The organism is Diaphorobacter nitroreducens (genome assembly GCF_002214645.1).
GTDB lineage: Bacteria > Pseudomonadota > Gammaproteobacteria > Burkholderiales > Burkholderiaceae_C > Diaphorobacter > Diaphorobacter nitroreducens.
The window spans coordinates 1,854,702-1,911,936 of sequence record NZ_CP016278.1; the positions used below are offsets into that span (position 1 = coordinate 1,854,702).

47 protein-coding genes and 2 pseudogenes (2 of these 49 only partly in view) are annotated in these 57,235 nt (G+C 66.4%); 11 read left to right on the forward strand and 38 right to left on the reverse strand.

Features of this window, described 5'->3' with window-relative positions; all coding sequences use genetic code 11:
• From BA022_RS08860 to BA022_RS08895, 8 genes and pseudogenes are all read right to left on the reverse strand, one after another.
• Window positions 1–840, reverse strand: a pseudogene (locus tag BA022_RS08860) (IS1182 family transposase) (its annotated part extends 510 nt beyond the left edge of the window); the annotation flags it as partial.
• A 123-nt stretch (window positions 841–963) separates the two neighbouring features.
• Entirely contained in the window at window positions 964–2,790 is a 1,827-nt protein-coding gene (locus BA022_RS08865) for an ABC transporter ATP-binding protein (protein WP_088887253.1), read from the reverse strand.
• Window positions 2,787–4,109 (reverse strand): MFS transporter, encoded by a 1,323-nt coding sequence (locus BA022_RS08870; RefSeq protein ID WP_088887254.1) that lies wholly within the window; start codon window positions 4,107–4,109, stop codon window positions 2,787–2,789. The genes BA022_RS08865 and BA022_RS08870 overlap by 4 nt, the downstream gene beginning before the upstream one ends.
• Window positions 4,106–5,857: an ABC transporter ATP-binding protein gene (locus BA022_RS08875; protein ID WP_148665202.1), complete on the reverse strand. Its 1,752-nt coding sequence runs from the start codon at window positions 5,855–5,857 to the stop codon at window positions 4,106–4,108. Before BA022_RS08875 ends, BA022_RS08870 begins: the two co-directional genes overlap by 4 nt.
• A gap of 134 nt (window positions 5,858–5,991) precedes the next feature.
• Window positions 5,992–7,263, reverse strand: coding sequence for an MFS transporter (locus BA022_RS08880; RefSeq protein WP_088887255.1), 1,272 nt, complete (start codon window positions 7,261–7,263; stop codon window positions 5,992–5,994).
• A complete protein-coding gene (gene dmeF, locus BA022_RS08885) occupies window positions 7,260–8,261 on the reverse strand; it encodes a CDF family Co(II)/Ni(II) efflux transporter DmeF (protein ID WP_228403764.1) in 1,002 nt (333 codons plus the stop codon). Before dmeF ends, BA022_RS08880 begins: the two co-directional genes overlap by 4 nt.
• On the reverse strand, window positions 8,261–10,612 hold the full coding sequence (locus BA022_RS08890) for a TonB-dependent receptor (protein WP_228403765.1): 2,352 nt from the start codon (window positions 10,610–10,612) through the stop codon (window positions 8,261–8,263). The genes dmeF and BA022_RS08890 overlap by 1 nt, the downstream gene beginning before the upstream one ends.
• 59 nt (window positions 10,613–10,671) lie before the next feature.
• Entirely contained in the window at window positions 10,672–11,517 is an 846-nt protein-coding gene (locus tag BA022_RS08895; protein ID WP_187306043.1) for a class I SAM-dependent methyltransferase, read from the reverse strand.
• A 238-nt stretch (window positions 11,518–11,755) separates the two neighbouring features.
• Between BA022_RS08895 and BA022_RS08900 the strand changes: the two genes are divergently transcribed.
• On the forward strand, window positions 11,756–12,685 hold the full coding sequence (locus tag BA022_RS08900) for a helix-turn-helix domain-containing protein (RefSeq protein WP_187306044.1): 930 nt from the start codon (window positions 11,756–11,758) through the stop codon (window positions 12,683–12,685).
• Window positions 12,686–12,818: 133 nt separating this feature from the next.
• Here the strand turns inward: BA022_RS08900 and BA022_RS08905 are convergent, their stop codons facing one another.
• Complete coding sequence (locus tag BA022_RS08905; RefSeq protein ID WP_187306045.1) at window positions 12,819–14,030, reverse strand: DUF1173 family protein; 1,212 nt, start codon at window positions 14,028–14,030, stop codon at window positions 12,819–12,821.
• Between the two features lie 192 nt (window positions 14,031–14,222).
• Between BA022_RS08905 and BA022_RS08910 the strand changes: the two genes are divergently transcribed.
• Window positions 14,223–14,723 carry a DUF3016 domain-containing protein gene (locus tag BA022_RS08910; RefSeq protein ID WP_228403768.1) on the forward strand — a complete coding sequence of 167 codons (501 nt, stop codon included), beginning with the start codon at window positions 14,223–14,225 and terminating at the stop codon, window positions 14,721–14,723.
• Window positions 14,724–14,898: 175 nt separating this feature from the next.
• On the opposite strand, the gene BA022_RS08915 is transcribed toward BA022_RS08910, so the two are convergent.
• From BA022_RS08915 to BA022_RS08930, 4 genes are read right to left on the reverse strand one after another with little or no spacing between them, the layout of a single operon-like run.
• Window positions 14,899–15,951, reverse strand: a complete 1,053-nt coding sequence (locus BA022_RS08915; protein ID WP_088887258.1) for a saccharopine dehydrogenase NADP-binding domain-containing protein — start codon at window positions 15,949–15,951, stop codon at window positions 14,899–14,901.
• Window positions 15,948–17,195, reverse strand: coding sequence for an MFS transporter (locus BA022_RS08920; protein WP_088887259.1), 1,248 nt, complete (start codon window positions 17,193–17,195; stop codon window positions 15,948–15,950). Before BA022_RS08920 ends, BA022_RS08915 begins: the two co-directional genes overlap by 4 nt.
• Window positions 17,192–18,265, reverse strand: coding sequence for a class I SAM-dependent methyltransferase (locus BA022_RS08925; protein WP_088887260.1), 1,074 nt, complete (start codon window positions 18,263–18,265; stop codon window positions 17,192–17,194). The genes BA022_RS08920 and BA022_RS08925 overlap by 4 nt, the downstream gene beginning before the upstream one ends.
• Window positions 18,266–18,284: 19 nt before the next feature.
• The gene (locus BA022_RS08930) at window positions 18,285–20,294 is read right to left on the reverse strand and encodes a TonB-dependent receptor (protein WP_088887261.1); all 2,010 of its coding nucleotides are present in this window, start codon (window positions 20,292–20,294) and stop codon (window positions 18,285–18,287) included.
• A gap of 93 nt (window positions 20,295–20,387) precedes the next feature.
• Here BA022_RS08930 and BA022_RS08935 point away from each other — a divergent pair, with 93 nt between their 5' ends.
• The 3 genes from BA022_RS08935 to BA022_RS08945 all read left to right on the forward strand — a co-directional run bounded on the left by BA022_RS08935 (window position 20,388) and on the right by BA022_RS08945 (window position 22,239).
• Window positions 20,388–21,314, forward strand: a complete 927-nt coding sequence (locus BA022_RS08935; protein ID WP_088887262.1) for a helix-turn-helix domain-containing protein — start codon at window positions 20,388–20,390, stop codon at window positions 21,312–21,314.
• Window positions 21,315–21,477: 163 nt separating this feature from the next.
• Complete coding sequence (locus BA022_RS08940; protein ID WP_088887263.1) at window positions 21,478–21,696, forward strand: helix-turn-helix domain-containing protein; 219 nt, start codon at window positions 21,478–21,480, stop codon at window positions 21,694–21,696.
• A 9-nt stretch (window positions 21,697–21,705) separates the two neighbouring features.
• Window positions 21,706–22,239: a Clp protease N-terminal domain-containing protein gene (locus BA022_RS08945; RefSeq protein WP_088887264.1), complete on the forward strand. Its 534-nt coding sequence runs from the start codon at window positions 21,706–21,708 to the stop codon at window positions 22,237–22,239.
• A gap of 108 nt (window positions 22,240–22,347) precedes the next feature.
• Here the strand turns inward: BA022_RS08945 and BA022_RS08950 are convergent, their stop codons facing one another.
• On the reverse strand, window positions 22,348–22,776 hold the full coding sequence (locus BA022_RS08950) for a helix-turn-helix domain-containing protein (RefSeq protein ID WP_088887265.1): 429 nt from the start codon (window positions 22,774–22,776) through the stop codon (window positions 22,348–22,350).
• Window positions 22,777–22,858: 82 nt separating this feature from the next.
• Here BA022_RS08950 and BA022_RS08955 point away from each other — a divergent pair, with 82 nt between their 5' ends.
• The gene (locus BA022_RS08955) at window positions 22,859–23,719 is read left to right on the forward strand and encodes a class I SAM-dependent methyltransferase (RefSeq protein WP_088887266.1); all 861 of its coding nucleotides are present in this window, start codon (window positions 22,859–22,861) and stop codon (window positions 23,717–23,719) included.
• A 94-nt stretch (window positions 23,720–23,813) separates the two neighbouring features.
• On the opposite strand, the gene BA022_RS08960 is transcribed toward BA022_RS08955, so the two are convergent.
• From BA022_RS08960 to BA022_RS08975, 4 genes are all read right to left on the reverse strand, one after another.
• On the reverse strand, window positions 23,814–24,329 hold the full coding sequence (locus BA022_RS08960) for a hypothetical protein (protein WP_148665165.1): 516 nt from the start codon (window positions 24,327–24,329) through the stop codon (window positions 23,814–23,816).
• Window positions 24,330–24,333: 4 nt separating this feature from the next.
• Window positions 24,334–24,813 (reverse strand): pseudoazurin, encoded by a 480-nt coding sequence (locus BA022_RS08965; protein ID WP_088887268.1) that lies wholly within the window; start codon window positions 24,811–24,813, stop codon window positions 24,334–24,336.
• Entirely contained in the window at window positions 24,803–25,198 is a 396-nt protein-coding gene (locus BA022_RS08970; RefSeq protein WP_236884912.1) for a Fur family transcriptional regulator, read from the reverse strand. Before BA022_RS08970 ends, BA022_RS08965 begins: the two co-directional genes overlap by 11 nt.
• Before the next feature lie 77 nt (window positions 25,199–25,275).
• On the reverse strand, window positions 25,276–25,749 hold the full coding sequence (locus BA022_RS08975) for a TonB-dependent receptor domain-containing protein (RefSeq protein WP_088887270.1): 474 nt from the start codon (window positions 25,747–25,749) through the stop codon (window positions 25,276–25,278).
• Between BA022_RS08975 and BA022_RS08980 the strand changes: the two genes are divergently transcribed.
• Window positions 25,748–26,779 carry an IS5 family transposase gene (locus BA022_RS08980; protein ID WP_088887271.1) on the forward strand — a complete coding sequence of 344 codons (1,032 nt, stop codon included), beginning with the start codon at window positions 25,748–25,750 and terminating at the stop codon, window positions 26,777–26,779. The genes BA022_RS08975 and BA022_RS08980 overlap by 2 nt on opposite strands.
• Before the next feature lie 135 nt (window positions 26,780–26,914).
• On the opposite strand, the gene BA022_RS19150 is transcribed toward BA022_RS08980, so the two are convergent.
• The 6 genes from BA022_RS19150 to BA022_RS09005 form a co-directional block, all read right to left on the reverse strand.
• Window positions 26,915–28,156, reverse strand: a complete 1,242-nt coding sequence (locus BA022_RS19150) for a TonB-dependent siderophore receptor (protein ID WP_187306046.1) — start codon at window positions 28,154–28,156, stop codon at window positions 26,915–26,917.
• Between the two features lie 112 nt (window positions 28,157–28,268).
• Window positions 28,269–29,345: an IS5 family transposase gene (locus BA022_RS08985; protein WP_228403757.1), complete on the reverse strand. Its 1,077-nt coding sequence runs from the start codon at window positions 29,343–29,345 to the stop codon at window positions 28,269–28,271.
• 18 nt (window positions 29,346–29,363) lie between these two features.
• The gene (locus tag BA022_RS08990) at window positions 29,364–30,380 is read right to left on the reverse strand and encodes a TonB-dependent siderophore receptor (protein WP_187306047.1); all 1,017 of its coding nucleotides are present in this window, start codon (window positions 30,378–30,380) and stop codon (window positions 29,364–29,366) included.
• A gap of 125 nt (window positions 30,381–30,505) precedes the next feature.
• The gene (locus BA022_RS08995; RefSeq protein ID WP_088887273.1) at window positions 30,506–30,991 is read right to left on the reverse strand and encodes a hypothetical protein; all 486 of its coding nucleotides are present in this window, start codon (window positions 30,989–30,991) and stop codon (window positions 30,506–30,508) included.
• 63 nt (window positions 30,992–31,054) lie between these two features.
• Window positions 31,055–32,119 (reverse strand): FecR domain-containing protein, encoded by a 1,065-nt coding sequence (locus tag BA022_RS09000; RefSeq protein ID WP_088887274.1) that lies wholly within the window; start codon window positions 32,117–32,119, stop codon window positions 31,055–31,057.
• Complete coding sequence (locus BA022_RS09005; RefSeq protein ID WP_228403769.1) at window positions 32,116–32,640, reverse strand: sigma-70 family RNA polymerase sigma factor; 525 nt, start codon at window positions 32,638–32,640, stop codon at window positions 32,116–32,118. Before BA022_RS09005 ends, BA022_RS09000 begins: the two co-directional genes overlap by 4 nt.
• Before the next feature lie 163 nt (window positions 32,641–32,803).
• Between BA022_RS09005 and BA022_RS09010 the strand changes: the two genes are divergently transcribed.
• From BA022_RS09010 to BA022_RS09020, 3 genes are read left to right on the forward strand one after another with little or no spacing between them, the layout of a single operon-like run.
• Window positions 32,804–36,235, forward strand: a complete 3,432-nt coding sequence (locus BA022_RS09010; protein WP_088887276.1) for a DEAD/DEAH box helicase — start codon at window positions 32,804–32,806, stop codon at window positions 36,233–36,235.
• 22 nt (window positions 36,236–36,257) lie between these two features.
• The gene (locus BA022_RS09015; RefSeq protein ID WP_088887277.1) at window positions 36,258–36,602 is read left to right on the forward strand and encodes a UPF0175 family protein; all 345 of its coding nucleotides are present in this window, start codon (window positions 36,258–36,260) and stop codon (window positions 36,600–36,602) included.
• Window positions 36,584–37,096: a PIN domain-containing protein gene (locus tag BA022_RS09020; protein ID WP_088887278.1), complete on the forward strand. Its 513-nt coding sequence runs from the start codon at window positions 36,584–36,586 to the stop codon at window positions 37,094–37,096. Before BA022_RS09015 ends, BA022_RS09020 begins: the two co-directional genes overlap by 19 nt.
• Before the next feature lie 162 nt (window positions 37,097–37,258).
• Here BA022_RS09020 and BA022_RS09025 read toward each other — a convergent pair whose 3' ends face one another.
• The 13 genes and pseudogenes from BA022_RS09025 to BA022_RS09080 all read right to left on the reverse strand — a co-directional run bounded on the left by BA022_RS09025 (window position 37,259) and on the right by BA022_RS09080 (window position 53,806).
• Window positions 37,259–39,667, reverse strand: a complete 2,409-nt coding sequence (locus BA022_RS09025) for a TonB-dependent siderophore receptor (RefSeq protein WP_418236217.1) — start codon at window positions 39,665–39,667, stop codon at window positions 37,259–37,261.
• 367 nt (window positions 39,668–40,034) lie between these two features.
• A complete protein-coding gene (locus BA022_RS09030; RefSeq protein ID WP_088887279.1) occupies window positions 40,035–41,183 on the reverse strand; it encodes a FecR domain-containing protein in 1,149 nt (382 codons plus the stop codon).
• Window positions 41,162–41,725, reverse strand: coding sequence for a sigma-70 family RNA polymerase sigma factor (locus BA022_RS09035; protein WP_187306048.1), 564 nt, complete (start codon window positions 41,723–41,725; stop codon window positions 41,162–41,164). Before BA022_RS09035 ends, BA022_RS09030 begins: the two co-directional genes overlap by 22 nt.
• Before the next feature lie 63 nt (window positions 41,726–41,788).
• Window positions 41,789–42,706 carry a PepSY-associated TM helix domain-containing protein gene (locus BA022_RS09040; protein ID WP_335583085.1) on the reverse strand — a complete coding sequence of 306 codons (918 nt, stop codon included), beginning with the start codon at window positions 42,704–42,706 and terminating at the stop codon, window positions 41,789–41,791.
• Between the two features lie 65 nt (window positions 42,707–42,771).
• Window positions 42,772–43,113: pseudogene (locus tag BA022_RS19585) on the reverse strand (PepSY domain-containing protein); the annotation flags it as partial.
• A complete protein-coding gene (locus tag BA022_RS09045; RefSeq protein ID WP_187306049.1) occupies window positions 43,113–45,548 on the reverse strand; it encodes a TonB-dependent siderophore receptor in 2,436 nt (811 codons plus the stop codon). The pseudogene BA022_RS19585 and the gene BA022_RS09045, both read right to left, overlap by 1 nt.
• A 112-nt stretch (window positions 45,549–45,660) precedes the next feature.
• A complete protein-coding gene (locus BA022_RS09050; protein ID WP_228403771.1) occupies window positions 45,661–46,671 on the reverse strand; it encodes a FecR domain-containing protein in 1,011 nt (336 codons plus the stop codon).
• Between the two features lie 15 nt (window positions 46,672–46,686).
• Complete coding sequence (locus BA022_RS09055; RefSeq protein ID WP_228403779.1) at window positions 46,687–47,205, reverse strand: sigma-70 family RNA polymerase sigma factor; 519 nt, start codon at window positions 47,203–47,205, stop codon at window positions 46,687–46,689.
• A gap of 146 nt (window positions 47,206–47,351) precedes the next feature.
• The gene (locus BA022_RS09060; protein WP_088887282.1) at window positions 47,352–48,053 is read right to left on the reverse strand and encodes a hypothetical protein; all 702 of its coding nucleotides are present in this window, start codon (window positions 48,051–48,053) and stop codon (window positions 47,352–47,354) included.
• 7 nt (window positions 48,054–48,060) lie between these two features.
• A complete protein-coding gene (locus BA022_RS09065) occupies window positions 48,061–48,426 on the reverse strand; it encodes a hypothetical protein (protein WP_088887283.1) in 366 nt (121 codons plus the stop codon).
• A gap of 73 nt (window positions 48,427–48,499) precedes the next feature.
• Window positions 48,500–50,671 (reverse strand): carbohydrate binding family 9 domain-containing protein, encoded by a 2,172-nt coding sequence (locus tag BA022_RS09070; RefSeq protein WP_228403782.1) that lies wholly within the window; start codon window positions 50,669–50,671, stop codon window positions 48,500–48,502.
• A gap of 112 nt (window positions 50,672–50,783) precedes the next feature.
• The gene (locus BA022_RS09075; protein ID WP_088887284.1) at window positions 50,784–52,148 is read right to left on the reverse strand and encodes a PepSY-associated TM helix domain-containing protein; all 1,365 of its coding nucleotides are present in this window, start codon (window positions 52,146–52,148) and stop codon (window positions 50,784–50,786) included.
• Window positions 52,145–53,806, reverse strand: coding sequence for a cyclic peptide export ABC transporter (locus BA022_RS09080; RefSeq protein ID WP_088887285.1), 1,662 nt, complete (start codon window positions 53,804–53,806; stop codon window positions 52,145–52,147). The genes BA022_RS09075 and BA022_RS09080 overlap by 4 nt, the downstream gene beginning before the upstream one ends.
• A 216-nt stretch (window positions 53,807–54,022) precedes the next feature.
• On the opposite strand from BA022_RS09080, the gene fhuF reads away from it, so the two are divergent.
• The gene (fhuF, locus tag BA022_RS09085; protein WP_088887286.1) at window positions 54,023–54,778 is read left to right on the forward strand and encodes a siderophore-iron reductase FhuF; all 756 of its coding nucleotides are present in this window, start codon (window positions 54,023–54,025) and stop codon (window positions 54,776–54,778) included.
• A 110-nt stretch (window positions 54,779–54,888) separates the two neighbouring features.
• Here the strand turns inward: fhuF and BA022_RS09090 are convergent, their stop codons facing one another.
• Window positions 54,889–57,235: the 3' portion of a penicillin acylase family protein gene (locus tag BA022_RS09090; protein WP_228403784.1), read on the reverse strand. It continues 167 nt past the right edge of the window; 2,347 of the gene's 2,514 nt are visible here — the last part of the coding sequence; its start codon lies beyond the right edge, outside the window; it ends in the stop codon at window positions 54,889–54,891.

Here is a 57,235-nt window from a genome sequence, read left to right on the forward strand (position 1 = left end):
TTGCTCGAAGCCCCCGCCCGAGACCGGCATGATGCGCGACTGCTCGTCCGTCAGGTTGACCTGATCGCTGTCCTTGGGGCCGGCCTGCGGCGGTTCAGGATCCTTGCCTCGTGGCTTCTTGCCCGCCTCGCGCTGGGCCTGGCGCTTGGCCACTTTGGCATCAAACTCCTGCTGCTCGCGCTGGTGGCGCTCGGCCGCTCGCTGCTCGATCTTGGCCTTGGCCTGCGCCAGGGCGCTCAGGCGGTCTTCGCGCCGGGCGATCTCGGCCGGCACGTCCATGCCGTCGGGCGTCGCCTGGGTGTCGCTGCGCTCGGCCAGCGCCAGCAAGGTCTGTACTTCCTGGCGCAGTTGCGCTTCGATCCTGTTGGCATGCGCCCACGACAAGGCCTTGTGCTTGCTGGCGTTGGCCTCGATCTTGGTGCCGTCCAGCGCGATGTGCCCGAGCTTGAGCAGCTTCATCTCGCGCGCCAGCACCAGCACCTGCACGAACAGCGCCTCGATCTGCTTGAGAAAGCGCCGCCGGAACGTCGCCAGCGTGTCGTGATCCGGGTGCGTGTTGGCCGCAACGAACCGGAAGGCCACCGAATCGTAGGTCGCGCGCTCAATCTTGCGGCTCGAATGCACGCCGCTGGCGTAGCCGTAGACCAGCAAGCCCAGCAGCACTGCCGGGTGGTGCGCTGCAGAACCGCGCCCGCCGTACTGCCGGGTCAGCGCGCTCAGATCCAACTGCTCGATGACCTCCACCACGAAGCGCGCCAGGTGGTTGGCAGGCAACCATTCGTTCACCGACGGTGGCAGCAGGTACGCGGTGTCTCGGTCAACGGCAACGAAGCGGCTCATCGGTGGCGATCAACATCAGTGGGTGCTGCTGATTGTCCGATCCTCATCGTCCCGGCGGAAGGCTGGAAAGCCCGACAGACTCCTAGACGACACCCGCCCCTCACTCCAATCGGACTCGACAGATCATCTCTCCACTGAAGCGACAGACCGAATCCGCCAGGCCTTCACCCGTTGCTGCGCCGCCCACATCGCCCGGTAGCGCCCCTCCCGCGCCAGGAGTTCATCGTGAGTGCCTTGCTGCACGAGCCTGCCGCCATCGATGACCAGAATCCGGTCAGCCGCCGCGATGGTCGAAAGCCGATGGGCGATGACGATGACCGTGCGGCTCGCTACCAGCGTGTCGATGGCCTGCTGGACGGCCAGCTCGCTCTCGGTGTCGAGCGCCGCCGTGGGCTCATCGAGGATGACGATGGGCGCGTCCTTGAGCAGGGCGCGGGCGATGGAGATGCGCTGGCGTTCGCCGCCCGAGAGGCGTGCTCCGATGTCGCCCAGGCGCGTGTCCCAACCCTGCGGCAGGTGTTCGATGAAGTCCAGGCACTGCGCGGCGCGGGCGGCCTCGCGCACCGCCTCGTCGCTGGCATCGGGGCGGGCCATGCGGATGTTGGCGGCGACCGTGTCGTCGAACAGGTAGACGTCCTGGAACACGGTGGAGACGAGGCCATTGAGCACGTCGGGCTTTATCTCGCGCAGATCGACGCCGCCGATCAGGATGCGGCCGGCCTGCGGGTCGGCGTGGCGCATCAGGAGACGCGTGACGGTGGTCTTGCCCGAGCCGGAGGGGCCCACCAGTGCGGTCATGCCGCGCGCCGGGAGGTCGGCGCTGAAGTCGCTGAGCACAGGTGCGTCGCGCGCCGGGTCCTGGCCGGCGTAGTGGAAATGCACGCCTTCGAAGCGCACGCCGAAGCTTGTCGGCATGCGCACCGGTTCGCGCTGCGGCAGCGGCGGCACGGCCAGCAGCGCTTCGATCCGGTCGAGCGCCACCTCGACCAGTTCGACGATGTTGGTGTAGCTGAGGAAGTTGGCGAGCGGCTCGGAAAACCGTACGAGCACGACCAGCCACGCGGCAAGCAGGGCCGGCTCCAGCGTGCCCGCGGCCACCCAGCTCGCGCCCGCTGCGGCCGTGGCAAGCAGGCCCAGCTCGACCACACTGGCGAAGATCATCTTCGGCCCGGCGGACTTGCGCTGACCGATGGTCTGCACGCGCTCGACATGCGCGAACGAGACCTGCAGCGCGACGGCCTTTTCGCCCTCGCAGCGCGCGGCGCGCAGCACCGGCAGGCCCTGCGCGTATTCGACGATGTCGGCGTTGGCGCGCCGGTGCGCGTCTTCCAGCGCACGCATGCCGCGCGCCTGGTACGGGCGGCGCCAGCGGTACAGCGCGACGACGGGCGGATAGACCAGCAGCAGCGCAAGCCCGAGCCGCCAATCCACTGCCATCAGCGCCAGCGCCAGCACCGGCGGCATCACCACCACCTGCGCGATCAGGTTGGCCACGGTCAGGGTGTAGTTGAAGTTCTCGTCCACGTTGCCCAGCAGCGCGGCATTGAGTTCGCCGGCGCGCTTGTCCTGGATGGCTTCCAGCGGCATGCGGCGCAACTGCTCACCCAGCCGCGTGCGCAGCGCGTGGGTGGCGCGCGCCATGTGGCCATGGAAGTCGAAGCCCTGGGCGCGCCAGCGCAACGCCGAGGTGATCAGCGCCAGCGCCGCGAACGCGAGCAGCCAGCGCGATGCGGCGGCGCCATCGGGCGCGCGGTTTGCGCCGCCCAGCAGCGCTGCGAGCATCGGAAAGACGCAGGCCAGCGCCAAGCCCTGCACCGCGGCGGCGGCGGCCAGGCCCGCGAGACTGGCGCGCAGCGCGCCCGCCTCGCCTCCGGTGCTGCGCAGCAGGCGATGCAGCAGCTCACTCCAGGTGGCGAGCGGCGCAGCGGTGGTGACGGTCGCGACATTCATGGCAGGGCGCGCGCAGGCGCGGCGGTGAACGGTTGGGTTTCGCGATCATCCGCGCCGTGGACGTCCACGCGCGGCAGCGCACGCCACGCCCAGGCGATGTAGACGGCATAGGCCGCGCCGGTGAGGGCGAAATGTGCCGCGTAACCCAGGCGCGCTGCCGAAGCGCCGGCCAGCGCGCCGAGCACCAGGCCGCCCAGGCTCTCCGCGCACATCACGAGGGTGAGATCGGTGCCTGGCTGCCGGCCGACCACGGCGCGCGTGAAGATGGTGAAAAAGCCCATCGACGCCACACCGTCGGCCACCGCCTGCAACGCCGGCAGCAGCACATAGACCCAGTCCCATTCGATGCCGGGCATGGGCAGCCAGGTGATGCCGAAGCCGCTGCGGATGCACGCGGCCAGCAGGCCCAGCAGCAGCGCCACGACGAGGCCCGCTCCAGCCGCCACGCCGCGCGCGGACAGCCCCTTGCGGCCGAGCAGCCACGCGCCCAGCGGCGCGCCCACCAGTCCCCACAGCCCCAGGTTCACGGCGGTCATGAGGCCCACCTGTTCCAGCGTGACCCCGTGATCCACCCAAAAGCTCTTGACCATGGACTCGCTGGCGGCGCTGGCGCTCTTGAACAACAGCGCCAGCGCAAGCAGCGTCCACGGATGCGTGCGCTCGAAGAAACCGCGCAGGCGCACGCGCGCCGCGTCGCGACGGGCTTGCGGTTCGTGTGCGCCGTCGGCCGTCCGCGCCGCCGGCGGCGTCATCCGCAGCGCCACGGCAGCCACCACGATCATGGACAACGCGCAGGCAAGCATGAAGGCGGCCCAGCCCGCCGTCGCGCCCGCGAGCAGCAGGCCTGCGCCACCCGCCAGCATGCCGCCCGTGAAGCCTGCGAAGCGCAGGGTGTTGATGCGCGCGGCGCCGACGGCGCCCCGGCGGGCGATGGCATGGCGGTCGGTGGCGACGTCCTGCGTGGCGCAGGCGGCGGCCAGCAGGGTCAGCAGCGCCAGCCCGGGCAGGAACTGCGTGCGCAGGTCCACCACCGCCAGGGCTGCGTAGGCCAGCGCCGCGATGAGTTGCGTCGCGGCGATGACGCGACCGCAACCCAGGCGCACCGCAAGGCGCTCGACCGGCGCGGCCCACAGGAACTTCAGCGCCCAGGGCAGGAAGGTCAGGCTCACCAGGCCGACCGTGTCCAGCGCGGCACCGTGGCTGCGCAGCCAGGCCGGCAGGCCGAGCCAGGCCAGGCCGGTGGGCAGGCCCTGGGCGAAGAACAGAACGGCCAGCAGGGCGTCGTCGCGTCGATTGGATTGGGGGACAAGGATCGTCATGCGGGGGCTTTCGTTTGCAAGGTCGTGTGCAAGGTCCAGTGCTGGGCGCGCTCAAAGCCGGCCCACAGGCGCGCGTAGACGCCCCGCCCTGCCAGCAGCGCTTCGTGCGTGCCGGACTCAGTCAGCCGCCCGCGGTCGAACACCAGGATCTGGTCGGCGTCACGGATGGTGGCAAGGCGGTGCGCGACCATGAGCACGGTCTTTCCGCACATCAGGGCCGACAGCGCCTGCACCAGCGCGGCCTCGTTCTCCGGGTCGGCGAAGGCGGTGGCTTCGTCGAGCACCAGGATCGGCCGGTTCTGCAGGATGGCGCGGGCGATGGTGATGCGCTGGCGCTGCCCGCCCGAGAGGAACACGCCGCGCTCGCCGGCTGGGGTGTCGTAGCCGCGCGGCAGTGCGCTGATGAACTCGTGCGCCTGCGCCGCCGTGGCTGCGGCGATCACCTCGTCCATCGTCGCCTCGGGCAGGCCCAGGCGGATGTTGTCGGCGATGCTGCTCGCAAAAAGGAAGGTGTCCTGGAAGACGAAGGCGACATGCCGCATCAACGTATCGGCGTCCATATCGCGCACGTCCACGCCGCCGACGAGCACGCGGCCCGCGTTCACGTCCCAGAAGCGCGGGATCAGGCGCGCCACCGTCGTCTTGCCCGCGCCCGAGGGGCCGACCAGCGCGGTGACGGTGCCCGGCGCAGCATGAAAGCTCACATCGCTCAATGCCGGCTCGGCCGCGTCGGCGCCGTAGCTGAAGCTCACCTGCTCGAAGCGCACGCTGGCATCCGCCGGCTCGCGCGCTTGCGCCGCCGAAGGCTGCGGTAGCACGGGCAGTTCCAGCACCTGCTGGATGCGGCGCACCGAGAGCATGGTCTTGTCCACCAGGTGCATCAGCGTCATCAGCGGCAGCATGGCCTCGGCCACCCCCGCGCCCAGCAGCAACACGGCCAGCCAGGTGGCGAAGTCGAGCGTACCGGCCTGGAACAGCCAGCCGCCCAGCGCCAGCAGCACGGTCAGCGTGGGGAGCGCACTCATCGCCGCCATGCCGAAACGCGCGCTGAATGCTGCGCCCGCGTACCAGCGCACGAGCACGCCCAGGTAGCTGTCGAGGGCGCGCTGGTAGCGGCCGAAGGTGGACTGGCCGGTGTCGAAGGTGCGCACCACCGGCATGGCTTGGACGAACTCCACCACGGCCGCGCTGACCTGCTCGCGCGCCTCGTTGTACTGGCGCACCATCTCGGTCCGGTCGCGCATGGCCAGGCTCAGCACGGCCAAGCCCAACAGCACCACGCCCAGCGCTGCCAGCGCCAGGCGCCGGTCCAGCGCGAACATCAGCGCCAGGCTGGCCAACGGCGCCACGGCGGCGCGGGCAAACAGCGGCGTGCTGTCGGCCACGAACACGTGCAGCGCGTTCACGTCGTCCTGCATGACCTTGGCCAGCGCACCCGAGCCCAGACGCTGTACCTCGCCCATGGACACGCGCGCCGCGTGCTCCGCCACCCGCGTGCGCAGGATCGTCTCCAGCCGGAACGCGGCGTAGTGGGACTGGTTGAAAGCCGTGATGCGCAGCACCAGGAACAGCACCGTGCCGGCTGCAGCCAGCGCCAGCCCGGGCCAAGGCCCATGGTCCGGCGTGCCGGGCGCCTCGATTAGCGCGCGCACCATCCAGGCCAGCGCACCGAGCACGACGAACTGGCACAGCGTGGCCAGGGCGGACAGGGCCATGGCGAAGCGGATGCGCCCCTGCACCGGCTGCATGATCCGCCAGGGCGAGGCATGTGCCGATCGGCGCGTGGATGAAACGACGTCGCGCGTATCCAGCTCGGCAGCGGGAAACGGCGCCGGGCGATCCGCGGTGGCGGTGGCGGTGGCGGTGGCGGTGGCGGAATCGTTCATGACGGACGGGCCGGCGTGGCGGCCGGCGGGGTTGACAAGCGGGGACGCCACGCCAGCCCCACCGACGCGAGGGCGGCGATGGCGCCGACGAGCAGTGTGTCGCGCATGCCAAGCGCGTCGGTCAGCAGCGGCGCCAGCGTGGCCGAGCCCATGCTGGACAGCATGAACACGCTGAACTGCAAGCTGTAGTCGGTGCCCGCGCTGGCGGAGTGGACGCGGTCCATCATCAGCGTGGCGAGCACCACGTGCAGCGGCGTGTAGCACAGGAAATACAGGCACACGACCAGCGTCAGGGCGCCGTCGCTCCCGCCATCGCCACCCCAGCCGGCCCAGGGCACGAGCAGCGCCGCGCTGCCCAGCAGGTTGAACGCCGCCGCGCCGATGAGGGCACGCCGCCGTCCCCAGCGCGGCAGCAGCCAGCCCGCCGCCAGCGCCGAGGCCGCCGAGAGCAGCGAGCCCGCGACGTTGGTAACCAACCCGATGCGCTCCATGCTCCAGCCCGCCTCCACCAGTAGCGGTGTCACCAGGCCGTAGGCCAGCCCGGCCGCGAAGGGAAACAGCAGCAGCACGAGCAGCCAGCCGCCGCCCCCGGCCTCTGGCCAGAACGTGCGCAAGCGCCCGTACAAGGTGCGCGCAGACAGCGGCGCCAGGCGTTGCTCGGTCTCGCGCAGCCAGACGAGTTGCACGAGCGACACTGCCGTGCCCGCGGCGAGCAGGGCCATGCAGGCACCCCAGCCGATGCTCGGGTAGGCCATGACCAGCACACCGCCGCCGAGCAGGTTGCCCAGCAGGCCGCCGGCCGTCTGGATGCCGTTGCCGAGACCGCGTTCGGCCTCGGGCAGCGTACGGCAGGCGACGGCGTCGGTGGCCACGTCCTGCGTCGCCGACAACATGGCGACGAGCACGGCCAGCGCATAGACGGCGGGAAAGTCCGCGACGGGATCGAGCGCCATCATGGCCAGCGGCGCGAGCACCAGCCCGGCCTGCGTGAGCAGCAGCCAGCCGCGGTAGTGGCCCAGCCGCGGACCCAACCGGGTCCAGCCGAAATGGTCCAGCAGCGGCGCCCACAGCAGCTTGAAGGCCCACACCGTGCCGAGCAGATAGATCAGGCTCAGGCGCGACATGGACGCGCCCTTCTCCTGCAGCAGCGCGACCAGCGCCACCGACAGGAAGCCGAGCGCAAGGAACTGGGTGGTGTAGAGACTGCCGAGCAGCCACCAGGTACGGGCCGGGGTGCGCAGGTCTGTCGTCATCGCAACTCCGGTCATGGCGACTCCGCTCCATCGGCGCCCGGGCAGCGCCGGCAGGCGTGAATCTCGACCATCGGATGATGGATGCCGGGCAGACCGGCGAGCGCGGCCTTGTATGCATCGGGTGCGGCCGGGCCGTGGCTGACCACCGAGGCCGCGAGCGTCCAGGCACCTTGGCCCACCGACCACAGGTGCAGGTCGGTCACGCGGCTGTCGGCCACCGCTTCGAGCCGGGCGCACACCTGGCGCCGCAGTTCGGCGGGGCCTTCGGCATCGAGCAGCACGGCACCGGTCTGGCGCAGCAGCCGGATGGCCCAGCGTGCCACCACGCCCAGGGCCAGCAATGCAATCAGCGGATCCAGCCAGGTCCAGCCCCAGGCCCAGGCCGCGAGCAGCCCGACGATGGCGGCCACCGAGGTGGCAGCGTCGGCGAGCACGTGGGCCAGCGCGGCGCCGAGGTTGTGGTCATGCACATGGCCCGAGCTGTCGTGGTGATGATCGTGCACATGGCCGTGATCATGGGGATCGCCCAGAAGCCAGGCCGAGAACAGGTTCACCGCCAGCCCCAGCACGGCCACGATCAGGGCTTCCGTAAGGCGCAGGGGTTCGGGGCTCAGCAGGCGCTGCGCCGCCTCGATGGCCGTCCACACCGTGGAGGCGGCCAGGAGCAAGGCGCTGGTGTAGGCCGCCAGATCGTTGATCTTGCCGCTGCCCAGGCTCAGGCGCCGGTCACGGGCGTAGCGCCGGGACATGGCGTAGGCGCCGGCCGCCAGGCCCAGCGCGACGGCATGCCCTCCCATGTGCACCCCGTCGGCCAGCAGCGCCATGGAGCCGGTCCACCACCCGGCGGCGATCTCCAGACCCATGACGACGACAGTCAGCAAGGCCACCGTGGTGACCCCCCGCTCGGCCGGGCGTATGCCCTCCTGGCCGAAGTCATGGGCGTGCATCGAGGTGTCGGCTTCCGGGCAAGCACGGGTCGCGACGGACAGGGCGCTCATGATGGCGTCGTTCATCAGAAGAACTGCCAGGTGAAGCCCAGCCCCACCGTCCGGCCGCGCGTCGGCATGCCCACGTTGGCGTTCGGGGTGAAGTAGTAAACGTACTGGTCGTAACGTTTGTCCTGCAGGTTGTCCACCCAGAGATAGAGCTCGCCGGCGCCCGAGGCGACGCCGACGCGCGCGTCGATCTTCTGGAAGCGTGGCAGGAAGATGTGGTTCTGCGGATCGTTGGCACGCGCACTCATGACCCGGTACGCCACCAGCGTGTTGAGTTGCGGCGAGGCCAACCCCATGAAACCGGGCAGCGGCCGGGTGTAGTTGACGGAGAGCTTGCCGCTCCAGCGCGGCACGTCCGGTATGCGGTTGCCAGCGGCCACATCTCCGCCCGACACGCCCGTCACCGACTGGGTAATGGTGGCGTCCGTGTAGATGGCGCCGCCCTTGAGGGTGAGGCCGGGCGCCGCGCGCCACTGGCCTTCGACTTCCAGGCCCCGGGTTCGCGTGTCGGCGTTGATCGCCTTGGTTGCAAAGGTGGTGTAGTCGTAGCCCAGCATGTGATCGTCGCGCACCCGATTGAAGAAGGCGGCGGTGGTCCATGCGAGACGGCGGTCGGCGCTTTCGAACTTGAGGCCCAGTTCCAGGCTGTCGACCTTGGCGGCCTTGAAGGGATCGCCGTCGGCGACCTGCGAGGTCTCGTCCTGGAAGCCCTTGGCCTTGTGCCCGTGGGCGAGCACGCCGTAGAGGTTGGTCTGGGCGTCCAGCGCCCAGGACAGCGCCACCCGCCCGGTGGCGTACCGGTCTTCGAGCGATCGGCTGTCCCGGGTGGTGGTAAAGCCTGTGGTGGTAAAGCTGGCGTCGTAGTCCTTGCGCTCCTGCGTGTAGCGCAGGCCTCCGGTGAGCCTGAGGGCGGCCGCGAGCGGCACCGTGACCTCCCCGTAGGCCGCCTCGCTGCGCGTCTCGAAGTCGCGCAGGTTGTCGGTCATCCCGCCGACGGTGGTGTCGTATTCGCGATTGGAGCCATACAGGTTCACGCCCGCCACCCAGAACGTCGCCGCACCGGGCAGCGAGGATAGGCGCAGATCCTGGTTCCACGCGGATTCATCGCGGTGATACTGCTTGAGATACTCGGTTGGCATGCCGAAAACCGTGGCTGCCACGATCCGGTCGGCCCCCGAGGTCTGGTCCTCGCGACGTTGCTGGAGTGACGTGTGGGAAGTCAGCCGTGCGCCCGCCAGATCATGGTTGATTTCCAGCGCATGGCGATGGCTCTTCACGTCGGCGCCAAAAAGGCCGGGCGTTGCATCCAGGCTGGGCGGGTTGCCGTAGGGGCGCAGCAGCATCATGCCGACCTTGTCCTTCTGGTTTTGATGCTCGGTGGACAGCAGCACCGACGTCGCCGCCCGCGGCTGCCACAGCAGGCTGGCGCGCAGACCCAGTTCCTTGGCCTTCATGATCGGGGTACCGGTCTGGACGTTGTGAACCACGTCGTCCGCCTGCTGGCTGCGCATCGCGACGCGTGCGCTCCAGTCCTCAGCGAGCGCACCGCCCACCGCGCCCTCGATCAGCCGCTGCCCTTCCTGCCCGGCCTCGACGCGCGCATAGCCATCGGGTTCGCGGGTGGGCTTGCGCGTGACGATGTTGATCGCGCCAGCTTCGCTGTTGCGGCCGAAGAGCGTGCCCTGCGGCCCCTTGAGAACCTCGACGCGCTCCACGTCCAGCATGGGTAGCGAGGCGTTACGGGCCGACAGCGGCGTGCCGTCCAGGTTGACCACCACCGAGCTGTCCTCACTGCTCACTTGATACAGGGAACCCACGCCGCGCATGCGCACGTTGGCATCGCCGAAGCCGCCCCAAGCATTGACTTCCACTCCGGGCGTATCCCGCAGGGCATCTTCGAGCGTGCTGAGGCGCTGCTGTTCCAACTCGAATCCCTGGACCGTGCTGACGCTGAACGGAACATCCTTGGCGCGTTCCGCACCGCGCCGGGCGGTAACCGTTACCGTGGGCAAGGTCTTGTCAAGATCGGTGGTGGCCTGGGCTTGCTCGGCCACCTCGATCACGAAGCGTCCGTTGCGTTCCGCGATCCGCAACGGTTGGTCCGCAACAAGGCGGCGTAGCGCCTGCTCGGGTTCGAAGCGACCACTGAGCGCGGCGACTGGGGTTTCAGTCAGCCCTTGGGGCCATTGCGGCGGACGCTGAATCGAAACGCCGGCCTGTGTTTCGAACAGCTTCAGCGCGGCTTCGAGGGGCTGGGTTGGAATGTCGAAGGGCAGTTCAGCGGCAACACAGTTCCAATGGAGCGATGTCAGTGCGATGAGCGCTGCGATGCGGCGTGCTTTGTGCGGGCGGGTTTGAAGGGATGTCATGGGATGAATAGGGGGTAGGCATGGACCAAAAGGACTTGTGGGAGGAGGTCTGATGGCGGCTATTTGCCCGTGAGGCGCACACGCACGATCGCGGGAAGCAGTTTTGCGAGTGCAGGGATGCATGCCATCCAGGGCCCCAGCCGGGCCGGGAAGGTTCTGAAACGGCGATAGGGTTCGTTCTTCACCGACACGATGCGCGGGCTCCACGCCCTTAACGTGGTCTCGATCTCGTCGCGATTGATGCCCCATGGCATGGGCGGGGCGCGGTAGTGCCGGGTCAGATCGAAGCCGGTCATCGTCTTGCGGGAGAACCATCGTGGGATGGTGTCGAACATGAGCTCGCCGCCCTCGAAGCGCTCCGTCATCGCCAAGACCAGACTCCGCACCTCGTCTTCGGGGAAGTACATGAACAACCCCTGAGCCGTGATGAAAACACCCTGGGTGGCATCCACCTCATCCATCCAGCGCAGGTCGAGCGCGGAGAGCGCAAGGTGACGGGAGCGCTCGCTGGGCCTGATGTAGCGCTCGCGCACGGCGATCGCGTCGGGCACGTCCACGCACAACCAGCGCACGTGCCCGTCGTCGCAGCGCTGAAACTGCGTCTCCAGTCCGCAGCCGAGTTCGACCACCGTGCCGCCGGGATGCGCGGCGATCCACGGACGCAGCGCCTCGTCGAACATCTGGGAGCGGGTGGCGTGCGAGCTGTCGGGACGGCCGAAGTAGGCTCGGTAGTCGAAAGTGATGGACCGGAAAATGCGTTCGGCATCCGGGTCGCGAAACCATGCGTCCGTCCTCAGGGATTCGGTGGCGCGGTTGTACAGCGTCCAAAGCATGGTCTGCGGTACGCCGCATAGCATCGGCGTAACGTTGGCGGCGGAACTGGATTCGAGCGTGGCGTCGGGCATCAGTCGGGGAGGAAATTCGTGGCATCGATATCCGGAGTGCCGAGACAACGGCTCAGACTTTCAGATCCACGCAAGGGTAGGTAATGAGAGGTTTCTAATAATAATGATTCGTATTACGATAGCCACCCCAAGCGGGTCCATCACCACCCGTATCGGTTCATGAGTGATTTGAGGAAGCGATGAAGTGATGCCCAGGGCAGACGCAACCGCATTGGCGCCCCATCTCCTTGCCACGGAGATGATCAGAGACCCCAGCGAAGCCTTGGGCCTCGACCTTGCGTCGTCCAGCCATCGGCGGGTGCAGGTGCGTGACGGCGTGCAGTTGATGCACTGGTCCACGCGTCTGGCCCACCCGATCGAGCTCAGCGTGCTCGATGACAGCGGCCTCATCCACTTCAGCTACGTGCTGCAGGGCGATGCCCTCGCGGTGCTGAACGGCAGGAATGGGCACACGGGTGGCCGGCGGATCGACGAGCGCCAGGTGTGCGCGGCCAGCGGCAACATCGCGTTTGGCCCCGATCAACGCTGGCGGTTTCACCAGCACGGCGTCTATGAGAGCGTCGGCGTCATGGTGCGACATGACGCGTTCGAGCAGTTGATGGGCGAAGGCGAGCAAGCGCTGCGCCGCGCGCTGTCGAATGGGCTGTGCTTCGAAACCGGGCATCGCGGCGCGGAACTGCATGCCACGGCCCTGGCATTGGCGCATGCGATGCGGCACCGTCCGAGCGACGACGAAGCATCGGGGGACAGGCACCCCTTGTGGCTGCAGGCGCAAGGGCTGACGCTGGTGAGTCTCCTGCTCGAGGCGCGAGCGGACGAGGACGCCACAGACGCCTTGGACCGAGTGGACCGAATGCGCCTGGCCCGCGCGCGCGCCCAATTGTTGTCCGACCTGTCGCAGCCTCCTCTACTTGTGGACTTGGCGCGCGAGAACGGGCTGAGCCTCGCGAGACTCAAGCGCGGCTTCCGCGCGCTGTACGGCTTCAGCGTCTATGGCCTGTTCCAGCATGAGCGCATGCACGAGGCCCGGCGCCGCCTGTTGCGGGCGGACGCCAGTGTGTCGTCGGTGGCGTGCGATCTGGGCTATACGAACATGAGCCACTTCGCGGCGGCGTTTCGCAAGCAGTTCGGTGTCAATCCCGGTGAAGGCAGGCGGCGCGGCAGGTGATCGTGCTGGTGAATCTTGGGCCTCCGGGAGTACGTTGTCCGTGTACGCAATGCAGGTGACTTGGGTCGTCCGGGCGACGCCTGCGCCCAGTCCGCACCCCAGCACCCAGAAACACCGCTCTTGAGCGGACCGGTCAACGCGCTGCGTTGGAGAGCGCAGGCAAAGCCGGCATGGGCTGGTCTGTCCACCAAGTCCAGGTGGGTGATGCCAGCCGGGACACGGCCTGAATCTTCGCCGCCCGCTCCTCTTCCTCCGCAAACGCGCTGACCACATGCAGGGCGACAGGCTCGGCGCCGGTGTCAATCAGCAGTGCATTCGGAAATCCCGCCGCGCTCTTCGCGTCGTAGCGCAAGGGCTTGATGAAGCGCCGCTGCTGTTCCACCAGCGCATGGATGAGTTCGATCTCGTGCGCGCCCTCCACCGGAATCCAGTGCTCGGTCGTCAACATCAGGCTCAACACATCCACCTCATAGACATGCTCACGCTTGGCACGGATCAAGGCCGTCAATACCAGGCGCGGCCGGTAGACTGCATCGGCGTCCTGTACCTCGAAATACGCCGCATAGACCCGCCGAGCGCGCTCCCAGGTTTTGTCGGCAATGAGCAGCGGCGCATCGGGCATGTGTTTGATCCATACACGGCGCCCGAACGCCGTCGCCTCACAGGTTTTGAACTCGCCCAGGACAACCGCCAGCGGCGATTGACCATCACGAGGCTGCAGAATCGCGAGCTTGTCGCGGCGGCGTTGGGCGGCGGCGGCCTTCGACGCTTCGCTGAAGGGCTCGGGCACGTGGAGGCGTTGGGCCAGCGACTGCCCCTTGACGGTTATCTCCGCCGCGGCCTCCAGCAAGTGCTTGCATATGACGCCCTGGTTGCGCTTGCCTGCCATGGCGGGCAGCCAACGATTGAAGCCAGCCCGCTCGAAGAGAAAGTGCGTCAAGGCGCGCAAACTCATCCGTCGGCGGGGAACGTTGATTTCGCCCGGATCGTGGAGTTCTCCCGGCGCGACGCCCCGGCCGAGGACGCGCACCCACGGGAAATCCACGCGCAACTCGACGCTGCCCGGCAGCGTCTCGATGATGGCCTCCCCGATCAGTTCGCCGAGCCCGGACTGCTGGGCGTCCGGCTCGTAGGACGGACACTGCGGATGATGCCTGCCCCCGGTACCCGGCATGCGCTTGACGACGTACTGCCGGTGGCGTGCCACGTACATCTCGACACCGTCGGGCATGCACAGGCAACGCGGCCGATCAGCCCCCTCACGCACACGCGCCAGAACCTCCTGCAAGCGAGGATCCAGTGCGTCATACACCTGTCCGGCGATGGAAAACCGCTGAGCGTCCATGGGGTTCTCGAAAATCCCATCGTGCTGCCAGCCAGGCCGGAATGCCATCCGAAATCGCCGCCAGATCGGGGGCATTTCGACATCGGCCCCGGACTACGCGCCTCCATGGCAACAGTGCAAACCAGTGTCCGGCGGTGCAATCTGATGAAGGCCGATGGGGTCGAATAACATGTACCCAGCCGAGGTTTCACCATGACCACCAAATCCTTCCGCGCGCTGTGCTGCGTCGCAGCCATGTCGGCGCCCGCGCTGCCCGCTGCGGCCGACGTCTCGGTGCAGTTCGTCCAACCCGAGCACTTCGCCGACGTCGGCGACTACGGCGTCCGCTCCCAGCGCAATCTCGAGTCCATCAAGCGGCACTTGCAAGCCTTGGGAGATCGCTGCCTGCCGGCGGGCCACGCACTGGACATCCGATTCACCGACCTCGACCTGGCGGGCCGACACGAGTGGTGGCGCTCCGGCGCGTACGACGTGCGCATCATGCGTGGTGTCACTTGGCCGCGGGCGGACCTCGAGTACCTATGGAAGGACGAACAGGGCAAGGTGCTCGCCGAGCAGCGAGAGCGCGTTTCCGACATGGACTACCTGTCTCGCAGTGCCTTTGTCCGCTCTGACAGCGATCCGCTGGTCTACGACAAAGCCATGCTCAGCGAGTGGTTCGAGCGGCGCTTCTGCCCTCAGCAACGTGGCTGACGCGGGGCCAGAGGCACGCGGCGACCCGGCACATTCATGCAAGTCGACGTTTCGATGTCTGCGCGGGCGTGTCGGCGCTTGCAGCCCAGATCACCACGTAGATCGCTTACCTACCCCGCACCGGAGACAGCGCTTCGAAGATCCCGCGGGCAAGCCTGCAGCACTTCATCAAGCGTCAGCACCTCCTTGATGTGATGCTCGCCTGAAGGCAGAGTGCCGGCCAGAAGCCTGCGGGCCACCACGGACGCCACCGCTGCCGTACAGGCCGCTTCACCGTCCCCTCGACGGCCCAGCTTGTGCGATCGCCCGCCTGGCCGATGGCATCGACCTGCACCAGGAACCGGGCGCCGCCAAGCGGCACATGAGCGCCCGCCCAGACCAGCCACTTCGCCAGGATGTCCACGGACACCCGTCGCGTTATGCCCAGGCGAGCCATCCAGGCGAAAGCCCATGTGACCGGCCGCGAGTCGAAGCACAGCCAGGTGGCGGCCGACGGCAGCGTCAGGGTTCTCGGCAGCGTGTGCTGGTCAGAGAAATCGAAACGATAGGCGACCCGCTCGCCATGGGGCGAAGGCAGCCGCGCCGTCCGCGCGTCGCCAAAGGCGCGAACCGTCTGACGACCCGCTTGGGTCTTGACCGTAAACGCTGCGCCCAATTGATCCAAAGTCCAGCGGATCGCCGCGAGCCCATGCACCTCGCCCGCGCCCAGCAGCACCGTGATGTCCACATGCCGCAACGGCCCCAGGAGGTCGCGCGCCTGACGCGCCAGCAGATTGGTGATCCCTGGCGCGACACCAACGCTCAGGATGGCGCTTGAGCGCAAAGGGCCGCGCCCGGCCCACTGGGCCTGCACCGCGTCCAGCACCGCCGCCGTGGCCGAGACGTCGACATAGTGGATGCCTGCGGCGCGGCACTGCATCGCGATTCGGGGGCTGAGATTCTCGACACAGTTCACCACCACAGCCGCCCGATGCAGCAGTGCGTCAGGCACCGGTAGGTCGCCTTCCGCCAACGCCACCGCTGCGGCCCGTGCGTCGATGTCCTGGCAAAACGCGCGCGCCCGTCCCAGGTTGCTCCCGGCGACCAGTACCGCGCAATGGCTGTCTCGCAGCAACGTGCGAACGATGCCGCCGCCCACGGCACCATAACCGCCGATGATCAGCACCGCTTGATCGGCGCCGGGGAGCGCTGAAGTCGCCATGTTCGTCATGATGTCGATGGACCTCATCGCAGACAGCGGCGAGCCGCCAGCGCCGTGCACAGTGCCCCCGCCGCCAACACCCCCAGCATCGCGGCGTCGCCGAAGCGGTCGAGCACCACGCCCGCCAGGGGTGGCACCGTGACGCGGCTCAGCGAGAACAGCCCGGCCTGCAGGCCGTAGTCAGCGGCCCGGTGGCCATCGCGGGCAAACTCCATCATCAAGGCAAAGGCGAGCGACGAAGCCACCCCCATCGCCAGGGCCAGCGCCGCACTACCCACCAGCACCCCCGCCACGCCCGCGCCTGAAGCCAGGGCCACGGCAAGCAGCGCCAGAGCCAGCGCGTTGGCCCACGACGACCACAGCGCCGCCGACTTGAGGCGCTCCCTCCGGAGCAGCCCCGCCGCGATGCTGGCGCAGGCACCCAAGGCCCCACCGCCCACACCGGCGACCACCGCCACTTGTCCGGGCTGAAGCCCGTGGTCCAGCAGCAACGGCTTGAGGAACACCCATGCCGCCGCGACAAAGGGAAACTGGCCGACCAGCAGCAGCGCCCACGCCGGGGCACCGGGCTGCCGGAAGAAGCCTTGCCAGGTCGGCCAAAGTGCCGGGGCCGGCGCCTTGCTCACCGTGGACATCTGCACACCGGAGCGACGGCCCAGCACCGCCACCACAATCAGGGCACTCAGCACGCCAGCAGCCAGGATCAGGAAGGGCAGCGCCCAGCCCCGGGCCTGCTGAAGCAGCAGCATCACCCCTCCCCCCACGACCGCGCCCGCAAAGGTGGCTGCCGCCCGGATGCCGCCAGCCAGCGGCCGGGCCTGTGGCGGCAACAGCCCGATGGCCAGCGCCTGCACCGGGATGTCGGCCCAGGTGGACAGCAGTGCCGCCAGCAGGGCCAGCGCGAAGAGCGTGGCCTTGCCCGCCTGATCACCGGCCACCGCCAGGGCCAGCAGGCACAGCGCGAATCCGCCGCCCGTCAGCCACGCCCAGCGCAGCCAGGCATGTATCCCGGACGACCGCGCGGACGGCAGGCCGGACGGCGAGTTGGACGGCACGGGGGCTGGCCAGCGTTCCACCGGAATCGCCAGCAGCGCCTTGAACACGGCGGGCAGGCCGGCGAGTTGGAAGAGGCCGATCTCCGTACCCGACCAGCCCTGCTGGCGCATGACCAGCGGCAACCCCAGCCAGAGGTAGATGGCTGGCGCCGTCAGCGCGAAGTTCACCCACCCGAACAGCGCTTGTTGGACGCCAAGGCGCAGCCTGCTGCTCATGGCGCAGCCCGCCGGGCCACGACGACCTGCTGCACGGCCATCGGAAACTGGCCGGACGCGAACTGCTCGATGCGCTCGAAGCCGACGCGCGCCATGGCGGCGGCAAGTTCGCCCTCGCGCGTGACCTGTCGCTCGAGCATGCGTAGCGGCAGATACCACGGCACCACGCTGCGCGCCGCCTCCCGGGCCTGCGGCAGCTCCGCCTGCACCGCCACCAGCACGCCGCCGGGCTGCAGGGCGGCGAGGATCTTGCGCAAGGCCACCTCGATGTCCGGAACGAAGTGCAGCACCGAAGAACACCAGACCAGGTCGTAGTCCGTCCCGATGTCGCCCGCTGCCAGGTCGCCACCCTGCGTGGACAGGCGACCTTCGAGCCCTCTCGCTGCGATGTTGCTCGCCGCCACGTCCACCGTCTCCGGAAAATCGAACACGACACCCCGAAGATCCGGATGTCGCTCGGCCAATGCGATGGCCACCAGGCCTGGACCGCCCCCCAAGTCGAGCAGCCGCCGCGCCCGCGCAAATTCGGGCAGGCGCGTCATCACCTCATCAGCAGCCGGCGCGGTCACCGCGCGCTGCTCCTGGGCGATCTGCACCCGCGCCGCGGCCGCCCATTGCGCCGCACCGCCGGACGGTCCGTGCTCGGCCGAGAACGGGCGTTTCGCGGGGCTCGGTCCGCGGCGGACGTACTCGCCCAGACTGTCGACGACGGTGCGCATCGAGCGCAGCCGGAACAGCCAAGCCTCGGCGCAAGACAGCGTCGAACGGTCGGTGAGATAGGTCCGCGCCCCCGCTTCGAGTCTGTAGGTCATGCTGTCGTCACGACACAGGCCCGCGTCGCCACCGTCGCGTTCGCGCTCCAGCACGCCCATGCTCCACAAAAGTTCGAGCAACTGAGCGGTGCCGACGGGGTGCAGCGCCAGGCGCTGCGCCAGGGCCTCGGCGGAGGCCGCTTCCTCCAGGGCGTCGAGCACCCCGAGCTCAATGGCGAGGCGCAGTCCTTCGGCCTGAACGGGAGCCACCGCCAGATCCCACCAGCGGCGCAGGTCATGGGTTTGTTCGAGATTCATCGGTTTGCCTCCTGGCCGATCAGAGACGGAAGCTCAGCCGCAGCCCGGCTTCGCGGGGCGGGCTATAGATGGTGATCGTGCTGGCAGGAAAGCCGACCACGTCGTAGTGCCTGTCGGCGGCGTTGTTCACGTAGGCCGTCAGCTCGGTGCGCGTCCACGTGTAGCCCGCCGCCAGGTTGACGACGCCATACCCCGCCCGCCTGTTGGCCGGCGTGTTGGCCGCGTCGACATAGACCTTGCCGACCCCGACGACCTGCGCCTGCGCGAACCAGCCCGAGGGCGCGTCGTAGCGCACGCCCAGGTGCCCATTGAGGTCGGGCGCGAAGGGGTTGCGCTTGCCGGCGTGATCGCTGGCGCCATCGCGGAACTCGCGGAAGCGCGTGTGGTTAAGTCCGACGGCGGCCTGCACCTGCCATCCGCCGCCGACCAGCCAGCGCAGTTCGGCCTCAGCGCCGGTCGAACGGGCCGAGGCCGCGTTGGTCATGAACACCTGCCCGGGCACCGCGCCCATCTGCTGCACCTGCATGTCGTCGATGTCCATGCGGTAGACGGCGGTGCTGTAACGCACGCGGCGGTTCAGCAGCTGCCCCTTGGCACCGAGCTCGAAGGCGCGCACTTTCTCCGGCTCATAACGGCGCTGTGTCTCGGGTGCAAAGGCGTTGAATCCCCCCGCCCGAAACCCGTCGGACACGCTGGCGTACAGCTGTGCCGCGGGCTGCCACTGGTATTGCAGCGCCAGCTTGGGGCTGGCGTGGGTCCAGTTGCGGGACTGTTCACTGCCGCCGGCCAGCGCAAAACGCAGCGCGTCGCGCTCGACCCGCAGGCCGGCCTGGACTGACCAGCGGGCCGCCAGCGGCACGTCCCAGTGGGTGAAGACGGCGGTGGAATTCCCCTTCAGGGTCGACCGCGTGCGTGCCAGCGCCAGCGGCGTCTTCTGCTCGAAGTTCAGTACATTGTCGTCGCCGTCGACGTACAGGCCGGCCAGCCAGCGCGCCTCACCGGCCCGGCCCTCCAGGCGCAGCTCCTGCGACAGGGTCTTGAAGTGATAGTCGCGGCCCAGGTGGAGCAGATCGGCCGGCTGGAAGTCGCTGTCTTGCTGAATGCGGTCGAAGTACTCGTTGCTCGCCGTGATGGAACGCAGGCGCAGGTCGGCGGTGAGTTCGTGGGCCACGTCCAGTGATACCGACCGGGCCTTGGAGCGGTTCCAGCTCTCGGTGCCGGAACGCACGGCTTCCCGCGTGCCGCCGGTCGGCCCCCACAGGGCGCCGCCATCGTCGTACTCGCGCTGACTGAAGCGCAGCGTGGCGTCTGTCTGTGCACTGGGTGTCCAGCGCAGCGCCACGCGGCCGCCCTTGCGCTCGCGGTCGTCCTCTTTACGGCCAGTGTGGGTGTTGTCGATGAAGCCGTCCTGCCGGGCGAACTCGCCGGCGACGCCCAGGAAGAGCGTGTTCTCGACCAGCGCCCGACTGGCATCGAAACGCAGGGCCTGCTTGTTGCGGCTGCCCAGGTCGAGCGAGACGGAGGCATAGGGTGCGTTGCCCGGGCGGCGGGTGACGATGTTGACCACGCCGGCTTCGGCGTTGCGCCCATAGAGCGTCGACTGCGGGCCGCGCAGCACCTCCACGCGCTCCACCCCCAGCAGCGCATCATCAAAACCGAGCCCGCGCAGCGTCGCCACGCCATCCACCACCAGCGCGGTGGACGACGAGAAGGACGTGACGTTGGCCGACAGCCCGCGCATCACCGGCGGTTGCGCGCCCGACTGGCCCATGCTCTGGAAGGTGAAGCTAGGCGTCATCGCTGCCACACCGTCCAGGCCGCGCACGCCGTTGGCCTCGAGCGCCTCACCATCGAAGACGGACACGCTGGCGGGCACCCGTTCGAGCGCCTGCGACTGCTTGTTCACCGTGACCGTGATGGCGGGCAGTACGTGCTCCTGTTGAGTCTCCGGCACCTGCTGCGCTGCCGCCGACAGGGCTGTCGCCATCAACGGCAACAGTCCGCTTGCCCGCATGAATGGGGTGGGCATGGGTCGTTCTCCTTGAGTTCCAGACGACTTCCATGTTATGAATGAATGAGAACTGTTCTCATGCAGTTATGTAGGAATTCGGGAGAGATTCGTATGCAAGCGGGAGCGAGGTCAGGCGCCAACGTCGATAAGGTGCGCACCATAGACACAACCGGCCGCCCCGGCGACGGCTGGATCGAGCGCGCCGCGCTCGACGATGGGCTGACGGTCGTACGCTCGCACTACCACCCGGCCCAGGACCTCGCCGAGGCGTCCGCCCAGGGCGACGCGGGCCCGACACTGGTGATCACCTACGGCCTGGCCGGTGAGTCCGGCTTCGTGGCCGAGGACGGGGCCAGCCTGCGTTTCGGGGCCGGGCGCACCACTCTCGCCGCCTTTGCACACACACGCGGTGAGCGGCGCTTCAGGGCGCAGACGTCCGTGCGCCAAGTCCGGTTGATACTCAACGGCAACGCGCTCTCGCGCTACCTCGGCGAGTCGGCGGTCGCACACCTGGCCAGCCGCAAGGGTATCCGCCTGCTGGGCGAGCATCCGACGACAGCATGGTGCCACGCCCTGCTGCAATCACTTCTGCTGCCCGACACCGCGACGCCAGTGGACCGACACATCGCCGCCTTGACCCTGGCGGCAGAACATCTGCGCCCGCTCATGCCAATTTCCACGCTGGCCAGTTCATCTCCGCGCCTGAGCACGGCCGACATCGAGAAACTCGCCCGAGCTCGAGATTTGATGCAGGACCAGATGGATCGCACGCTGACGATTCCCTATCTCAGCGTCGCGGTCGGCCTCAACGAGTGCAAGTTCAAGCAGGGGTTTCGTGAGATCTACGGCGCCCCACCCCACCAGTTCCTGCTTGAACTGCGCATGCAGCATGCACGAGCGCTGCTGCAGTCCGGATGCCAGGTGGCGCAGGCCGCCTATGCGATCGGGTACCGCCACCCGGCCAGTTTCAGCGCAGCCTTTGCGCGGTACTTCGGGCAGGCACCCAAGTCGGAGTTCAAGCGGCGGCCAACGGACTGAACGCCTGGCCCCGCACCTCAGCGGGTTCCTCGCAATGTCGGACGGACAGGAAGAAAAGAGGCCCGGTGCGGGTCCGCGTGCTCGTCCTCGACCAGCAACCTGACGGGCCACAATATCGTCAACCTCTGTTGACAGGCGCATGGGCGTCAACTATCGTTGACGCATGGATGACCTTCGCACACTCCCCAGACCCGAGGACCCCGGCGACGCACTTGCTGCAGTTGTGGCGCTTCGTCGAATGGCCGACCAACTAGAGCAACGCGCCGTTGGGCATGCGCTCAAGCAAGGCTGGTCGTGGAGTCAGATTGCCGAAGCTCTTGGCGTTTCGAAACAAGCAGCTCACAAGCGGCTTTCTGGCATCGATTTCAACAATCTCATCTGAAGGACTCAAATGCTGCGCACCATTGCAAGGCGATTCAAGATCATGCGCACCATCAGCGCGTTGTGTACGTCGGCCGAGAACCACGCCTTGGCCGACGGACAAAGACAGCCCGGAGCGGAGCATTTTCTGCTGGCGGCATTTGACCTTCCCGACGGCACCGCACAGCGCATCTTCGAGCACTTTCATCGAGGCGCTGAAGACACCCGTAAGGCTATCGCGCTCCAGTACGAGGTCGCCCTCCAGGGCATTGGCATCGATACAGAGGTCAGCTCGACCCTGCTTCGCCCACCCGAGAACATTCGGCAGTCTTCAAGACTCTACAAGGCTCAACCCTCGGGCCAGGCAGTCTTAGAAGGACTGGTGCAACTGAAGAAGGAAGACGGCGATCAGCCTCTTCTGGGCGGCCATGTCCTACTCGTTATCTCCAGAATGCAGCAAGGTGTTGCGGCACGAGCACTGAGAACCATGGGCATCGATTCGGCCCAGCTCGAAAAGGAGGCGCAAGGAGAAATCCGAAGGCGGGAGTACGCCACCTCTCCCTGATCACACTGCCGAGCGGACGGGCTTGACTTCGAGCGCACTCGAACTTTCAGAATCCTTCCCATGGCATCCCTCCTGACCATCGCCGAACGCACCGGCCTGACGGCACACCTAATCCCGCGGTGGCCGCGTGTTCGTCTTCCTTCGCGTGCCGAGAGCTCCGGACGCGGCCGCCTGCAGGATGCGACGGAAGGTGGGGCATTCCATATGGGACGGCGCGGGGCAGGCGGCGGCATGGCGCAAACCGTCACGCATGGCGCTCAGCTGGCGGATTGTCCGATCCAACTCCTCCGCCTTGGCCGTGAGCATCTGCCGGTCGATGTTGGGCTGGCCGTCCGGCGCAAACATGAGCGCAATGTCACCCAGCGAAAAACCGGCGGCGCGCCCCAGCGCGATCAGCGCCAGCCGATCCAGGACTCCGGCATCGAACAGGCGATGCAAACCCCGCCTGCCGACCGAGGCAATGAGTCCTTTTTCCTCATAGAAGCGCAGCGTGGACGCGGGAACCCCGGAGCGCCGTGCCACCTCAGTGATGTCCATGCCTTCCCCCCTTGACTTCAAGTTGACTTGAGGTTGCACAGTAAGGCCTTCGCCTCTCACCGGCAATCACAAGGACTGGATCATGGACGTTACCCATCAGGCCGCAGACGAGCAGGCTGCGCTGTGGAATGGCCCGGGCGGGCGCGCCTGGGTCGAGGCGCAGAACACACTCGACCAGATGTTCAAGCCTTTCGAAGATCTACTCGCCGCCGTCGTCTCGCCCCCTTCCGGTGGCCGGGTGCTCGACGTCGGCTGCGGCACCGGCAGCACGACGCTCGCCGTGGCGCGGCGACTCGGCGGACGGGGCCACTGCACCGGCGTCGACATTTCGGAACCCATGATTACTGCCGCCCGAGAGCGCGCCGAAAGGGAAGCCGCGCCGGCCAGCTTCATCCTCGCCGACGCGCAGACCCACGCTTTCGATCCGGCCGGCTTCGACACGATCATTTCGCGCTTCGGTGTCATGTTCTTCGCCGACTCCGTCCGCGCCTTCGCCAACCTGCGGCGCGCCGCGCGGGACGGCGCCGAGCTTCACTTTGTCGCGTGGCGGAGCGCCGCCGAGAATCCCTTCATGACGACGGCCGAACGCGCTGCGGCACCGCTCCTGCCGAATCTCCCCGCCCGCCGGCCAGACGCGCCTGGGCAGTTCGCTTTCGCTGACCGGCAACGAATCCACCGCATTCTGGAGGACAGTGGCTGGGCGGGGATCGACATTCAGCCGATCGATGTCGCCTGCACGCTACCCGAGAAGTATCTGGTTTCTTACCTGAGCCGGCTCGGCCCCGTCGGCCGTATCCTCCATGAGGCAGACGAACGGATCCGCGGGCAGGTCGTCAAAACGGTTCGTGCCGCCTTCGATTCCTATGTGCGGGGCGCGGAAGTTCGCTTCACCACGGCGTGCTGGGTGGTCAGCGCTCACGCATCATCCGCTGAGTTGTACTGAAAAGGCGGACGGACAGCAGGCAACCTGTTTGCCAAGTGCTTGCGCGTGTCTTGATTCCTTCCAGGAGGGGAAACGGATCGAAGCGGGCGAACGCTCAATGCAGGACACGTGGCGCCTCGTCCGTCTCGGGGTCGCCTCCCTGGTCGCATTCAGCCGCAGCAGCGCAGCCAGATTGACCCTGCTGGCGCAGTAACCGGGCAATCTCCGGGCGCTCGCCGTGCGTTGCCTGAAACTGCGTCAGTGCGAAAAGCGTCCGGCGCACGAAGCGCGCGGCGGCCTGGCGCAGTGCTGGATGCGCGTGTGCGTCGTTGATCACCGCCAGCAGGCTGCCGTGGACATGGCACAAGGTCGCCGAGGCCTCGGCCAGCCAGCCGGAACGTGCCTGCGTATCGGCGAGATTGAAATGGCTCACCAAGGTCGCTGCCAGGGCGTTATCGGGAGTTGGCCAACAGTTGAAATGCGTCAGCACAAACACCCGCGCCGCCTCGCAAACAGAAAGCGCCCGCAGCGTTTCGCCGCGGCGGAACAGGTCAATACTCTGCTTGGCAAGTTCCTCCCAAATCTGTACCGGTCCGGGATGGGCGTGGGGAGCGCGGCCAGGAGAATCCACTGGATCACTTGACCTGGGCCAGCGCCTTGTCGAAACGGTCCTTACCCATGGCGAAGGTCGCCTGCTCCTTGGCGGCCGCCGCCTTGGCATCGGCCAGATTGACCGGCTTGCCAGCCTGGATCACACCGACCATGCCCATCATCTTGTGCGGCTGGCACGCGTAGAGGTAGACACCCTCCTTCTCGATCTTGACCTTGAACTCCTTGTCCGGCTCGCTCTTCCATCCATTCGCACCCGTGGGCACCAGCAAAGAGGCACTGTTGTGAGCCGCCTTTTCGGTCGGCGTGAAGACGACCGTGTCACCCACCGCTACCTTGACGAAAGCGGGCTCGAATACCATGGCTCCATCCTTGCCGGTGTTGAGCATTTTCACGGTGTGGTCGGCAGCCCGAACCGACGACGCGCCGGCGAGCAACAGAAGCGCGCTCAGCACGAGGCACGGGCGATGCATGGTGGAGACTCGACGGGAAACATCAGACAACATGGGAAGACTCCTTCAAGAGTGAATCGAATTCGGTCGTTTCATCGGTCCCGTTGGGGTCCGATTGGTGCATATGGGCGCATTCCGGGCAGTAACCGTAGAACACCAAGCTGTGACGGGTAAGCCGGTACTTGTGGGTTTCCGCGACATCCTGCCGTAGGGCCTCGATGGCCTGATTGCGGAACTCATCCACCCTGCCGCACCCGAGGCAGAGTAAGTGATCGTGATCGCCGCCCTCTTTGATCTCGTAGAGCGGCTTGCCGGACTCGAATATGTTGCGGGACAACAGACCGGCCGACTCCAGCTGCGACAGCACCCGGTACACCGTACCCAAGCCCACGTCGCCTCCTTGCTTGAGCAGTCGCCGGTAGACGTCTTCAGCAGACAAATGGCGCTCGCTGCTGGTACGGGGGGAAAGCTTATCACATGAGCCTTGCTGAGCTTCGTGGCGAATCAGGTGTCCTTTTACCACCGATAGCTTACGGTGCCGACGACGTTGCGGGGTTCGCCGAAACGGCATGAGGAATAGGGGCAGGTGACATAGGTCTTGTCCGTGAGATTGGTGACGTTGAGCGCAAGTTTCCATGGGCCAGTGGTATAGCTGATCATCGCATCTACAAGCGTGTAGCCCGGCGTGACATGATTAATGGCTTCAATTTCACTTCGGCTTGAGCCAATCCGACGTACACCTCCACCAACCGTGACTCCTGGTAGGCCAATGGAATTCAGTGCATAGTCGCCCCACAGCGAGAACTGATGGTAAGGAATGAAGGTGCTGCGTTGTCCCTCGTTCTCTGGTGTCAGAGGGCTGCTCTTGAGCGTTCGAGCATCGGTGTAAGCGTAGGCGGCGATAACATTGGTGTTGCGGCCAATTCGAGTTTTTGCCTCTAGGGAAACGCTGAACAATACGGCCCGAAACCTGCATGCGTAGACACTCATGAAGCAACGCCCACCCCCGACGAAGCAGATGAGCTTTGCCAGCTACGAGTTTGCGCAGAAGAAGCGCGTCACGCGGCGCGAGAAGTTTCTGGCCGAGATGGAACAGGTTGTGCCGTGGGCGCGACTGGAAGCGCTCATCGAGCCGAAGTATCCGAGCGCGGGAAGGGTGGGCCGTCAGCCGATCGGCATTGCGCGCATGCTGCGCATGTACTTCCTGCAGCAGTGGTTTGGTCTGGCAGACGAGGCGGTGGAAGACGCGCTGTACGACAGCCAGTCCATGCGCGAGTTCGTGGGCATCGACCTGGCGCGGGAATCGGTGCCCGATGCCACGACGCTGCTGAAGTTCCGTCGCCTGCTCGAAGAGCACCAGCTGACGGCGGCGCTGTTCGAGGGCATCAATGCCCACCTGGCCGAGCGAGGCCTGCTGCTGCGGGAGGGCACGATGGTGGACGCCACCATCATCGCGGCACCGCCCTCGACCAAGAACAAGGATCACGCGCGTGATCCCGAGATGCACCAAACCAAGAAGGGCAACGAGTGGCACTTCGGGCTGAAGGCGCACATCGGGGCTGACGCGCAGTCGGGTTTGGTGCACAGCCTGCACACGACGGCAGCCAACGAGAGCGACGTTGCCCATGCGCACGAGGTGCTGCATGGACAGGAAACCAAGGTTCATCTGGATGCGGGCTACACCGGCGTTGAGAAGCGCGAAGAGGTCACACAGGCGCAAGCGCAGGGACGCATCATGGCCGACATCGAATGGGTCGTGGCGGCCAAGCGGGGCAAGATCAAGAAGATGGCCGAAGGTCCGCTGAAGGCGCTGGTTCAAGCGGTGGAGCGCACCAAGGCGCAGATCCGCGCGAGGGTTGAACATCCCTTCCACGTGGTGAAGAACCTGTTCCGTCACAAGAAGGTCCGCTACAAGGGGCTGGCCAAGAACGGGGCGCAGCTGTACAGCCTGTTCGGTCTGGCCAATTTGGTGATTGCCAAGCGAACGCTGTTGGCACCTGACACCCGAGGTGCGTCCTGAGCGCGGCCAATGGCCCCGGCAGGGGCGTGAAACCACCCCGCGAGGGTCCAAAACTGACCAGAACCGACTGACTGAATTCGCATCGTGAAAATCAGACAAGCAAACTTCGGTGGGCTCGCGCGTAGCGCGCATTGATCAGCGCTTCCCTAGCTCAAGGCCACGTGAGCGTACCTTTCCTTGCTGTATGGAGGAGTTCTGGTCGACGGGATCGGTGACTGTGACGTTGGTCTGCACGAGATCATACGCAGTGGCCGTCAGCAAGGTACTTGACCCTTCGGGTTGATAGCGAATGCCGACTTCCTTCTGCTCTCCTCGCGTTGGCTTGAATCGTCCCCCGGTTCGGTCCATGCCTGCTTGCGGCTGAAAAGACTGGCTAAAACTGATGAACGGCGCTAGGCCGTTGTCGGCCAAGTAGACTAGGCCGGCTCTCCCCGTTGTCGCTGAATCGTGCTCATCTGCATAGCTCCGATCTGGACTACTTGGATCACCGGAAGCGGAATCGGAAGTGTGATGCACCCGGTCGTGGCGCCCGCCAAGCGTTAATACCCAACGGTTAGCAAACTTCATCTGATCCTGGATATAAAACCCCAATTGCTTGGTGGTGTCATTCCACATACTGACATAGCTTGGGTCGCCCGACACAGAGCCATATGAGCCAGACGAATAGATGTCGATGTCGGTTGCTGTGCGACCATAATAGCGCGTTGATTTCCACTTCCACCACGTGTAATCCATACCAAACAGGCTGGTGTGATCAATTCCTGCCGCCGACCAGCGATAGGCTAGGGACGTATCGGAAACGGCTACGTCAGTGCGTTCCTCCGGCCAGTCCTCGGTAGAACGACCGCTCATGGTGCGCCAGTTTGTCGTATCGTACGTGCCGAGATAGACAGCGCCGAATGTGTGCCGCGCATTGAAATAGCGCAAACTGTGCCGGAGTTTCAGGTCGTCGTTAATCGCGTGTTCGAATAGGTAGCCGACAGACCATTTTTTGTTGTCGTACCCGTCGTAGCCTGGGATGCCCGCGAAACGACTCCGAGGCAATTGACCGTTAGGGTTCGATAGAACGGTGCCTTCAAGTGGAAGGCCCGCGATCCAGTTCGCTTTGTCGTGCTGGTACTCGCTGAGGAACGTCAATGAGGTTGTAGCGTTTGGCTGCCACTTTAGGGCTGGTGCGATATAGGTGCGGTCATCGCGAGTTGAATCGATGAAGGTATCGCTGTCGCGCTTGAGTCCGGTGAGGCGCCACGACCAGACGCCGTCATCAGTGAGCGCCCCTCCGAAATCGCCGGAGATTTGTTTGCGGTTGAAGGAGCCATACTCCAGGGCACTTCGCGTAACCCGTTCTTCGCGGCGATCCGGCGCGAAGTGACCCACAAGTGCCAAGTCAGAGGGTTTTGAGGACGCAGGCAGGACGTGACAAGGCCCGCAGTGGCCGCAGGCGCCCTGCAAAACCCCATTTGGGGACTCTGCGGGCGCACCTCGGCCCTCATGGCGCTCTCGGCATGGGGTCATGGCTGACCAGCCAGACAAGACGCTTGGCGTTGTACGTCGCACACTTGAGCAGAATGGCCAGCTCATTGCGCGCCAGTGTCAGCGCCCGCACGCACTTGCCGCCAAGCTGCTCCAGCCCAGCGAACACATGCTCGCCCCGGGCTCGGATGCGGTTGATCGCCTTGTTGCGCCCGTCCAGCCGGGCTCGCCTGTCTTGTCCCGGCTTGGCGCGCCGCGCAATGCCGTCGCGCAACTTGCTGGTGTGCAGCAACTCGCGATTGGCCTGCGCGTCGTAGCCTCGGTCGGCCAGCACCCGCGCGCCCGTGTTGCCGCAGTCCAGCACATCCTTCAATGTCTGCCCGTCGTCCACATTGGCCGCAGTGATCTTGGCCTGGCGAATTAGCTTGTAGCGCGCATCGGCGTTGGCATGTACCTTGTAGCCGTAGAAGCTCTTGCCGTGCTTCTTGGTCCAGCGCGCGTCGCCGTCGGTGTGCCGCATTCGCTTGGCACTCCAGCCCTCAGGCTTGCGGCCTTCGTTGAGCGCTTCGCGCTCGTCCTTGTTCGTCTGGGTGACGGGGGCCTGCACGATGCTGGCATCCACGATCTGTCCGCCGCGGGGGATGTAGCCGTGCTGCTGCAACTGCAGGCTGACTGCGTCAAAGATGGCGCGTCCGCCCAGGCTACCTTGGGCCAAGCGCTGCTTGAAGCTCCACAACGTGCGTGCATCAGGGATGTGCAGGGCACCGTCCAGACGGCAAAAGTGCTGGAAGCTCATGCGATCAAGCACCTGGTACTCGCAGTCTTCGTCACTGAGGTTGTACAGCGACTGGATGAACAGCAGGCGCACCATGACTTCGGTGGGGTACGGCGGGCGACCGCCCTTGCTTCGATCAGCGCGCGGGCACGCCACATCGACCTGGGCGGCAATGGCGCTGAAGTCAATCAGCTCATCCATCGCCGCCAGATTGGCGATGAAGCCGCCCAGCTTGGCCTGGCGCTGGTCCTGCACAAACAGGTCGCCACCGGGCTGGCGACGCCAGAAGGCCGAGGGCTTGATGCGTGGGGTGATCATGCGCTCCATCATGCCGTCTCAGGCGCCTTCCGGATGAGAGAGGTTTCTAGAAGTGCCCTCCAGGTTGATTTCGTGCAGAGGCTCTGGCCGTGGCCGCTTGCTAACTGTGTTCAGTAGCCCCCCGGGTTCTGCCGTTCCGTACAAAACCGACGCGGCGCCACGCAGCAGTTCGACGCGCTCCAGGCCGTATAGCTCCTGTTGCCCATCGAAATAGGCATTGCCGTTGTATTTCATGCCATCGCGGAAAGTCGTATATCCCGCATCGAAACCTCGTAGTCGGAGATCATCGTTGACCCTGTTGCCAGATGCTGTGTTGGCAAATACGCCAGCAGCGTAGCTGAATGCTTCAAGCACATCCTTTGCCTTACGAGTCTCTATCTCCTCGGCGGTCACAACGGTAACCGACTGCGGCGTCTCCACAATTGGCGTATCTGTTTTCGTCGCCGTCGCGCTGCGCTTGGCCACGTACCCCGCCACAGGCCCGGTTGCCGACTCCCGCTCAGCCCCGGCTTTCACCGTCACCACCGGCAACACGGCTTCCGTCGCCGCGCTCACGGCCTTCGTTGCACTCACCGCAGGTGCGGCGCCTTTGCGCAGCACGTACCCTCCGCCCGGCTGCGCCACCGCCTCCAGCCCGCTGCCGACCAGCAGCGCGCTCAGCCCCGCCCATACGGTGAAGTCGCCCCTCAGTCCCTTGCTGGCGACGCCTGCCAAGGCGGCTGCCTCGTAGCTCAGATTCACGCCTGCCGCCCGCGCGAAGCGGCCAAGCGCCGCGTCCAGGGGGCCGGCCGGCACGTCGAAGCGCCTGACCTCGGCGCCCTGCCCTGTCGCAGCCTGCTGCTGCGCCTGCACCTGCGCGGCCACCGGCGCCGCAGCACCGACGGACAGGGAAAGCACAACCGCGTGCAAGGAAGCCGCCAGCCGCGTGCGCTGCAGCGAATGCAGTTGCGGGATGCCTGCCTGGGCAGGTTGGCAGGCGGCGCGGCTCGGGTGTTGCAGGGTGGGGATGGCGCGTGGTGCGCAGAACAAATTCATCGGGTTCTCTCCGGCTAGGCTGATGGAAGCCCCACGGCGGCCCGGATCGGCACCGGCGCAGTGAAGCGTGTTCATCAGGTAGGCCGGACGAGAAACGAAATCCCCTCAACCCCTGTCGCTTGCGGTCACGGCAAAGGGGAGTCGCGCGGCTCTTGGCTTGACGGAGCACCGGCGACTGGCCCCCGCCCCCGCAGCCGAGGAGCGCAGCCCGAGAAGCAGTTCGCGCACCACGCGTCGATCTCCGCCTGGGTGTAGCCCAGCAGTTCGCTTTCGATGCGCTCCAGGGTCTCGTTGTATTCGCCGGTCCGCGCACGGACACGCTTGATGAGCACGAAGGCCCGAATGCGCCAGGCCTCATGTGCCAGAGCGAACAGCACGTACACCTCTTGTGTATGCCGCCCCAACCCAGGGTGGTAGGGACCCTCCAGCGTGATTTGCTCGCGCACCATCATCCCCGAGGCCACGTGCGGAGCGAAGCGTGCTTCAGGGATGATGTGTTCGTTGGGCAGCACACTGACCTCGTCACAGAACACGGCCAGCGGCTTGCGCCCCTCCAGCATCAGTTCCAGCTCGCGGTTGGTGTGGTTGGCCATCTTGAGGTCGATCGTCATGTGCGGGTCTCCAGCAGCCCGGCGAGGCTGCGAGTACGGCCTTGGTGGCGTCACGGTGCAGCGTCACGGCACGACTTTGGGCACGACGCTGACCCACCAACGGGTGCGGTAGGTGATGTTGACGGGCTGGGTCTGTACGAGGAAGCGCAACGCCTGGTCGGTGTCGCGCACGTGGAAGACGCCGGAGACGCGCAGGTCGGCCACACGTTCGTCACAAACGATGTGGCCGCTCCGGTAGCGGCCCAACTCGGCCACCAGGTCGCCCAGGCGCATGTCGCGCCCGGAGACGACGCCGTCGGCCCAGGCTTCGGCATCAAAGTCTTGGGCAGCTGCCGGCAGGCTGGCGGTGTCGGTGAGCCAACGGCTTTCGCCAGCGCGCACAACGGCCGGCACCGCACCGGGCTCGGCCGGGCGCACCGGATGAAGCTCGACCGCTCCTTCCTGTACGCTGATGCGGGCGTGGTCCGCGCCCAGGCGCACCACGAAACGCGTGCCCAGCGCTTGCAGGCGGCCGAAGGGGGTGATGACCCAGAAGGGCCGCTTGGCCTTTGAGCCGGAGGCGGTGTCGGAGCCGGTCGTCACCATGATCTCGCCGCGACGCAGGACGATGAGGCGGCTCTCGCCACCCAGGTCGGTGTTCACGGCGCTGTCGGTGTTGAGCACGAGCACGGTGCCGTCGGGCAGGTGCAGCGTCTTTTGCTCGCCCACGGCGGTGAAAGCGTCAGCCACTAGCCGCTGCCAGGGGGAATTCTCGCGCAGGGTCCAACCCAGGCTCAATGCCAGGCCTGAGACGGACAGCAGCTTGAGCGCCCGACGCCGCCCCCGGGTGTTCGATTGGCGCTGTGCGTCGGTGGCCTGCAAAGTCTCCAGCGCCAAGCGTTGGGGCAACCGGGCCAGATCGCCCCGCAGAACACCGATACGCGCCCAGGCCCGCGCGTGCAGAGGGTCGGCACCAAGCCAGTGCTCGAAGGCGCGCTGCGCTGCCTCACTCGCCGGGTTGTGGTTGAGCTTGACGGACCACGCTATGGCGGCATCGATGACGTCATCGGGCAGGCACTCGGGGGGCTCTGCCGGTTCAGTGCTATCCCGCGGATCGCCGTGGATCGAGAAAGCTGCGTCTTCACTCATGACCCGAAGCGCAGCTCGTAGCAACGGCGCAGGCCCTTGGCGACGTAACGCTCGGCGGTGGCCAGCGAGACCCCCAGACGTTGTGCGATCTGCGGGCAGGTCAGTCCCTCCAGCTGCGCCCACAGGAATGCCTGCCGCACGGCGGCAGGCAGCGCATCCAGGGCGCGGTCAAGGGCAACGAGGGTTTCCAGGATCGTCAGCTGCTGCTCGGGGCTGGGGGCTTCGGCCTCGGGCAAGGCGGCCAGGGTTTCCAGCCAGGCCCGCTCCAGTTCGCAGCGGCGCCAGTGGTCGATGACCAGGCCGCGGGCAATGGTCGAGAGATAGGCCCGCGGCTCCTCGATATGCAAAGCCGCAGCGGGATTGGCCACGCGACGGACGAGGACGCGCACGAACACGTCCTGCGCCAAGTCGGCCGCCTGGTGCGTGCAGCCCAACTTCTTGCGCAGCCAGCCATGCAGCCAACCGTGGTGGTCGCTGTACAGGGCTTGAATGTGCTGCTGGGCTGGCGCGGTGGCGGACACGGGCTTCTCGGGTCGAATCCGGATGCGATTGAATGCGGTGCTACGCTTGTGAATAAGACTTGTTCGCATTGTATCGCCGCGGTCTAATTGACAGCTATCCGGTCCGGAACCGAAGCGCAAAAAACGCCACCGGGCCCAAACAACAACATCCCTGGGAGTCAGCTTGTCTTCATCCCCCCTCACCTGCCCCCGCGACGAGCAGATCGCCATCTTGAGCTTCTGGCGCGACGTCGAGGTGTTCAACATCCCGGTCGCACCCAGCGACAAGGACAACACCTCGCAGGCCGAGGTATTCACACTGCGCCGAAAAGACGACTTGCCCTGGCAAGACAGGCGCTTCGCTCCCACGCCGCAATTCACCTACCGGCACGTCGTTCACGTGGGCGCGGCCGATACCGAAGACCTGACCCGCCTGCTGCTGCAGGCCGTGTTCCCCAACCAGGATGTGAGCGAACGCGAGCGCCAGCGCGTCTCCGGCCGGGGCTGGCTGGCCGCATTCATCCTCGACGAGACCGGTCGCCCCAAGCCCGACAGCTACTTGCCCGCCAGCGTGGCCCACGGTGTGCAGGCGCTGCGCAGTGGCGAACCGCTGAAGAATCTCAACGCCCGGCTGGCCCGCGCGAAAGCCGAGTTTGCCGAGCGCTGCCACGAGATGACCGAGCCCTCCACCGGCAAGGACCCAGCCTTGCAGGCCACGCCGTCGCAGGGCTCTGGCCCTTCGCCGATTTTCGGCTGGCCCCGTCTCGACGATGAACTGCGCATCACTCAGGCCCTGCTGGGTGATGGTGCGCAGGCCGCGGAATTGGACTGGCGCGTGGTGGTGCGTGTTGAGCGCATTCCGCGCAGCAAGCTTGAAGACAAGGAGAACGCCGCCATCGACCACCTGAACTCGTTCTACCTGGACGATCTGGACCGGCTGATCCAGCAAGCCCGCAAGAACAAGCCGTTCGGCCCTGCACTTCAGACCTACCTGGGCACGCCACTGGCACAGGCCGAGCGCACCGACATCCTGCAGCAGAACGCGGCCATGGGCGAGTTGGTGAGCGCCGCACGCCTGCCCAGCGCACGCTGGCCCGCACCGGCCAAATTCCCGCTGGTGCTGGCGCAGCAGGCGGCCGTGGCCCAGGCCATTCAGCAGCTCGGGCACGATGGCGCCGGCGGCGCACTGGGCATCAACGGCCCCCCGGGCACGGGCAAGACCACGCTGCTGTGCGACGTGATCGCCGAGATCGTCACCAAGCGGGCGCGCCGCATTGCTGCCATGCGCTGCCCGGCCGATCTGTTTGCCGAAACAGTGCAGGTGGCCGGCAAGAACTTCTTCCCGCTCAAGCCGGCCGTGATGGCAGGCAGCAGCATCGTCGTGGCCAGCAGCAACAACAATGCGGTCAAGAACATCACGCAGGAGCTGCCCGCACGCAAGAAGGTGTCCGAGGAATACGGTGCGGCGGACTATTTCGGCGAGGTGGCACGCGAGGTCTTCGCCTCGCAGAAGGTGCTGGACGAAGACGGCCAGCCCGTCGCCACCTGGGGACTGATGGCCGCCGCCCTGGGCAACACGGGCAACCGGCGCACTTTTGCGCAGGGTTTCTTCCGAGACGAGTTCCGCAAGGCGCCCGCATCGGCCGGCGCTGCCGCGGCCGCTGCGGAGACCCAAGCCCAAGCCGATGATGGCGAGCCCGACGCCGGTATGGCGCCTCAGACCTTGCCGCCGACCATCAAGCAAGTGCTCGAGGACGCCTCCCGCGAACCGTCGCGCTACCAAGCCGAATGGCTCACCGCCAAGCAGCGCTTCCAGCAACTGCTGGCCGAGGTCGACGCCGTGCGCCAGACGCTGCTGCGCGCTGAGCAGGCCTCCCAGCGCATGGGTGATTGCCGCCGGCACCTGAGCGCCCAGCAAACGAATCTGCAGGAACTGGGCAACGCCATCGCCAGCACCCAGCAGGACCTGGCTTTGCGCCGACGGGCCCTGGACATTCAGCGCACCCTCACCCAGGCCCGCCGGGCCTCGGTGACCGAGCTGCAGGCGGCCACGCAGCCCAATCTGTGGGACCGCCTCGTCGCCCTCTTCGGCCGCGAAACGGCCCGCATGGCCGCGCTGCGCGAAGCGCTGGCCCAGCCCCAACGCCAGGCGGCCGAGGCCGCCGAGATCCTGGCCGCTCTGGCCCGTGAAGCCAGGCAGATCGAAGTGCTGCAGGACCAACAACACGAACAACAGCGCCGGCAACAAATTGAGCTGGCCAAGCTCCAGCGCGAGCATCGGGAATTGCACGACGCCATCCAGGCCGGCCGAGACACTGGCGCCCGCCACTTCCCCGACGACGCGCTGTGGGCCCTGCCCGCCGACGAACGGCACCGCGCCTCGGTGGCCGTGAGCCCGACCTTGGACACCCTGCGCGCCCACATCTTCCTGCAGGCCATGGAACTGCATCGACTGACGGTGCTGGCCAACGCCGGCAAATTCATCGGCAACCTGCGCGCGGCCGTCGGCATGCTGACCGGCAAACTGGGCGATGCACTCCCGCTCGACCAGCGCCCGATGCTGTGGGATGCCTTCTTCTTCGTGGTACCCGTGGTCTCGACCACGCTGGCCTCGTTCGACCGGCTGTTCGCCGGTATGGGGCAAGACAGCCTGGGCTGGCTGCTGGTGGACGAAGCCGGCCAGGCCACGCCCCAGTCCGCCGCCGGCGCCCTCTGGCGCAGCCGGCGCGCCTTGCTCATCGGCGACCCCCTGCAGATCGAGCCGGTGTTCACCGTGCCCCTGGGGCTGGTGGAAGAACTGCGCCGACGCCACGACGTGGCCGCCCTGTGGTCGCCCAACACCGAATCGGTGCAGACCCTGGCCGACCGCCGCACGCCCTACGGCTCATGGGTCCGGCCTGCTGCCACCATTGCCTCGCAAGCTGCGCTGGACGACATCCAGCCCATCTGGACGGGCATGCCGCTGCGCACCCACCGCCGCTGCGACGACCCCATGTTCGGCGTGGCCAACCGCATCGCCTACGCCAACCAGATGGTGCAAGGCCGGGTGGACGCCCAAGGGCGGCCCAGCCCTGTGGACTTCGACTGCGTGCTGGGCGACAGCACTTGGTGGCAGGTGCCGACCACCCGCCATCGCCACCCGGTGGTCGAGGACGAACTGGACGTGCTGGCCGACTGCCTGCACCGACTCAAGCGCCAGCCCGCTCGTGTGCTCCCCGATGGCAGCCCGGCCAAGGTCTACGTCATCACCCCGTTCCGCAAGCTGCGCGGCGCCTGCGAGCAGCGCTTGAAGAAAGAACGGCTCGCAGGCATCGAATGCGGCACGGTGCACACCTTCCAGGGCAAGGAGGCCGAGATCGTCTTCCTGGTGCTGGGCACCGCACCGGGCCAGGGCGGTGCCCGCGCACGCGCCTGGGCCGCCGGCAAGCCCAACCTGCTCAACGTGGCCGTCACCCGTGCCAAACACCGGCTCTACGTCATCGGCGATGCGGAGCAATGGGGTGGGCTGGCGTTCTTCAATGAGCTGCGTGAGGCGCTGCCGAGACGCAGCGGCGCACTCAGCCACGACATCCCGATGCCGCCTGCCGGCATTACCGTGCTACCATTCTTCCCATGAAACATTCCCATGAGAGGTGGGCATGGAAACGGTGAATGTCAGCAGCCTGAAGAACAACCCGAGCGAAGCCCTGCGCATGGCGCGCAATGACGTGGTGGTGGTCATGAACCGCGACCGGCCCGACGCGCTGATGGTCGGCATCGAGGCGGCCGGCGTGCTGGAGGCGGCGGGCGTGCGGCCCGCCCTGGCCACTGCGCTGTTCCGCGATGGGCAGCTCTCGCTGGTGCGGGCCGCCCGGCTGGCGCAGATGCCGGTAGCCCGTTTCGTCGAGCACGTCTCGCGCCTGGGCATTCCGGTCATCCGGCTGGACGCACAGGAAACGGCCCGTGACATGGACACGCTCGACGAATGGCTGGCCTCGTCCTGACCGACGCCAGCCCCTTGATTGGGCTCGCCCGTGTCGACGGGCTGCCATGGTTGCAGGCGCTGTTCGGGTCGGTCTGGTGGCCGGCTCAGGTCCGCGCCGAGGTACTCACCGGGCAGGGCCTGCCCGGCGAATCCGTCATCGCCCTCGCCGAGTCGGCCGGTTGGCTGCGTCTCACGGAGTCAGCCCCAACCCTGCCCGAGTTGCCCGATCTCGACGAGGGCGAGGCCGCCTGCATCCGCGTCGCGCTGGCCCATCGGGAGCGGGAAGCCGGCCCCGCCATACCCGCGCTGCTGCTCATGGACGAACGGGCCGGGCGACAAATCGCCTTGGAACACGGCCTGCGCGTGGCCGGCACGGCCGCGGTGATCGGCATGGCCAAATCACGCGGCATCATCGTTTCGGCCCGTGATGTGTTCTCCCGGCTGCACGCCACGGATTTCCGCATCGCGCCGGATGTGATCGCCACGGTGTTGAGGCGGGTGGGAGAGTTGTAAGGTTGCCGAAGAGCGGAGGGCTTGAACGCCCTGCCTCTCGCCTATGCCCCGCAGCATGGCTGCCGGGTGCCATGGCCCAACGATGCCCGGCCGGCCGCCGCCGGGCACGGGCTTGCGGTGAATGTGCTGGAGCAGCCTACTTTCCAAAGCAAGCAGCCGGGCTCACCAGCGATACGTCGCTGTCATCGTCACCTTGCGTGGCTCTCCGTAGAAACATCCCCAGGTGCAAGACGCCACATAGGTCTTGTCGGTCAGGTTCGCTACATTCAATGCAAGCCTCCACGGACCAGTGCTGTAGCTGACCATCGCGTCAATCAGTGTGAAGCTTGGTACGTCGGCATCCAGCCATACACCGCGGGTCGAATCGACGTAGCGAACCCCTGCGCCGGCCTTCAGTCCAGGAAGCCTGAACGCCCCGAAGCTGTAGTCGCCCCACAGAGAGAACTGGTTGCGGGGCACGCCCCCACTGCGCTTGCCTTCCTGCTCGGGGTAGAGCGGGCTGCTCTTTGTCGTGCGCGCGTCTGTGTAGGCGTATGCGGCGATCAAGTTGCCGTTGCGTCCCACCCGTGTCTTCGCTTCGAGTTCCAGGCCACGGGAGCGCACCTCCCCGAGTTGCGCAGAGAAATCTGAATTGACCGGGTCATCAACCGTGACGTTGGTCTTTGTCAACTCGTAGATGGCGGCGGACAGCAGCGTCTCGGTACCCGGGGGCTGATAGCGCACCCCTGCTTCCCACTGCTTGCCACGTGTGGGCTTGAAGGTGCCGCCATTTCGATCTTGGCCGAGTTCAGGTTCGAACGACTGGCTGCCCCCGATGAAGGGAGCCAGGCCGCTTCCATGGAGGTAGACGAGGCCCAGTCTTCCAGTAAATGCCTTGTCCTTCTGAGTGGACCATGCCTCCACGTTCAGCGGCGACTCTGCCCCCCGAACCCAATCCTGTCGCCCGCCAACCAACATCACCCAGTTGTCGGCCAGCTTCATCTGGTCTTGGGCATACACCCCAACGCGACGATAGGAACCCTTCAGAGACCAATCATCCAGGGGCTCGCTGTCGCTGAGCGCACTTCCGTAGGCGGGCGAATACAGGTCGATGGACCCCACCTCGCGCCGTGCAAACGCCATCTGGTGGCGTTGCCGGGTGAAGTCCAGCCCGAACAGCATGGTGTGGGACACCTCACCCGTGTTCGCCTTGACTTCCAGCGACGTATCCGAAGTCAGGGCGCTCGACCTGTCATCACGGTCAACTGCAAAGCGCTCCAGGGTCCTTTGGTCTGCAGCCAGTCCAGCGCTGCGAATACCAGGGTGATCGTTGCGCGAATCCAGGTATCGGCTGCTGTGGCGCAATCGAACCTGGTCACTGAATGCGTGCTCGAACAGATACCCGAGAGACCAGCGATCGTTGTCGTACTTGTCGTAGCCTGGTTCGCCGAAGAAGCGGGATCGCAAGATTCGACCGTTCGGATTCGGCAGAACCGTTCCCTGCGCTGGGAGGGCTTGAACCTCCAAGCTCTTGTCGCGTTGGTACTCCGCGAGGAACGTGAGCGATGTTGCCGCGCTGGGTTGCCACTTCAAGGCTGGGGCGATGAAGGTCCGATTGTCTGGAACGTGGTCGACGAAGGTATCGCTGTCCCGATGAAGCGCCGTCAGGCGATACGACCACGTCCCATCCTCAGTCAACGCCCCGCCGAAATCGCCAGAAACCTGTTTGCGATTGAAGCTGCCAAGTTCAACGTTCAGTTCGCGAAGAGGAATCGATGCCGGACGCTTGCTGACCGCGTTGATGATTCCGCCTGGGCCTGCCAATCCGTAGAGAACGGATGAGGCGCCCTTGAGCACCTCGATACGCTCAAGGCCATACGGCTCAATCTTGCCGTTGTACATGTTGACCTGAAATTTGCTGCCGTCGCGATACAGGCTGCCGTTTGGCGCGCCGGCCTGAAAACCTCGCAGGAAGAACAGTTCGGCGGTGAGCATTGGGCCGGCGTAGTTGGCCACGCCAGCGGTGTATCCCAGTGCATCCATGAGACTCTGCGCTTTGAGTGTCTCGATTTCCTCGGCGCCGACCACCGAAATCGACTGCGGCGTTTCGATGATCGGCGTATCCGTCTTCGTCCCAATCGCGCTGCGCTTGGCGACGTAGCCCTGCACCGGCCCCGTCGCGTTTTCCCGCTCCGCACCCGCCTTCACCGTCACCACCGGCAGAACCTGCTCGGTCTGTCCCTTCGTCACCGGCGTCGCCGACGGCGCCGGGCTGGCCGCTTGGTGCAGCACCCAGGTGCCGGGGCTGCGTTCCACGGCTTCCAGCCCACTGCCGGACAGCAGCCGGGCGAAACCTTCGCGCACGCCGTAGTTGCCGCTCAGGCCCTGGGTGCGCCGGCCCTCCACGAGCCGGGCGTCAAGCTGCACGGTCACGCCCGCGCTGGCGGCAAAGCTGGCCAGCGCCTCACCCAACGGCCCTGCCGGCACGGCGTACGACTTCACTGCCGAATCGGCTCCGCCCGGGGCGACGTCAGCTGCCATGGCCAGCGGCACCGCGCCGGGCAACCAGCCCGCGCCGGCCGCCAGGGCCATCAGCAGCAGTGCCTGCCGCACCCCCTGGGTCACGGCGGTGGGCGACGCGCGCAGCCCGTGCTCATGGGCACCGCCGCCTGCAAGCTTGGGCGCGGTGACGGCGCGCCGACGCCTCACGCTCGGGTGCAGTGCAGCTTGCGATGGGTGTGCCTTGGATGGGGTGGCCATAGGATGTCGTCCTTTCGATGGGTGGGTGTCATTTGCTCCAGCGCCGGGTGACGGTGGGCTTCTGGTGCAATGACACGCGACCTTGCGAAAGGGGACACGGGCGCGATGGGGGACAGAAGGGCCGGGGCGAGAATCGGCTGTATCTGCGTCGAAGCTGAGGACTTGCCCGACCAGACCTTCGTCGAAGCGCGCTGGGGCGCTACGGCTGCGGCGCCACGATGCTCACCCACCAGCGCGTGCGGTAGACCACGCTGACGGGCAGGGTGTCGGGCAGCGCGGCCAGCACGGCGTCGGTGTTGTGGAGCTGAAAGGCGCCGGTGATGCGCAGGTTGGCCACCTCGGGGGCGCAGCGCAGCAGGCCGCGGCGGTAGCGGCCCAGTTCGACGGCAAAGTCGGCCAGGCGCTGGTTGCGCGCAAAGAGCACGCCCTGCGACCAGGCGCCGGCCTGCGGATCGGCCGGCTCAATGGGGCCCACGGAGGTGGCGTCGAAGCGAGCCTGCTGACCCGCCCGGATGACGGTGGGGGTGGCGCCAAGCGCCCGCTGCAACGCTGCGGGCACGATTTCCACCGCGCCTTCCTTCACCGCCACGCGGGTGGCCTCGCCGGCACCGGGCGCCCCGCCCTGCCCCGCCTCCAGGTGCCGTACCACGAAGCGGGTGCCCAGCGCGCGCAGGCGACCGTGGCGGGTCTGGACGATGAAGGGACGGTGCTGTGCACGGGCGGCCAGGTCGCCGTCGGCCCGCCGCAAGGGAACGGCTGCCCCCTCAGGGGACTTCGAAACCTGGGGGCGCCATGCGTCCGGCCCGGTATCGACGAGGATTTCGCCCCGGTGCAGGACGACGAGGCGCTCGGCATCGCTGAAGACGACATCGATGGCGGTGGCGGTGTCGAGCCGGATGCGCGTGCCGTCGGCCAGGGTGAGCTCGCGGCGTTCGCCGGTGGCGGTCTGGTGCTCGGCCATCCAGCCCGGTGCCCAGACATCCCAGCCTCGCCAGGCCAGGTAGCCGGCGGGAGTGGCGGTCAGCAGCACGGCCAAGGTCTTGAGGGCGGCTCGGCGATCGGGGGGCGGTGCGCCGCGGTCTGCGCGGCCCAGCGTCTCGAGGCCGGCCGCGGGTGGCAGCAGACCCAGTTTCAGGTTGAGCCGCTCGGCGCGCCGCCAGGCGCGGTCGTGCTCCGGGTCGGCGGCGCGCCACTCGGCGCAGGCCTGGCGGTCAGCCTCGGTGGCCTCGCCGGAGTGCAGGCAGGCCAGCCACCGGGCAGCCTCGCGGGCCACGGCACGGGGCAGCGGGCGCGGGTCGTCGGCAGCGGCAGTGCCGGCCGGCGGCATCAGGCCATCTGCATCAGGCATTCTTCAAACGCCTGCGCCATGTAGCGCTTGACGGTGCGCACAGCCACACCCAGGTGTTCCGCAATCTGGGCGTAGGTCAGCCCTTCAAGCTGCGACAGCAGGAAGGCGGTGCGCGCCTTGGGCGGCAGGCCGTCGAGGATGGCGTCGATCTCGTGCAGGGTCTGCAGGATGATGAGGCGCTCTTCAGGCGACGGCGCGCAGGGCTCGGGCATGGCGGCCACGGCTGTCGCCCAGGCCTGCTCCAGCGAGAGGCGCCGGTAGTGGTTGAGCAGCACCCGAGAGGCCACGGTGGTGAGGTAAGCCCGAGGCTCGCGCAAACCCTCCAGCGCCAATTCCTGCTTGCGGCAGGCCAGCAGGATGCGCACGAAGGTGTCTTGCGCCAAGCCGGCCGCGTGGTGCGCATCGCCCAGCTTCTTGCGCAGCCAGCCCTGCAGCCACCCGTGATGGTTGCTGTAGAGGGCATGCACTTGCTGCTGGAGGACGGATTCGGCGATGGACACGAAGGGCACGATCGCGCCGGGGCCGAATCGGGAGCCCGGCATCGGAGACGCGAACAAGGGTTGCGCGAATGGGAATTGTTCGCATTGTAACCGGCCGCGTCCAATTCAGTCAAATCTGGCGTGCGGCTTCGACATCTCGCGCGGCATGGCGCGCGCGGGCGTCAAACGGCGGCTGCGCGCCCCCCGCTTGCGCCACCAGATGAGCACCCCGGTCACCGACAGCATCGCCACCACCAGCCCCAGCAGCGAGATCAGCACCCGCCCCGGCAAGCCCAGGATACGGCCGGAATGCACCGGGAACTGGGCCTGAACGAACAGATCGGCTGCCGTGCCCCGCCACGGCTCGCGTTGCCCCAGCAAGCGCCCATCCTGCCCGTCCAGATACAGTTCCCGGTGGCCGACACCACCCGCTCCGTGTTCATCAGCGGGTTGGAAGAACTGCACGCTGTAGAGTCCGATAGTGCGGTCGTAGCCGATGGCCCCAGCGGGTTCAGGCCAGTTGCGCCGGCTGGCCTCCTGACGCGCCAGCGCAAGGATGGTGTCCATCGACATGCCCGCCGCGATGGGCTGCTCCTGCGGCGCAGGCGTGCGCTGGTCCGTGGGGGTGGGCGTGACGTTGGACACCAAAGACATCACCGGGAAGAAGACCTCCCGGTATAGGTTCAACGAAAACGCCGTGAAAGCCACCACCAGCAGCAGCACCCAGGCCCACAGGCTGCAGGCGCGGTGCAGGTCAAAGTTGAACTTGTGACCGCCCGCGCGCCAGCGCAACTTCCAGGCCGGTGCCCAACGGCGCCACCACGAGGCCTCGCCGGTGCCCGGTGCAGCCGGCCCGCGGCGCCCCGTGCGGCTTGGCGGCAGCGTCAAGTACAGCCCGGTGAAGCAATCCACCGTCCACAACAGGGCCACCACGCCCATGAGCCAGACGCCCCAGCGATCGATGCCGCCCCAGGCCGGCAGATGCAGGCTGTAGTGCAGCACGTAGAGAAAGGAAACGAAGTTCTCTTGGCTGAGCGGCCACACGGCCCCCACTCCCGCCGGCCCAGCTCCTGCCCCGAGGCGGGGTCCAGGAAAACTTGGTTGAACCCCGGCTGGTGGAGTTGTCCGGTGGCGGCGTTGACCCGCGGCTCGACAAAAAGGGCCAGCGCGTGCCCCGGCTCAACAGCCAGTGGCACGTAAGTGACCTGCACCTGCGGGTAACGGGCCTCTACAGCACGCGCCAAGGCCAGCGGCGCCAGGGGCGGCCCTTCGGCTCGCGCCCGGGTCAGGTGTGGATTGAGCCATTCGTCGAGCTCATGATCCCAAGAGATCACGGCCCCGGTGAGCCCTGAGATGAACAGAAAGGCCGCCATGCCCAGCCCGACCCAGCGGTGCAACAGCACAAGAACGGGTCGGAAGCCCAATGGCGCCCGCTTTATCGGCCCTCGCATCACCAGCGGTAGCCAAAGCTGGCCACAACCGTGCGACCGCGCCCACGGTAGCAGTAGCTGTCCTCGCACATGAGGTAGCGCTTGTCGCTCAGGTTGGTGGCATTGAGGCCCAGCGTGGCACCCGGCAGCAACGCCCGCAGGTCGTAGCCGATGCGAGCATCGACGATGGCGTAGCCCTCGTTGCGCTGGGTGTTCTCACCATCTGAGTAGGATTCGCCGATCCAGCGTGTCCCCAGGCCCACATCAAAGCCTTGCAGCACGCCACTGCCGAAACGTTGGTGCACCCACAAGGCCGCCATGTGCTTGGGCGTGGACACCGGTCGTTTGCCTTCATGTCCATCGTTGTTGCGGGTGATCTTGACGTCGCTATAGGTGTAGCTGGCCGTCAGGTTCAGGCCGCGCAGCAGGCTGAGGTTGGACTCCAGCTCCAAGCCACGCGAGCGCACTTCGCCGGTCTGCACGTAGTTGGCCTCGTTGGCCGGGTCGCGGGTCTTCACATTCTGCTGCACGAGGTTGTAGACGCTCACCGTGTGGCTGACACGGCTGCCGTCGGGCTGGTATTTCACGCCCATCTCCACCTGCTTGCCCTCGGTCGGCTTGAAAGTCTCGCCGACCAGGTTGCGGCCGAATTGGGGGATGAAGGACGTGGCCACGCTGGCATAGGGCGACCAGCCGCTCTCATGGCGGTAGAGCACGCCCAGGCTGCCGGTGGTGGCGTGATCGGTCTGGCTGGTGCGGACAGCGGTGTCGAGGTCGGTCTGGTGCTGGCGGGCGGTGTCGCGGCGCAGGCCGGCGGACAGGCGCCACTGGTCCACCGCCATCTGGTCGTGCAGGTACAGGCCGGTCTGGGTGCCTTTGATGCCCTGTGCCACCAGTAGGTTGTCGGGGCGCGTGACCGTCTGGTGATAGTCCGGTGCCGCCATGCTGATGGAGGGCGCGCTGCCGTAGAGGTAGCGCACGTCGCCGTTCAGGCGGGCATGGTCCAGGCCCAGGGTCAGGGTATGGCGCAGGGCCCCAGTGGTCAGCTTACCTTCCAGCGCCGTGTCAACGGTCAGGGACTTCATCTGTTCATAGACGCCGTAGCTGTCGCGCAGGAGGGTCACTCCGTCGGCATCAAGCGTGCCTTCCAGATACTGGTTGTCGGTGTTGACGCGGGCGTAGCGCAGGTTCTGGCGCACCGTCCAGGCGTCAGTCAGCTGGTGCCGGGCTTCGTAGCCCAGGGCCCATTGGCGCTGCTTCAGTCCGTCGAAGTCCACATCACCGCCCCAAAACTGGCTGAGCGTGCCATCGGGCATCTGAAAGGGCTTGGGCGAGCCTGAGGTTTCGTAGCGGTTCCAGTGCGACAGGACGGTGACCTGGGTGCGCGCGGACGGCGACCAGGTGAGTGCCGGCGCGATGTACAGGCTGTCGTCGTTGACGCCGATGGTGCCGGTGTTGGCCTTGCGCGCCAGACCCACCAGACGGTACTGCCAGTCACTGCCCGGAGCCAGTTCGCCGCCCAAGTCGAACTGGGCCTGGCGGTGGTCGTTGGTTCCCCCTTGCACCTCGATCTCGCGCACGGCCTCGCGGCTGGGGCGCTTGCTGACGCGGTTGATCAGGCCACCGGGGCTGATCTGGCCGTAGGTCACGGAGTCTGGACCTTTCACAATTTCCAAACGTTCCAGCGCATAGGGTTCGGTGTGGAAGTACGAAAGCCAGCCCGTGTTGGGCTGGCGCAGGCCGTCTCGGTAGTCGGCGTCGGTGGTTACGTCGAAGCCACGCACCTTGATCAGGTCGAAGCGCGGGTCATCGCCGGCGGCGGCCACCTGCACGCCGGCGGTGTAGGCCACGGCGTCCTCCACCGTCAGCACCTTGCGGTCACGCATCTGGTCTTCGGTGACGACGGATACCGCACGCGGGGTTTCGGCCAGCGGCAGATCGGATTTGGTGGCGCCCAGGCTGCGGCGGGCCACATAGCCAGCCAGAGGCCCGGTGGCGGAGTCGTTGTGCGCGCCGGCTTTGACGGTCACTGTGGGAAGCACGGCCTCGCCGGCGGAACCGGCCCGCGGCTTCAAGGGCGGCACCATTGCCCTTCTGAGGGTGTAGCTGCCGTCCGCCTGCCGTACCCCTTCAAGCCCGGTGCCGGCGAGCAGAAACACCAGCGCCTCGGCGGGCGCATGGCGGCCCTGCAGGCCGGGGCTGGTCTTGCCTTCGGTGAAAGCGCCGTCGGCAGCGACAAACACGCCCGACTGGGATACGAAACGGTGGATGACCTTGTTGAGAGGTCCGGCGGGAATGTCATAGGCAAGGACGCCCTCGGCGGCATGGGCGGGCGCGGCAATCATCAGGCTCGCGGGCAGCCCAATGAGGGCAAGCCGCAGCGCAAGAGCAAGCGGCGTACGGACGAAACGCGAGGGTTGGTTCCTTGAGTTGGAAGCGGGCGTGCGTTGGGGCATGAAAGAATCTCGTGCAGGTTGGATGGAGGATTTCTTTCTCCATTCCGAACGAGACAGGAAAAGGGGAACCCGAAAACGAAAAATCCCCGTATGGGCGGCCTCCTCGCGGCGCTCAGCGCAACTCGACCACCGTCCACCCCGGCAGCCTGCGCCGCGCTCGCACCGGCAGGGCCGCTTCGAGCATGGCGAGGGCCCGGTCCGAGTCGAGCAGCGGGTAGCCGCCGGCCACGCGCAGATCGGCCACAGCGGGGTCGCACTGCAGGAGGCCACGCCGGTAGCAGGCAATCTCGGCCACGACCTGCGCCAGAGGAAGGTTGTCGGCCAGCAGCACACCGCGGGTCCAGGCTTCGCGAGCGGCGTCGGCTGCTTGCGGCGCACCGATGGTGCCGGACGTGAAACGCAACTGCTGGCCAGCTGCGACGATGTGGGTGCCGGCCTCGGCTTGCGCAGGGTGCACCTCGACCCGGCCGGCGAACACCGCGATTTCCGTGGCGTCATCGAGCTGACGTACGGCGAAGCGGGTACCCAAGGCGCGCAGGCGGCCTTCAGCGGTATCCACGACCAGCGGCCGTGCAGGCGAGATGGTGTCGGGCGCACTATCCACCAGCACTCGCCCGCGATGCAGCGCGATACGGCGCAGCGCGGGGCCGTATTCGGCATCGGCCGCGCTGGCGGTGTCGAGCCACAAGCGGCCGCCGTCGGGCAGCGGGAACTCGGCGGTTTCGCCGGTGCCGGTGCGGTAATCGGCACCGAAGCCTCTCGCGGCGGCGACCAGCAGCGAGCGGTACTGCGGACTGGTCCACGCCGCCCAGCCGACGCTGGCGGACATGCCCAGCAGCGCCAAGGTCTTGAGTGCCCGCCTTCGATGCAAGGCATGCCGGGTTGCATCGAAGGCGGCATCCAGCGCCGCCGCGGCCGCGGGGCGCTCCTTCGCCGGCAGCGCGAACTGCCCACTGATGGCTTCCACCTGCTGCCAGGCGCGACGATGCTCGGTGCTCGCTTCGACCCAGGCTTGCCAGCGGCGATGCATCTCCAGGTCCGCATCGCCGCTGCCGAGCACGGCAAACCATTCGGCGGCTTGGCGCAAGGTCTCCAGATGAGCAGCGTCGTGAGTGCCGTGCAAGGGGTGGAACCTGAATCAGGTGAAATCGGGATGGGCAGTCAGGCAATGAAGCATTGCCTGGGCCATGTACTTCTTCACCATGCGTTCGGACACGCCGATCACGGCGCCGACTTCGGCATAGGTGGAACCGTGCAACTGGGCCAGGATGAAGGCGCGGCGCGGCTTGTCGGGCAGGCTGTCCAGCAGGGCGGCCAGTCGCGCGAGCGTTTCCACGACGATGGCGCAATGCTCGGCAGAGGGGGCGCAGGGCTCGGGCTGCACCGCCAGCGTCTCCAGCCAAGCCTGTTCGATGGCCTGGCGGCGCCAATGATCCACCACCAGGCCGTGAGCGATGGTGGAGAGATAGGCGCGCGGGTTGCGCTCGCTGTCCAGTTCGCGCGGGCGCACCAGCAGCCGCACAAAAGTGTCGTGGGCAAGATCGGCGGCGTGGTGGGCGCAGCCCAGCTTTTTGCGCAGCCAGCCGTGCAGCCAACCGTGATGGTCGCTGTAGAGGCTGTGGATCTGCTGCGCAAGCGCGTGCTCGGTGGCCGACACGGGATGTCCGATGCGAGGTGTTGACGGGCGGTGGCGCCCGATATTAATAAGAACTATTCTCATTTTATCCGGAGCGACCCGAATCAGGCAATGCCGACGCGCCAGTCTGCTCCGTGCTTGGCGGCACCGGCTGCGAAGAACGATGGTCAGCAGTACCAGTTCGCCTCCTCCAGATCGGCGGCCGAGCACAGCGCCTCATCCGGATTGAGGACCATGATGCGGCTGTCGTCGTTGAAGCGGAACACCAAGAGGGACGAACCGACGCCGGACAGCATCCGGTCGAAGTCCACTGCCGGATGCGCCTGATCGCGCATCAGGATGTGGCAGGCGCGGCGGCCGTGCAAGGCGGCGTCGAACACCAGCCCGACGTTCTGATCGGATACCGCGCAGCAAGCACCCGATCGATCGAGAAGACACCACCGCTCGCCTTGAGCCAGTACCACAGCACGCAGCGGCCCAGCGCGGTCAGTACGGACACAGCACCTACGGCCTGTCGCACGCGGCATGGGTGGCCCGGCGACTTCCACACCGGGTTCCTCTTTGGTAGTCGGCACGTTCGCGGCGGTGCTCGACCGCAGATACTCATGAAAAGCAATGCCGGCAGCGCCCAAGCACCCCAGCAGGGAGGCCCAAACAAAGGGATTGGTCGCCAAGGTCTCAAGCGATGCTTCGAGCGGCTGCGGCTCAATGAGAACTGCCACCACGAGCAGCAGCAACCCGACGACGCACAAACCGGCCATGACCAGCGCCGACCACGCCCGCGCCACGAAGCCCCTTCCGCGCTTGCTGCTGAGCGCCGCCAAGTCGCCGCTGAAGCTCGCCAGAAGTTCTCCGATAAGTTCGATCATGGCCGCATCAATCGAGAGGTTGGCGGGTCACCGCATCAAACAGCATGGCCCGGGTGTCGCCGCCGGCCAAGCAGCCGTCGACGTAGATCCGGCATCCCACCTGAAACCAGTTCTTGGGCCCGATGACCGCACGTACGAGCACCTCCCTTCCACCGCCGTCATGGGCGAACCCGCGCAGCACGACATGCCCCGGTGGCGGCTCCCCATTCAAGGTCACCTCGAAGAGGTCGAGTGGCCGGCCATCGCAGCACAACCGGCTGCGGACATGCAGGGCTGGCGGCCACAGGCTCAGGTACTGCCAGTGGTTCTCGACGTCGATCCACTGCCCCGCCCAGAGCAGCCGCCATCGTTTGGTGAAGGAGAGCCATCTCACCGTCCGGCAGCCCCCGCAAAATTGATCGGCGCCACGATGAGGCCAAGCAGCGGTGCCTCCATGGTCATCCCCTTCAAGGCTCGAAATTCCATACCAGCTTGAGCATGGCCCGCGTCTGGTTGGGCAGCAGATCGCGCTGCGCCCCCGTGTAGCCCAGGCGATCAAGCGAAAAGATGACTTCCCGGTCGGGCGCCAGCAGCCAGCGCAAGCGCGCGCTGACGCCCAACTCGTTCGACACGTTGTCCCACTGCAGCAGCAGGCTCTGCGCCAAACGGGTATTGGGGGTGTGATCAAGTCGCAAACTAGCCGTACGGACAGTGAAGCTCCCCGAGGACAGGCGGATCGCATTCCTGGCAAGACCGGCCCGCCAACCCCAGTGCGGGCTGGGTTTCCAGGCCAATTGCAAGACTTGGTCGTCGCGATGTCCGTCGTAATACCCGCCGCTGCGGAACTCCGCATGCGCGGAAACCGGTCGGGACGGGGAGGTCTCGACATACCCGAACAAGTAGTGCCAGCCATAGCTGCCCGGTTGTACGGTGACACCCGGCACCGGGGTGTAGGTGGACGCCAGGCGGTCCCCTTCGAAGAACATCTCGACCATCGCCGTATCACCGGCCGCATTGGTGTACCCAATCTCCGGGTTGAGCAGCCATGAATGTTCGCTGTCGTCCTGCTTGCGACGGAAGTTCCAGTCGACGCCCGGGATAATGTTCTCGCCGCCACGCGTGCGATGCCACCAGCCCAACTCGCCCTGCCCCCGCGTTACGCCCGCTTCGGCCAGATAGCCGAGGGCGGGATTGAAGCGCGCATCGATGTGCTGCACTTCGGCATTGCCGGTGATACCCACGTTGGGATACTTCACGCTGGCGCCCCATGAACGCCCGCTACCCAATCCAGCATTGGTCGATTCCAGCATCCAGGCATGGGTCTCCAGGGTCTTGCCACCCTCACCGACCGGTGGCGCCCAGTTGGTGTCCCGGAACTGGTAGTCCACACCCCACAGGCTGCTGCCCGAGGTGCCTTCGGGATTGCCACGGGTGGCCATCAGGCCGATGCGGCTGCGGCTGCCCAGCGGGCGGGCGACACGCAGCACCGCCACATCGGCGGCGCGCTGATCGGGTTCGCCCGGCGCGGTCGGCCCGCCCGCCACGCGCGCGCCAAAAAGGCCGAAGTCAGTGCCAGCGAGCTGGCCCGAGAACTTCAGGCCGGCATCCAGGCTGCGCCCGCGCCCGGTCGCATCCAGCCCGACCCGGCGCGAGTAGTACGGAATGACCGCACTCTCCACCAGACCGCCGAAGGTGAAGCGTCCCGCGTCCTGCAGGAAGAACTCGCGTTTCTCGGGGCGGAAGAGCTCGAAACGCGTGAGGTTGACGGTGCGTTCGTCAGCCTCGGCCTCGCCGAAGTCGATGTTCAGCGCGGCCGTGGTGCGCAACCCCGAAGGGCTCTCGTGAAACACCTCCAGGCCGGGTTCCAGACGCTGCCGCGCGCGGCCGGTGCCCGAGGCGGCAGCCGACTCGCTGGTGGCGCGCAGCGAGGTCTTCAGGCGCAGCCCCCAGCCGTCGTGGTCGGCAGCAATGGCCGGCATCGGCAGCGCATCGCCCAAGGAATACACCTCCTTGTCGGGCTGGATGCCGGCCAGCCGCACGCGCTCGCTGCCCCGCGGCATCCAGCGCTCCGCATTGATGCGCCAGGTGCGCACTTCATCGCCACCGATGGGTCGCCCGCGCCCGAACACCGACAGCGGGATCGTGATGTCGGCGTGCCAGCCGTCGGCCTCGACGCGCGCCTCGCTGCGCCACAGCGCGTCCCAATCAAAGCGCATCTGCCCGCCATCGAAGATCAGCGCGTCGAACTGGGCCCCGTTGGCGTTGACGGCGAAGAGGTAGCCGTTGCGGCCGTCGCCATCGGGATCGAACACCAGCGTCACCTGATCTTCCGTGAGCATGCCCTCCACGTCCCGACGCATTTGCTGCGCGACGATGGCCGCTGGTTCGGGATCGTAGGCATGCACCTGGATGTGCAAAGCCTTGCCATCGTGGGCCATGCGCAACTCGGTACGGCGACTGGGCGCCGACCCCGCCATCGGTGCCACCTGGACAAAACCGGCGATCGGTGCCGCATCAGCCAGCGATAGCACCGTGTCGCCAGCGGGTACCGTTGCAGGCAGGCGCACGGCAGCGGCCAGGATTGCCGGTGCTGGAGGAACAGAATCCTGCGCGGCCATCGCCGAAGAGGCGGCCAGCACAGCGGCAAGCGCCGCTGCCCGGCAGGTCAGGTCCGACCTCCATCCGCTCAGTGGCGCATGGCTTCGAAGGCCGCTCGGGCTACACGTGCTGCTGAATTGTCTGCCCATGGGGTCACGCAGCCCTGTCCTGTGAGACCGCCTTCATGGGCGCCCCTGTACCGCCGGTAGGCCGATCGACCGCGAGATCCCGCGCGGCCAGTCGCACACGGCCCTGGCGCTTCTTCCACCAAATGACCACGCCGGTGACCGACAACATGGCCACCACCAGCCCCATGGCGCAGATGAACAGCTTCATCGGCAGGCCTGCCACCACGCCGCCCACCGCCGCCATGTGCAGGCTGGTCAGCCAGGTTCGGATCGTGTCGCCACTGGCCACGCCGGTCGGCAGCCATAGGCCCTTGGAATCCCCTGTGTCGGCATCGAAGACCAAGCTGGTGCCACCCCAGCGGTGGCTGACGTCACGGCTGCTGATCACGCTGTAGTGATACACGCCGCTGCGCGGGTCGTGCATCAGCGCATCCTCGCGCACGATCGTGAAGCCCTGCGCCCTGGCCTGCTCGGCCATCCGCTGGCGCCCCAATTCACGCGCCTCGTACCAACCGATAGCGGGATCGATCTTCGGAGCGGGCAACGGTTTCAGTGCGCCGCCGTCAGGCTGGTGTGCGAAAACGGCCTTCATCACCGGGTCGTACACCTCAGTGAGATTGAAAGCCACGCTGCTCCAGGCCAGCACGAAGAGCATCGCCCACACCCACAGGCCGCCGGCGCGGTGCAGGTCGAAATTCAGCTTGTAGCTGCCACCGCCCCAGCGCACCTTCCACGAAGGCCACCAGCGTGCCGCCCAGGGCTTGCCGCCGGGCTTCGCCGCGGAGTTCGGCTTGGGGCCTTTGCGCACCGGCGCCGGAAAGGTCAGGTACGCGCCGACGAAACAATCCAGTGTCCACAGCAGCGCGATGACGCCAAAGGCGTAACTGCCCACCACCCCGAGCGCGAGCTGGTAGTGCAGCCGGTAGATGAAGGGCATCAGATTCTTCAGCCCCTGGGACAGATCACCTCGCTTTCGCTCGCCGAGGATGCGGCCGGTATACGGATCCACGAAGACCTGGTCATTGAGCAGTTCGGGCTCGACGCCCGTGGCCGGATCCGGCAGAGCGAACAAACGCAGCACCTGCGCATGCCCCGGCTCGAAAGTCAGCGGCGCATACGCCACCAGCGCCCGCGGATAAGCCGTCTGCACCCGCTCGCGCAATACCAGCGCATCCACCGGTGCGGCATCGGGCGCTGGTGGCGTCACGCGAAACAACTGCGGGCTGACGGCTGCCTCCAGCTCGTCATTCCAGGCCAGCAGCGCCCCGGTCAGGCCGGCAACCAGCAGAAAGCCGGCCATGACCAGCCCCACCCAGCGGTGCACCAGCACGAGCAAAGGGCGATCGATCCCCCAGCGCCGGCGGGCGACGCCATTCCGCCCAAGCGTCATGACACGGCGGTCAGATTGGCGGACGGCGATTTCAGCGATGTGTGGTCGGTAGGCGTCTCGATCGCGATGACTTGGCCGTTCTCCATGCGAATCAGACGATCGGCCAGATGGAAGTAGCGGTCATCATGCGAGATCACCAACACCGCCTTGCCCTTGGCCTTCAGCTCGGGCAGCAGTTCCCGGTAGAACACTTCCTTGAACACCGGGTCCTGATCGGCGGCCCATTCATCGAACACCAGGAAGGGTCGATCCTCCAGGTAGGCGACCACCAAGGCCAGCCGCTTGCGCTGCCCCTGGGACAAGGCCCGCGTCGTGAAGGCGCCGTCGCACACCTGCACTTTGTGTTGCAGATGGAGCTTCTCCAGCAGCGCGTTGCCCTGCGCATCCAGTTCGGCCGATGCGGCATCGAGCATGTGCTCGAACAGATGGAAATCCGAAAAGATTGCCGAGAAGGTCTGGCGATAGCGGTCGCGGTTGGCATCGCCGACCGGCTCGCCGTTGATCAGGATGGCGCCCTGCTCTGGCCGGTACAGGCCCACCAGCAGCTTGGCCAGCGAGGTCTTGCCGCTGCCGTTGCCCCCCACCAGGTAAGTGATCTGCCCGGGAGAAAAGGCCAGATCGACTGGCCCTAGGGTGAACAGGTCGTCCACGCCTTCGTGGTAGTAGCGATGGCTGATGCCTTGCAGTACCAGCCCTACTAAGCGCGGCGCAGGCCCTGACACCTCATCGCTTTCGGTGTGTTCGAGCTGCTGCGTGATCTCGTCGATGCGGGCGCCGGACACCTTCGCCAGATTGGCGCGAGGCAAGGCCAGCAGCAGGTTTTCCAGGGGCGCGACCATGTACACAAAAACCAGCGCGAAGCCGGTCATGATGCGCCCCCGCTCGGGTACGTCCCCCACCAGCACGAACAGCACCAGCCCGATGAAACCGTAGATCAGGAAGTTGCCCCATGCGGAGGACACAAGAAACACCGACATGCCGAACGCGCGTTCGCGCCGCACGGTCTCGATCGAGCCGCCCAGCACGTCATCGGAAAAGCGCCGGCGCTTGGCGGCATGCAGGCGCAACTCCTTGGCCCCCTCCACCAGCGAGCGAAAGTGATCGAACAAGCGATCCTGCTCCTTGGAGGCCACGTCCAGATGCCGAATCGCCCGCAGGTGCGCAAGGTGATAGCCCAGCGAACCCAGCCCAATGACCAGCACGGCCGCCAGAAACACCTGCCAGGAGAGCCAGGCCATGTAGGTCAGGCATCCCGACACAATGATGGCGTTCACCAGGATCGTCGGGAAACTCACGAAGAATTCGGCCACCTGCGTGCTGTGCTCCGACAAGGCCGATTGCACCTTCGGGCCGCCAATTTCCTCCAGCCGGCGAAAGTCCGCTGCGATCACCCGCGCGGAAATGAAACGCCGCAGATCGGCATGGGCACGCTGGTTCAAACGCTCGAACAGCACCGATGCCACCATTTGGCTCAACATCGCTGCCACCGCGAAGGCCGCAAAACGCCACGCCAGCATCACGCGCTCCGCCGTAGACGTCGCCGTCAAAGCCGCGTTGATCTGTGTGAGGAGCAGCACGCTGCAAACACCGCTGGTCACACTGGCCAGCGCCGCGGCAATCAGCAGCTTGCGCGACTGTTGAATCAGATAGCTAAGCAAACCGGTTCACCTTGAGAAGAAATGGATGGGAGGCGGACACAGCTCGCTTGACCACGGGTTCTGGAGCCACCAACACCAAGACGAGCAACTCGCCCATTTGTTTAGGTGAACATCCGCCCGTCCAGAACGTCATGGGTACATGAGACACCCGCTTCAGGACATTCTCCAACCCACTCCCTGCCATCAGACGAACAGCCGTGCGCCAAGGGAGCGTCGATGATTCCCCTGCTCGCCCCCTTGTTTCAGGGCGAATGGGCGGACTATGGTGAGACGCTGGCCTGCGCCCCCCAATGGCCTACCGGAGCAATTTCCATCGTTCAACTGTCGAACGATGACGTCCTCCTCGGCCACATCCTTCGACGGTATGCGACCCATCTAGGCGTTACAGGCAATGACCTGCGCGCCGCTGCATCGGCGTGGAGTCTGGACTACCTGTGGGCCCTGCTGCCGCCGGTCGCCGCCGCGGCGAGCGTGCTGCAACACAGCTTTCCGATGCACGCGGGCGATGTTGCGGTGAGCCTGAACGATGTCGGCGCCCCCATCCGCTTTCACATCATCCACGAAGGCCACCCCATGCCCGGCAGCCCAACGGGCGCCCGCTACGACGCTCTCCTTGAAAAGCACCTCGAACCGCTCTTCAAGGCCATCAGCAGACAAACTCGCCTTGCGCCGAAGATCCTCTGGGGCAATACCGCGCGCTACCTGGAAGCCATTTTCGACCAGGCGCTTGAACTGACCGGCCATGCCGAGCATGTCGCTACAGACCGAGAAATGTTGCTGCAAAAACCGATACGTCGAAACGGCCACCCCAACCCCCTGTACGGCCGGCAGCGCAACTCGGTCCGAATCGAAGATGGTGTTGCCACCACGATCACCCTGCACCGCCAGTGCTGCCTGTTCTACAGGTTGCCCGGCCAGAGCTATTGCGGCGCTTGCCCGCTGGCGCCGGAGCATCGTCGAGCGACGGGGTAGCCCAGCGATGTCATAGGCGCGGGCTCTCCAAGTCGAGATTGGTCAGACTGCCGTCCAACCCGCTACGATCATCCGCAGCGAGTATGGGCCAGCAATCCCGGCGCTCCAACTCAGGGACTCAGCACAAGACGACTACGCTTGGGATCGCGTGCGATCTCATCCTCCCGGAACGGGAAACGCAGCCAGGCCTTGCGGGCATAGCGGGCGACTGGAGCAGCGCCTTGACCACCCGCCACTGCAGCTTCGTCCTGGCCGTGTGCGAGCAACGTGTGCGCTTCCACCCCGGACGGGCCGAAACGCACCACCTGAAGGTAGCTGTTCGCCAAGGAATCCGGCCCCAACTTGTTGCCGCCATCATCGTTGCAAGCCACGGTGAAATAGCCCGCCGAGTGGCATCCGCCATAGATCGGGAAGCGATACCCCCCGCTCGCCACAAAGCGATGTGCTCCCAACACCCCATCCAGCGACCACCCCTTGGCACCAAACTCCACCACGGTCGCAGCCAGCGCCTTGGCCGCCGTTCCTTCACTCGTCAGCAGCTTGCGAGGTGTATCCAAAGGGGCGTCGCTGGAGAAAGCAACGCCGTAGAGATCGTCGGCCGGAATCTGTTCCAGGCGAGCCCAGAGGGCCTCCCACAGCAAGACACCATGGTCGCCGGGATTTGCCTTGTTCGCCCAGCGACGCAGGACTGTGCAGGCCCGTGCGACGTCGACCTTGCGTGCCGCCGTTCCAACCTTTACCAGCCCGTCCAGCCCCGCTGCCTTCAGCATGTCGGCATCTAGTTCGACGACCGGCTGCACACAAGCCTGGGCAAGCACCTCGCCCTTGAACAACTCGGCGGAGTAGGACCGCGGTGTCAGTACATCCCTCATCACACGGCGACTCAGGGCTTCGGCCGATGTGGCCTGGCCCCGGAGCAGATCAAGCGCCATATGGTGCCCCAATCTACCCCGCAAATCCAACGGCTTGCGTTCGCCGCCGAGTAGCGAAGGGAACCCCTCCAGCGGCTGGCGAACATTGCTGAGCCAGTAGCTGTCGTTCATGTTCGCCACATAGTCTTCGCGCAGCAGCCAGGGCAATGCAGCAACCGGCATGGCGCCTGGCTGCACCGCGGCCAGATCCAACCGCCAATCGCAGGCCGAGCGACTACCATCAAGAACGGGGGTATGAGGATCCACGTTCGCGAAGCCCGCTGCCAGCGGCGTCATGCACGCCTTGCGCAGATCGTCTGGGGCATTGGGCACTGCACCGACATCGCCATACCAAACCCGTCCGTCCCCGCGGCCCTCACCACGACCAATGGCCACGGTATTGACCCAGGGAACAGCCGCCTCGCGGCGCTGGATCGCGATGAAATCGTCCAGAGACTTCGCCTGATTCCAGTAGAAGAAGTTACGGAAGATGCGAAAGTTCTCGGCGTTCACATCCCGAATGACTAAGGCATGGGCCAAACCCCAGCCAAACGCTGCATTGTGGCCGCCGAGGTCTACCACCGGTCCGAAGCGGGTCCGATAGAACGTGCGTGTGATGCGACGCACGCTCCCATCGTCGGCACGCACTTCAACGCCGACTTCGCGCGCCGTCATCGCCTCGGTCTTTCCGTCGACTTGGTAGCGCGTCGGATCGGCGGCATCCAACGTCACATCGAACAAACCAAAACGGCGCGCCTCCGACACAGTGTGACTCCAGGCCACGTGGTCGTTGAAACCGATCATGACCACCGGCACGCCCAGAAACGCAACACCCGCCACGTCGATCTTTCCCGGGATGGTCAAGTGCATCTGGTAGAACCGATCCGGACCACCCCAGTACCAGTGCGGATTACCGAACAACACTGCGCCGTCTCCACCTGTGGCCTCGCGGCCAAAGGCGAGGACGTTGCTGCCAATGCCGGGCTGCGTGCCAATTCGCTGAGCGAGCCGACTGCGCAGCACCGCATCGCCTCCCTCCCCCACTTTGGCATCGGATGTGGACTTCACTGGCTTAGCATTCGCCATCTCGGTGATGAACTTGGCGTAGCCGGCCGCAATCTGGGCCGCAAACATGCGCCGATGAATGTCGTCCGCCGTGATGTCCCGAACCCAGGGCTGCTTCAAGCAAGACCGGCCAGTCGCTCGCACCTGGCCGCTGCGGGCATCCGCCAGATAGCGGTTGTAGCCGGCGGCAAACCCGTCGACGAGCTCATTCAACTCGGGTGGATGCTGCTCCCGGTAGCTGGCCAGCACCTTGTCATCAGCGAAAGCGCGGAAGAAAAAGTCCAGATCGACGTTCTTCGGTCTTCCGAATGTGGAGTCACGTGCCGGTCGGCCATCGGCCCCGAAGAACCAGGCGCGCCGCCCCTCGTAGGTGACGAAGGCCTCGGCCAGGGTGCACAGCGCATCCTGCGCCTGGACATAGCCGACACCAACCCCGAGTTCACGCCAACTGCCCGCCCGAAGATGCGGGATGCCATCCGTG

Excerpts from the sequence above, each read along its gene's own strand:
- BA022_RS08865 (WP_088887253.1), bottom strand. The coding sequence starts at position 2,790 with ATGAATGTCGCGACCGTCACCACCGCTGCGCCGCTCGCCACCTGGAGT.
- BA022_RS08895 (WP_187306043.1), bottom strand. The coding sequence starts at position 11,517 with ATGCCCGACGCCACGCTCGAATCCAGTTCCGCCGCCAACGTTACGCCG.
- BA022_RS08870 (WP_088887254.1), bottom strand. The coding sequence starts at position 4,109 with ATGACGATCCTTGTCCCCCAATCCAATCGACGCGACGACGCCCTGCTG.
- BA022_RS09015 (WP_088887277.1), top strand. The coding sequence starts at position 36,258 with ATGGAAACGGTGAATGTCAGCAGCCTGAAGAACAACCCGAGCGAAGCC.
- BA022_RS08965 (WP_088887268.1), bottom strand. The coding sequence starts at position 24,813 with ATGTTGTCTGATGTTTCCCGTCGAGTCTCCACCATGCATCGCCCGTGC.
- BA022_RS08880 (WP_088887255.1), bottom strand. The coding sequence starts at position 7,263 with ATGACCGGAGTTGCGATGACGACAGACCTGCGCACCCCGGCCCGTACC.
- BA022_RS09075 (WP_088887284.1), bottom strand. The coding sequence starts at position 52,148 with ATGACGCTTGGGCGGAATGGCGTCGCCCGCCGGCGCTGGGGGATCGAT.
- BA022_RS09035 (WP_187306048.1), bottom strand. The coding sequence starts at position 41,725 with ATGCCGGGCTCCCGATTCGGCCCCGGCGCGATCGTGCCCTTCGTGTCC.
- BA022_RS09030 (WP_088887279.1), bottom strand. The coding sequence starts at position 41,183 with ATGCCTGATGCAGATGGCCTGATGCCGCCGGCCGGCACTGCCGCTGCC.
- BA022_RS08985 (WP_228403757.1), bottom strand. The coding sequence starts at position 29,345 with ATGATCACCCCACGCATCAAGCCCTCGGCCTTCTGGCGTCGCCAGCCC.
- BA022_RS08935 (WP_088887262.1), top strand. The coding sequence starts at position 20,388 with ATGCAAGCGGGAGCGAGGTCAGGCGCCAACGTCGATAAGGTGCGCACC.
- BA022_RS08900 (WP_187306044.1), top strand. The coding sequence starts at position 11,756 with ATGATCAGAGACCCCAGCGAAGCCTTGGGCCTCGACCTTGCGTCGTCC.
- BA022_RS08925 (WP_088887260.1), bottom strand. The coding sequence starts at position 18,265 with ATGAATCTCGAACAAACCCATGACCTGCGCCGCTGGTGGGATCTGGCG.
- BA022_RS08920 (WP_088887259.1), bottom strand. The coding sequence starts at position 17,195 with ATGAGCAGCAGGCTGCGCCTTGGCGTCCAACAAGCGCTGTTCGGGTGG.
- BA022_RS08875 (WP_148665202.1), bottom strand. The coding sequence starts at position 5,857 with ATGCAGCCGGTGCAGGGGCGCATCCGCTTCGCCATGGCCCTGTCCGCC.
- BA022_RS08980 (WP_088887271.1), top strand. The coding sequence starts at position 25,748 with ATGAAGCAACGCCCACCCCCGACGAAGCAGATGAGCTTTGCCAGCTAC.
- BA022_RS09060 (WP_088887282.1), bottom strand. The coding sequence starts at position 48,053 with ATGATCGAACTTATCGGAGAACTTCTGGCGAGCTTCAGCGGCGACTTG.
- BA022_RS08910 (WP_228403768.1), top strand. The coding sequence starts at position 14,223 with ATGACCACCAAATCCTTCCGCGCGCTGTGCTGCGTCGCAGCCATGTCG.
- BA022_RS08950 (WP_088887265.1), bottom strand. The coding sequence starts at position 22,776 with ATGGACATCACTGAGGTGGCACGGCGCTCCGGGGTTCCCGCGTCCACG.
- BA022_RS08945 (WP_088887264.1), top strand. The coding sequence starts at position 21,706 with ATGCTGCGCACCATTGCAAGGCGATTCAAGATCATGCGCACCATCAGC.
- BA022_RS08975 (WP_088887270.1), bottom strand. The coding sequence starts at position 25,749 with ATGAGTGTCTACGCATGCAGGTTTCGGGCCGTATTGTTCAGCGTTTCC.
- BA022_RS09025 (WP_418236217.1), bottom strand. The coding sequence starts at position 39,667 with ATGGCCCTGGCGGCCGGCGCGGGCTGGTTGCCCGGCGCGGTGCCGCTG.
- BA022_RS08940 (WP_088887263.1), top strand. The coding sequence starts at position 21,478 with ATGGATGACCTTCGCACACTCCCCAGACCCGAGGACCCCGGCGACGCA.
- BA022_RS09020 (WP_088887278.1), top strand. The coding sequence starts at position 36,584 with ATGGCTGGCCTCGTCCTGACCGACGCCAGCCCCTTGATTGGGCTCGCC.
- BA022_RS08995 (WP_088887273.1), bottom strand. The coding sequence starts at position 30,991 with ATGACGATCGACCTCAAGATGGCCAACCACACCAACCGCGAGCTGGAA.
- BA022_RS08905 (WP_187306045.1), bottom strand. The coding sequence starts at position 14,030 with ATGGACGCTCAGCGGTTTTCCATCGCCGGACAGGTGTATGACGCACTG.
- BA022_RS09000 (WP_088887274.1), bottom strand. The coding sequence starts at position 32,119 with ATGAGTGAAGACGCAGCTTTCTCGATCCACGGCGATCCGCGGGATAGC.
- BA022_RS08915 (WP_088887258.1), bottom strand. The coding sequence starts at position 15,951 with ATGAGGTCCATCGACATCATGACGAACATGGCGACTTCAGCGCTCCCC.
- BA022_RS09045 (WP_187306049.1), bottom strand. The coding sequence starts at position 45,548 with ATGCCCCAACGCACGCCCGCTTCCAACTCAAGGAACCAACCCTCGCGT.
- BA022_RS08890 (WP_228403765.1), bottom strand. The coding sequence starts at position 10,612 with ATGACATCCCTTCAAACCCGCCCGCACAAAGCACGCCGCATCGCAGCG.
- BA022_RS08930 (WP_088887261.1), bottom strand. The coding sequence starts at position 20,294 with ATGCCCACCCCATTCATGCGGGCAAGCGGACTGTTGCCGTTGATGGCG.
- BA022_RS08990 (WP_187306047.1), bottom strand. The coding sequence starts at position 30,380 with ATGAATTTGTTCTGCGCACCACGCGCCATCCCCACCCTGCAACACCCG.
- BA022_RS08955 (WP_088887266.1), top strand. The coding sequence starts at position 22,859 with ATGGACGTTACCCATCAGGCCGCAGACGAGCAGGCTGCGCTGTGGAAT.
- dmeF (WP_228403764.1), bottom strand. The coding sequence starts at position 8,261 with ATGAACGACGCCATCATGAGCGCCCTGTCCGTCGCGACCCGTGCTTGC.
- fhuF (WP_088887286.1), top strand. The coding sequence starts at position 54,023 with ATGATTCCCCTGCTCGCCCCCTTGTTTCAGGGCGAATGGGCGGACTAT.